The 57671-nt window shown below is 42.0% G+C and carries 47 protein-coding genes and 1 pseudogene (2 of these 48 cut by a window edge); 18 read left to right on the top strand and 30 right to left on the bottom strand.

What is annotated here, in order from left to right:
• Window positions 1-667 (bottom strand): annotated as a pseudogene (locus C2M25_RS17760) (TonB-dependent siderophore receptor) (it extends 1732 nt beyond the left edge of the window).
• A gap of 152 nt (window positions 668-819) precedes the next feature.
• Window positions 820-2040, bottom strand: a complete 1221-nt coding sequence (locus C2M25_RS17765) for an MFS transporter (RefSeq protein ID WP_105181758.1) — start codon at window positions 2038-2040, stop codon at window positions 820-822.
• A gap of 138 nt (window positions 2041-2178) precedes the next feature.
• Here C2M25_RS17765 and gtfA point away from each other — a divergent pair, with 138 nt between their 5' ends.
• Window positions 2179-3651: a sucrose phosphorylase gene (gtfA, locus tag C2M25_RS17770; RefSeq protein ID WP_105181759.1), complete on the top strand. Its 1473-nt coding sequence runs from the start codon at window positions 2179-2181 to the stop codon at window positions 3649-3651.
• Here gtfA and C2M25_RS17775 read toward each other — a convergent pair.
• The gene (locus C2M25_RS17775) at window positions 3648-4679 is read right to left on the bottom strand and encodes a LacI family DNA-binding transcriptional regulator (RefSeq protein WP_063701281.1); all 1032 of its coding nucleotides are present in this window, start codon (window positions 4677-4679) and stop codon (window positions 3648-3650) included. The two genes, gtfA and C2M25_RS17775, sit on opposite strands and share 4 nt — an antisense overlap.
• 129 nt (window positions 4680-4808) lie before the next feature.
• Here C2M25_RS17775 and C2M25_RS17780 point away from each other — a divergent pair, with 129 nt between their 5' ends.
• Window positions 4809-5480 (top strand): YoaK family protein, encoded by a 672-nt coding sequence (locus C2M25_RS17780; RefSeq protein WP_105181760.1) that lies wholly within the window; start codon window positions 4809-4811, stop codon window positions 5478-5480.
• Here C2M25_RS17780 and C2M25_RS17785 read toward each other — a convergent pair.
• The gene (locus C2M25_RS17785; RefSeq protein WP_063701276.1) at window positions 5470-6378 is read right to left on the bottom strand and encodes an AraC family transcriptional regulator; all 909 of its coding nucleotides are present in this window, start codon (window positions 6376-6378) and stop codon (window positions 5470-5472) included. The two genes, C2M25_RS17780 and C2M25_RS17785, sit on opposite strands and share 11 nt — an antisense overlap.
• A gap of 177 nt (window positions 6379-6555) precedes the next feature.
• On the opposite strand from C2M25_RS17785, the gene exaC reads away from it, so the two are divergent.
• The 3 genes from exaC (at window position 6556) to C2M25_RS17800 (ending at window position 10933) form a co-directional block, all read left to right on the top strand.
• Window positions 6556-8076, top strand: a complete 1521-nt coding sequence (gene exaC / locus C2M25_RS17790; RefSeq protein WP_063701273.1) for an acetaldehyde dehydrogenase ExaC — start codon at window positions 6556-6558, stop codon at window positions 8074-8076.
• A 139-nt stretch (window positions 8077-8215) separates the two neighbouring features.
• Complete coding sequence (locus C2M25_RS17795; RefSeq protein ID WP_105181761.1) at window positions 8216-8701, top strand: arsinothricin resistance N-acetyltransferase ArsN1 family B; 486 nt, start codon at window positions 8216-8218, stop codon at window positions 8699-8701.
• Window positions 8702-9448: 747 nt separating this feature from the next.
• The gene (locus C2M25_RS17800) at window positions 9449-10933 is read left to right on the top strand and encodes a S41 family peptidase (RefSeq protein ID WP_105181762.1); all 1485 of its coding nucleotides are present in this window, start codon (window positions 9449-9451) and stop codon (window positions 10931-10933) included.
• A gap of 91 nt (window positions 10934-11024) precedes the next feature.
• On the opposite strand, the gene C2M25_RS17805 is transcribed toward C2M25_RS17800, so the two are convergent.
• The 3 genes from C2M25_RS17805 to C2M25_RS17815 all read right to left on the bottom strand — a co-directional run bounded on the left by C2M25_RS17805 (window position 11025) and on the right by C2M25_RS17815 (window position 13603).
• Window positions 11025-11486, bottom strand: a complete 462-nt coding sequence (locus tag C2M25_RS17805) for a hypothetical protein (protein WP_063529935.1) — start codon at window positions 11484-11486, stop codon at window positions 11025-11027.
• Between the two features lie 111 nt (window positions 11487-11597).
• On the bottom strand, window positions 11598-12767 hold the full coding sequence (locus C2M25_RS17810) for a BamA/TamA family outer membrane protein (RefSeq protein ID WP_233999077.1): 1170 nt from the start codon (window positions 12765-12767) through the stop codon (window positions 11598-11600).
• A gap of 44 nt (window positions 12768-12811) precedes the next feature.
• Window positions 12812-13603 carry a hypothetical protein gene (locus C2M25_RS17815; protein ID WP_063701259.1) on the bottom strand — a complete coding sequence of 264 codons (792 nt, stop codon included), beginning with the start codon at window positions 13601-13603 and terminating at the stop codon, window positions 12812-12814.
• 389 nt (window positions 13604-13992) lie between these two features.
• Between C2M25_RS17815 and C2M25_RS17820 the strand changes: the two genes are divergently transcribed.
• Window positions 13993-15489, top strand: a complete 1497-nt coding sequence (locus C2M25_RS17820) for an arylsulfatase (RefSeq protein WP_063701256.1) — start codon at window positions 13993-13995, stop codon at window positions 15487-15489.
• Window positions 15490-15544: 55 nt separating this feature from the next.
• Here the strand turns inward: C2M25_RS17820 and C2M25_RS17825 are convergent, their stop codons facing one another.
• The 4 genes from C2M25_RS17825 to C2M25_RS17840 form a co-directional block, all read right to left on the bottom strand.
• Window positions 15545-17785: a CDC27 family protein gene (locus C2M25_RS17825; protein ID WP_234003605.1), complete on the bottom strand. Its 2241-nt coding sequence runs from the start codon at window positions 17783-17785 to the stop codon at window positions 15545-15547.
• A gap of 151 nt (window positions 17786-17936) precedes the next feature.
• On the bottom strand, window positions 17937-19163 hold the full coding sequence (locus tag C2M25_RS17830; protein ID WP_082873990.1) for a threonine/serine ThrE exporter family protein: 1227 nt from the start codon (window positions 19161-19163) through the stop codon (window positions 17937-17939).
• 149 nt (window positions 19164-19312) lie between these two features.
• Window positions 19313-20533: a glycosyltransferase gene (locus tag C2M25_RS17835; protein ID WP_063701250.1), complete on the bottom strand. Its 1221-nt coding sequence runs from the start codon at window positions 20531-20533 to the stop codon at window positions 19313-19315.
• Complete coding sequence (locus C2M25_RS17840; RefSeq protein WP_063701247.1) at window positions 20530-21537, bottom strand: LacI family DNA-binding transcriptional regulator; 1008 nt, start codon at window positions 21535-21537, stop codon at window positions 20530-20532. Before C2M25_RS17840 ends, C2M25_RS17835 begins: the two co-directional genes overlap by 4 nt.
• 162 nt (window positions 21538-21699) lie before the next feature.
• Here C2M25_RS17840 and C2M25_RS17845 point away from each other — a divergent pair, with 162 nt between their 5' ends.
• Window positions 21700-24153: a S9 family peptidase gene (locus C2M25_RS17845; RefSeq protein WP_105181763.1), complete on the top strand. Its 2454-nt coding sequence runs from the start codon at window positions 21700-21702 to the stop codon at window positions 24151-24153.
• Window positions 24154-24280: 127 nt separating this feature from the next.
• Here the strand turns inward: C2M25_RS17845 and C2M25_RS17850 are convergent, their stop codons facing one another.
• Window positions 24281-25186, bottom strand: coding sequence for a LysR family transcriptional regulator (locus C2M25_RS17850; RefSeq protein ID WP_105173617.1), 906 nt, complete (start codon window positions 25184-25186; stop codon window positions 24281-24283).
• Window positions 25187-25292: 106 nt separating this feature from the next.
• Here C2M25_RS17850 and C2M25_RS17855 point away from each other — a divergent pair, with 106 nt between their 5' ends.
• Window positions 25293-26054, top strand: a complete 762-nt coding sequence (locus C2M25_RS17855; protein ID WP_199775191.1) for an SDR family NAD(P)-dependent oxidoreductase — start codon at window positions 25293-25295, stop codon at window positions 26052-26054.
• Window positions 26055-26145: 91 nt separating this feature from the next.
• Window positions 26146-26763, top strand: coding sequence for a LysE family translocator (locus C2M25_RS17860; RefSeq protein ID WP_105173796.1), 618 nt, complete (start codon window positions 26146-26148; stop codon window positions 26761-26763).
• A gap of 58 nt (window positions 26764-26821) precedes the next feature.
• On the opposite strand, the gene C2M25_RS17865 is transcribed toward C2M25_RS17860, so the two are convergent.
• Complete coding sequence (locus tag C2M25_RS17865; protein ID WP_063701233.1) at window positions 26822-27730, bottom strand: LysR family transcriptional regulator; 909 nt, start codon at window positions 27728-27730, stop codon at window positions 26822-26824.
• 118 nt (window positions 27731-27848) lie between these two features.
• Here C2M25_RS17865 and C2M25_RS17870 point away from each other — a divergent pair, with 118 nt between their 5' ends.
• The 3 genes from C2M25_RS17870 to C2M25_RS22085 all read left to right on the top strand — a co-directional run bounded on the left by C2M25_RS17870 (window position 27849) and on the right by C2M25_RS22085 (window position 32226).
• Window positions 27849-29825, top strand: coding sequence for a ligand-gated channel protein (locus C2M25_RS17870; protein ID WP_105181764.1), 1977 nt, complete (start codon window positions 27849-27851; stop codon window positions 29823-29825).
• A gap of 221 nt (window positions 29826-30046) precedes the next feature.
• A complete protein-coding gene (locus C2M25_RS17875; RefSeq protein ID WP_234003606.1) occupies window positions 30047-31408 on the top strand; it encodes an extracellular catalytic domain type 1 short-chain-length polyhydroxyalkanoate depolymerase in 1362 nt (453 codons plus the stop codon).
• Window positions 31363-32226, top strand: a complete 864-nt coding sequence (locus tag C2M25_RS22085) for a thrombospondin type 3 repeat-containing protein (protein ID WP_234003607.1) — start codon at window positions 31363-31365, stop codon at window positions 32224-32226. The genes C2M25_RS17875 and C2M25_RS22085 overlap by 46 nt, the downstream gene beginning before the upstream one ends.
• Before the next feature lie 46 nt (window positions 32227-32272).
• On the opposite strand, the gene C2M25_RS17880 is transcribed toward C2M25_RS22085, so the two are convergent.
• The 5 genes from C2M25_RS17880 to C2M25_RS17905 form a co-directional block, all read right to left on the bottom strand.
• Entirely contained in the window at window positions 32273-34351 is a 2079-nt protein-coding gene (locus C2M25_RS17880; protein ID WP_105181765.1) for a TonB-dependent siderophore receptor, read from the bottom strand.
• Window positions 34352-34588: 237 nt separating this feature from the next.
• A complete protein-coding gene (locus tag C2M25_RS17890; RefSeq protein ID WP_105181766.1) occupies window positions 34589-36241 on the bottom strand; it encodes a hypothetical protein in 1653 nt (550 codons plus the stop codon).
• 166 nt (window positions 36242-36407) lie between these two features.
• Complete coding sequence (locus tag C2M25_RS17895) at window positions 36408-37289, bottom strand: EamA family transporter (protein WP_063701217.1); 882 nt, start codon at window positions 37287-37289, stop codon at window positions 36408-36410.
• A 150-nt stretch (window positions 37290-37439) separates the two neighbouring features.
• Complete coding sequence (locus C2M25_RS17900) at window positions 37440-39011, bottom strand: PepSY-associated TM helix domain-containing protein (protein ID WP_105181767.1); 1572 nt, start codon at window positions 39009-39011, stop codon at window positions 37440-37442.
• Window positions 39008-39298 carry a hypothetical protein gene (locus C2M25_RS17905; protein ID WP_054562490.1) on the bottom strand — a complete coding sequence of 97 codons (291 nt, stop codon included), beginning with the start codon at window positions 39296-39298 and terminating at the stop codon, window positions 39008-39010. Before C2M25_RS17905 ends, C2M25_RS17900 begins: the two co-directional genes overlap by 4 nt.
• Before the next feature lie 444 nt (window positions 39299-39742).
• Between C2M25_RS17905 and C2M25_RS17910 the strand changes: the two genes are divergently transcribed.
• Window positions 39743-41758, top strand: a complete 2016-nt coding sequence (locus C2M25_RS17910; RefSeq protein ID WP_063701349.1) for a TonB-dependent receptor — start codon at window positions 39743-39745, stop codon at window positions 41756-41758.
• 31 nt (window positions 41759-41789) lie between these two features.
• On the opposite strand, the gene C2M25_RS17915 is transcribed toward C2M25_RS17910, so the two are convergent.
• From C2M25_RS17915 to C2M25_RS17950, 8 genes are all read right to left on the bottom strand, one after another.
• A complete protein-coding gene (locus C2M25_RS17915; RefSeq protein WP_105181768.1) occupies window positions 41790-43466 on the bottom strand; it encodes a methyl-accepting chemotaxis protein in 1677 nt (558 codons plus the stop codon).
• Window positions 43467-43625: 159 nt separating this feature from the next.
• A complete protein-coding gene (locus C2M25_RS17920) occupies window positions 43626-44612 on the bottom strand; it encodes a Gfo/Idh/MocA family protein (protein ID WP_063701205.1) in 987 nt (328 codons plus the stop codon).
• 2 nt (window positions 44613-44614) lie between these two features.
• A complete protein-coding gene (locus C2M25_RS17925) occupies window positions 44615-45415 on the bottom strand; it encodes a class I SAM-dependent methyltransferase (RefSeq protein ID WP_105173611.1) in 801 nt (266 codons plus the stop codon).
• A gap of 3 nt (window positions 45416-45418) precedes the next feature.
• Window positions 45419-45790: a hypothetical protein gene (locus C2M25_RS17930; RefSeq protein ID WP_063701198.1), complete on the bottom strand. Its 372-nt coding sequence runs from the start codon at window positions 45788-45790 to the stop codon at window positions 45419-45421.
• 54 nt (window positions 45791-45844) lie between these two features.
• Entirely contained in the window at window positions 45845-46264 is a 420-nt protein-coding gene (locus C2M25_RS17935) for a DUF3429 domain-containing protein (RefSeq protein WP_105173610.1), read from the bottom strand.
• Window positions 46265-46342: 78 nt separating this feature from the next.
• Window positions 46343-47881, bottom strand: coding sequence for an AMP-binding protein (locus C2M25_RS17940; protein ID WP_105181769.1), 1539 nt, complete (start codon window positions 47879-47881; stop codon window positions 46343-46345).
• A gap of 9 nt (window positions 47882-47890) precedes the next feature.
• Window positions 47891-48571 (bottom strand): SDR family NAD(P)-dependent oxidoreductase, encoded by a 681-nt coding sequence (locus C2M25_RS17945; protein ID WP_158679744.1) that lies wholly within the window; start codon window positions 48569-48571, stop codon window positions 47891-47893.
• A gap of 103 nt (window positions 48572-48674) precedes the next feature.
• Window positions 48675-49688, bottom strand: a complete 1014-nt coding sequence (locus C2M25_RS17950) for an AraC family transcriptional regulator (RefSeq protein ID WP_063701187.1) — start codon at window positions 49686-49688, stop codon at window positions 48675-48677.
• A gap of 148 nt (window positions 49689-49836) precedes the next feature.
• Here C2M25_RS17950 and C2M25_RS22215 point away from each other — a divergent pair, with 148 nt between their 5' ends.
• From C2M25_RS22215 to ahpF, 5 genes are all read left to right on the top strand, one after another.
• Window positions 49837-50157, top strand: a complete 321-nt coding sequence (locus C2M25_RS22215; RefSeq protein ID WP_105181771.1) for an NAD-dependent epimerase/dehydratase family protein — start codon at window positions 49837-49839, stop codon at window positions 50155-50157.
• Window positions 50158-50182: 25 nt separating this feature from the next.
• Window positions 50183-50770, top strand: coding sequence for an NAD-dependent epimerase/dehydratase family protein (locus C2M25_RS22090; RefSeq protein ID WP_105181772.1), 588 nt, complete (start codon window positions 50183-50185; stop codon window positions 50768-50770).
• Between the two features lie 47 nt (window positions 50771-50817).
• Complete coding sequence (locus tag C2M25_RS17965) at window positions 50818-51321, top strand: 2,4'-dihydroxyacetophenone dioxygenase family protein (RefSeq protein WP_054562481.1); 504 nt, start codon at window positions 50818-50820, stop codon at window positions 51319-51321.
• A gap of 208 nt (window positions 51322-51529) precedes the next feature.
• On the top strand, window positions 51530-52099 hold the full coding sequence (ahpC, locus tag C2M25_RS17970) for an alkyl hydroperoxide reductase subunit C (RefSeq protein WP_063701183.1): 570 nt from the start codon (window positions 51530-51532) through the stop codon (window positions 52097-52099).
• Window positions 52100-52254: 155 nt separating this feature from the next.
• Window positions 52255-53835 carry an alkyl hydroperoxide reductase subunit F gene (gene ahpF / locus C2M25_RS17975; RefSeq protein ID WP_105181773.1) on the top strand — a complete coding sequence of 527 codons (1581 nt, stop codon included), beginning with the start codon at window positions 52255-52257 and terminating at the stop codon, window positions 53833-53835.
• Window positions 53836-53935: 100 nt separating this feature from the next.
• On the opposite strand, the gene C2M25_RS17980 is transcribed toward ahpF, so the two are convergent.
• The 4 genes from C2M25_RS17980 to C2M25_RS17995 form a co-directional block, all read right to left on the bottom strand.
• Window positions 53936-54406, bottom strand: a complete 471-nt coding sequence (locus C2M25_RS17980) for a DM13 domain-containing protein (RefSeq protein WP_105181774.1) — start codon at window positions 54404-54406, stop codon at window positions 53936-53938.
• Window positions 54407-54408: 2 nt separating this feature from the next.
• On the bottom strand, window positions 54409-55215 hold the full coding sequence (locus C2M25_RS17985; RefSeq protein ID WP_105181775.1) for a substrate-binding periplasmic protein: 807 nt from the start codon (window positions 55213-55215) through the stop codon (window positions 54409-54411).
• A 39-nt stretch (window positions 55216-55254) separates the two neighbouring features.
• Window positions 55255-56880: a methyl-accepting chemotaxis protein gene (locus C2M25_RS17990; protein WP_105173601.1), complete on the bottom strand. Its 1626-nt coding sequence runs from the start codon at window positions 56878-56880 to the stop codon at window positions 55255-55257.
• Window positions 56881-57080: 200 nt separating this feature from the next.
• On the bottom strand, window positions 57081-57671 hold the 3' end of the coding sequence (locus C2M25_RS17995) for a carbohydrate-binding family V/XII (RefSeq protein WP_234003608.1). It continues 1506 nt past the right edge of the window; only the last 591 of its 2097 coding nucleotides appear in the window; the start codon falls outside the window, past its right edge; its stop codon occupies window positions 57081-57083.

Here is a 57671-nt window from a genome sequence, read left to right on the forward strand (position 1 = left end):
AACCAGTTTCACGCGGGCCTTCGCCTTGGCGAACAAAGCCGCCAATGTGATAGCGCACACTGTCGTTTAGGTAAGTACCATACTCAAAGTCTGTACGAATTGAGTCATAATCAAGGCCAACAGTGGTTGATACACTACCTGACTCGTTCTCACCCGTTTTTGAAATAAAGTTGATAATACCACCTGGGGCATCACTTGCTGCTGTCGACGCTGAGCCACCACGGATTGATTCAACACTTTGTACTGTTGAATCTAAGCGCATGAAGATATCTGCGTTACCAAAGGCAATATCGCCAAACTGCATAACAGGTAAGCCATCTTCTTGCAGTTGCAAGAATTTAGCACCGCCCGATGCAACCGGTAAACCACGTACCGCGATATTCGCATTACCTTCACCGCCCGTCGACTCTGAGCGTACACCCGGGATTGTTCTGAATGCTTCTGCGGTAGAACGTGGTGTTGATACTTCAATTTCAGCTAATGTCACACTGCTAACCGAAGAACTCGATGCCATGATGGTTGTACGGCGTGGTACACCGGTTACAACGATTGTTTCAAGGCCGCTTTTTTTAGCCTCAGGTTGTGCTTGTTCTTCTGCGTGTAAGTTTTGGCTTACTGCTAATGCAAGCGCGCTTAATGTGTAAAGGGCATGTTTGTGTGTTGTCATAATGTGCCTCGTCTCAATCCCAGATGGTTTGTTGTCTAAATTGCTATCTTAATCGATTAAGTAAAGATAACAATAATTTTACACAGTGCAAGTCTTTTTAGTGAAAAACTTGCACAATTTATGTTCGATAATTGATTTTTAACGATTTTTAATTAGTGGCTTAATGCACTGTGCTGCGCTAAAGCTTGCTCAGCAGGGTTACGTAAGTAGTTATATAGCATGGCTAAAAACAGTAAACATGCGAAACCTGTTGCGAGATAAAAGCCGTAACGAATGTGGCCAAAGTAGTCGCTGATCACACCCATTAATAATGGGCCTGCAGCAGCCGAAAGGGCGGTAAAAAACAAAATAACCCCAGCAACAGCACCGTGCTGCTGCACCGCAAAGCAAGAAATACCCTTTGAGTTTAAAGTGGGGTAGATCATCGACATGAATAGCCCAGATAAAGGGAGTAAGAATACCGCCCAATCAACACCGCCGAAGATTAAACCTAAATAACACAGCGCAATTCCTAAGCTTAAATACAGCATTGCCGCTTGCCAGCTTAAGTGGTTTAACAGCCACACCGCTAAGAACCGCCCAGCAGCGCGTAAAATGAAAAATAAAGTCAGTGCATAGGTTGCTAGCAATTGCCACGGGCCGTTGTAATCGCCAAGTAGAGTAGGCATCCAAACGTATATTGCCACTTCGGTTGCAACATAAAGAGCAATCGCTAACGAAAAGCCCAGTGCATATGGGTTTTTCATCATACTCATGGTGGTTGCAAGAGAGGCCGGTTTTGCGTGCTCTTCAAGCTTTTTAGGTTTTGGATAATCTGCACGCCAAGCAATTAAGGTTAAAATTAAACATAAAACCCCAGCGATAACGTAAAGGTAGGTCCAGCTAACCTGTTGGGTGATTAAAAAACTGACAAGGGCAGGGCCTACAATGGCGCCAACACCAAAGAAACCTTCGACCAAATTCATGGTTTTTGTGTGCTCTAAATTGTTTTTAGAAATATCACCTAACAGTGCCAAGGCGCCAGTTTTAAATAAGCCAATTGCAAGACCAATACAGCTAAGCAGCACTACAAATATGCTAAAACTACTGCTAACTGAGAACAGGAAACAACAAATAGCGAAGATGCCAAGTCCTAGCATGATGGTTTGTTTGCGACCAAAACTGTCGGCTAAAAAGCCTAAAAACAGGCCGCTAAAAGCAATTAAAGCCATCGGTGCATAATGAAAGGCACTGGCTTGGGTCATAGTTAAATTAAATTCATTGATAAGCTCAGGTATGATCATACCAACTGCATCAGAGGTCATCGCAAACATAAAAAACATCATGTATGTCAGCCATCTAATGGTTTGCAAAGGGTCGTGTGTTCTACTCATTGTTGTTTCCCCACCGAAAGGTCTGCGCCTTTACTATGTATATTAGTGTATAAAAACTATAAAAACTGCTTGAATAATTTGCTGTCGTGGTTAAAGATATATCTTAATCGATTAAGTTTCAACTTGGTATTAACAATTATGATCAACAATAAAGTGCAATTAATCACCTACGCAGACCGCATTACTGGTCAAGGTATTGATGAATTAAGTAATTTATTAAATGGCCCACTTAACAATGTGTTTGCAGGTGTACATTTGTTGCCATTTTATAATCCGATTGATGGCAGTGATGCTGGCTTTGATCCTATTGATCATAGTGAAGTCGACTCGCGCCTTGGTAGCTGGGACGACATTAACGTGCTTGGTGCAAACTATGACTTAATGGCTGACTTAATTGTTAACCATGTTTCTGCACAGTCTTTCCAATTTAAAGATGTACTCGCTAAAGGCAAGCAATCTGAATTTTGGGATTTATTTTTAACCAAAGACGATGTATTCCCAAATGGCATGTCTGAGGCTGAGCAACAAGCGATTTATCGTCCGCGTCCAGGTAGTTGTTTTACACCAATTGCCTGTGGTGATGGCCAAACCTATGATTTTTGGACCACATTTACCGATAACCAAATTGATATTAATGTGAAATCAACGGCGGGTATCGAGTATTTAAATACGGTGCTTGGCAAATTTGCTGATAATAATGTCAATATTATTCGTTTAGATGCGGCGGGTTATGCGATTAAAGAAGCTGGCACAAACTGCTTTATGCTGGATGAAACTTTTGAGTATTTAAATAAGCTTTCGGCGCAAGCAAATGAAGCGGGTATGGAAACCATTGCCGAGATCCATAGCCATTTTCAAACTCAGGTTGAAGTCGCAAAACGTGTAAATATGGTTTATGACTTTGCTTTACCACCCCTCATTTTACACAGTTTGTTTAGCAATGATGCGCAAGCATTACTGAATTGGCTAACCATTTCGCCGCGTAACTGTTTAACGGTTCTCGATACCCATGATGGCATTGGCATCATTGACGCAGGCCCAATGGGTGATAAACCGGGTCTATTAAACGCAGCGCAAATTGATAACTTGGTTGAAACCATTCATGAAAAGAGTGAAGGGCAAAGCCGCCTAGCAACTGGTGCAGCAGCAAGTAATGTCGATTTATATCAAGTAAACTGCACATATTACAATGCTTTAGGCGCAGATGACTTCGATTATTTATTAGCGCGTGCGATTCAGTTCTTCGCGCCAGGTATTCCACAAGTTTATTATGGTGGCCTGTTTGCTTGTGAAAACGATATGGAATTATTGGCTCGTACCAATGTAGGTCGTGATATCAATCGCCCTTACTTAAATGCGCAAGACATTGATGCTGCACTTGCTAAACCTGTGGTGAAAGGTTTGATCAAGCTGATTCAATTACGTAATGAGCACCCAGCATTTAACGGTGAGTTTATTGCAAAAGGTGAAGGCAGTGTGTGTCGTTTAAGCTGGCATGATGATACCAGCTCAATCGAGTTAAAAGTTGATTTTGCTAGCCGTGAAGTGATCATTGTTGATCACCGTGAAGGCGAACAACGCATTGTTGATTTGGCTGACTTTTTAGCTTAACTACTTTGACCCAATTGCAGTTGATAGTCGATTTCGGCTGTTTGCTGCTCTTTCGATAGAAACAAGGTCGCAGCAATGCGGCCTTTTTCTTCACTATTTTGATGGACAGTGGTGAGTTTTGGCACAAATCGTTGGCCTTCATCGATGCCATCAAAGCCAACAATCCTGACATCTTCAGGAATAGATAAGCCCATTTTTAATGCTTCGCGCATGGCGGCAAGGGCGATTAAATCACTCATGCACAACAACACGTTTGGTCTTGGTGTGCTGCTAAGTGCTTCTTTGGCGGCAATGCTTGCAAAGCGCTCGCTGCTTTCAGGAATATTCCATGTCCTATCATCACCCAGGGTGATGCCAGCATCGCTGATTGCTTGGTGATAACCGCGCAGTCGTTGATGAGCAATCGACTGACCGGCTTCAAACTCATGATGTTCGTATACTCGGCATAATACGTCGTTATCGAGTAAGCGTAGGCCTAAAATAGCAACCCGATCATCACTTTTGTGCAGTGCATGTTTGGCAATATCAAAGCTGGCTTGTTGGTTGTTTACGTTTACTGAGGCATCGCGACCGATATTAAAATCAACCGTTACCACATGTTTTGCGACCTGTTTTAATTGTTCCACAAGTTGCTTGTTACGAGGGCGACCATAACAAATAAAGCCATCAACAAAATCGACCACGCTATTAAGGTTATCGCTGTTACCAGAAAATAATAAAAGGTTAATACCATTTTTTTCGAGCACTGCTGATACACCGCGCATAAAACTGCTAGCAACTGGATCTGATACCATATATTCAACGCTGTCTGGTAGCACTAGAGCAACAATATTAAAGGTGCCTCGGCGTAATGATTGCGCCGCCTTGTTAGGGCCAAAGTAGCCGAGCTTTTTACAGGCAGCCAAAATTTCTTCGCGGCGTGCTTTCGATAATTGATCAGGGCGGTTAAACGCATTTGATACGGTGGCATTTGAAACACCTAACTCTTGGGCAATACTTTTCAGCGTCCAACTTTTTGGCTTTGTCATTGTAGGTTCTTAATCGATTTACTTAATTGTAAATTACCATATAAAGAGTCGAAAAAAAGTGTTTTTAGTCATAAAAATAGGCGTACCATAAAAGAATGAGTACGAGTGTGAGAAAAAGGCGAGTAGCGAGTGATTTCTAAGTTACCAAAATGGGTTGAGATTGGCGCATTTATTTTGGCGCTGGTGGCTGGGTGTGTGAATGCAGTTGGTTTACTTAGCTTTGAACATCAAGCGGTATCGCATTTATCGGGAACTGCCACCTTGCTTGGCGCAGATCTTATACATGGTAATAGCCTTGATGCTTTGCATTTATTAGGCGTATTACTGTCATTTTTAGTTGGGTCTGGTATTGCTGGTTTTTTGCTACATAGTTCAGCACTTAAACTAGGTCGTCATTACGACACTGCATTATTCATTGAAGCAGGGCTTTTACTGGGCGCACTTTGGCTATTGTTTAATGGCTCTGGCTACGGGCACTTTTTAGCGTCTGCGGCATGTGGATTACAAAACGCCATGGCAACAACTTACAGTGGTGCAATTGTGCGTACAACCCATGTAACGGGTATTTTTACTGATTTAGGTATTATGTTTGGTCGGGTTTTACGTGGCGAGGCGCTTGATAAACGTAAGGCTAAACTGTTCGGCCTAATCATTATTGGCTTTATATTTGGTGGCTTAGCAGGGGCGTGGTTATTTGCAAAAATGACCTTTGCGGCGCTTTATGTGCCAAGTGCTATTTGTATTCTACTAGCCTTAACCTATCGCGTTTATTCTCATCGCAATCCAGAACTTAATGATTAGCGATACTCTTTGGGGTTGCGCCAAAGGCTTGTTTAAATACACGGCTAAAATGGCTTGGGTTATTAAAGCCTAATTGGTAACAAACTTGGCTAATTGCCTCGCCTTTTTCGAGCAGTTTATACGCTTTTTGTAAGCGTAATTGCTGTTGCCAAAGAGCGGGCGTAACACCAAATGCCAGCTTAAATTGCTGATAAAATTTACTGCGGCTCATACAGGCTATCTTGCATAACACATCAATATCAATATTCTCTGCAAGATGCTGTTCTATATAACTAATTACATGGCTTAATGGGGTTGTGAGCTTGCCTTGCTTACAACTTGCAATCATTAAATCTCGGCTTTGCTGCTGTAACAGGCGGGTTATGAGTTCATTAAGTGATAAATCAATTAAGTAATCACGGTGTTGCTCATTTTCGCTAAACAGGGAGATCATCCGCTCAAGCAGTTGTTGAGTTTGCAGGTTATGCTGTGCGTGCACTAACTTGGCTTGATATTGAAAAAAGTCATCTTGGGTAATTTTCTGGTTAAAATTAAGAGCATCAACTACTTGGCTTATTTTGTCGGTACTGATTTCAATCGCTAAACAGGTTGTTGGTTGATTAAGAGATGCATTGGGAAAATCGATTAGCACCCCTTGCTCTGGGGCAAGTACAAATGACTGGTTTGGTAAAAACTCTTCATGATAATCACTGTCGGCGACATGCATGATTTTTTTACCGCTGATCATGCCGCAAAATAATAATTCAGTGGAATGTAACGCCACTTTTTGGGCATCTAAATAGGTGTCGTAAATACTTAATTCAGCATGTTCGCCCGCAAAACTGACTTTATTTTCAATAAGCACATCAATACGTTGTCGTTTTTTATCTAAACTTCTATTGCTAACTGATGTGTTCATTGTTGCCTCGCTGTCGTCCTAAATTCTGGACAAATAGTCAAAAAGTCTGGACTGGGAATCAAGTGTGTTTTCAGTAACTGAGCTAACTTCAACTGTTAGCGGTTCATTAAACAATAACCTACCGCATAATTTAGTCAATGCTAAATAAAACACAACAATTTGAAGAGAGAACACATTATGATTTATGCAAATCCAGGTAGTGAAGGCGCAAAAGTTAACTTTAAAGCGCAGTATGAGAATTATATTGGTGGCCAATGGGTTGCCCCTGTAAAGGGAGAGTACTTTGAAAACATCAGCCCAGTAAATGGTAAAGTGTTTTGTAAAGTTCCTCGTTCATCAAAAGAAGATATCGAACTGGCACTTGATAAAGCCCACGATGCAAAAGCGGCATGGGGAACTACGTCAGTCACAGAGCGTAGCAATATTTTATTAAAAATTGCTGATCGCATTGAACAAAACCTAGAAATGCTGGCTGTGGCCGAAACCTGGGATAACGGTAAAGCAATTCGTGAAACACTTGCGGCAGATGTGCCACTCGCGGCTGATCACTTTCGCTATTTCGCAGGTTGTGTGCGCGCGCAAGAAGGCTCAATCGGTGAGATAGACGAAACCACGGTGGCCTATCATTTTCATGAGCCACTAGGTGTAGTAGGGCAAATTATTCCTTGGAACTTTCCATTGTTGATGGCTGCGTGGAAACTTGCACCAGCCCTTGCTGCGGGTAACTGTATTGTTTTAAAACCAGCTGAACAAACCCCTGCATCTATATTAGTACTGCTTGAAGTGATTGGTGACTTGTTGCCTGCAGGTGTTCTAAATGTGGTAAATGGCTATGGTAAAGAAGCGGGCGAAGCGCTGGCAACCAGTACTCGAATTGCTAAGATTGCCTTTACTGGTTCAACGCCAGTGGGTTCACATATCTTAAAATGTGCTGCTGATAATATTATTCCTTCGACGGTTGAGCTAGGTGGTAAATCGCCAAATATCTTCTTTAACGATGTCATGGAAAAAGACGATGAGTTTTTGAGTAAGGCGATTGAAGGGGCTGTACTTGCGTACTTTAACCAAGGTGAAGTGTGTACGTGCCCATCGCGTTTATTTATTCAGGAAGATATTTACGAGCAATTTATTGAACGTGTTCTTGCCCGAACTCTACAAATTAAACGGGGTAATCCACTTGATACCGAAACCATGGTGGGTGCTCAAGCATCACAAGCTCAGTTTGATAAGATCCTAAGCTACATCGAAATTGGTAAACAAGAAGGAGCCGAAGTGCTTGCGGGCGGCGAAGTCGAGCAACTGTCTGATGAGTTTAATGGCGGTTACTACATTCAACCAACGCTATTAAAAGGCACTAACGACATGCGTGTGTTCCAAGAAGAGATTTTTGGCCCGGTTATTTCAATGTCGACTTTTAAAGATGAAGACGAAGCGTTAGCCCTTGCTAATAGCTCAGAGTTTGGCTTAGGGGCAGGTGTGTGGAGTCGAAATATGAACCGTGCATATCACTTTGGTCGTAAGATTGAAGCGGGTCGTGTTTGGACCAACTGCTATCACATGTACCCTGCGCATGCTGCGTTTGGCGGCTATAAAAAGTCAGGCATAGGTCGCGAAACACATAAACTCGCCCTTGATCATTACCAACAAACTAAAAACCTATTAGTAAGTTACAGTGAGAATCCACTGGGCTTCTTTTAAAAGCAATTTCTTATTGTTGTCGAAACTACCCAAACGCCACATCTAGTGGCGTTTTTATTTTTGCGTATATGTATTTCCAAACTTACTTTTCTGTTATTAATTAACCAATTAATTAATGTTGAGTAAGGAATTTTCAATCATGATCAGAAATGTAAGGATTGAAGATAGTGATGCCATTGCTGCAATTTACAATCACTATGTTGTTAATAGTACGGTGACATTTGAAGTTGAGGCAATCACAGGTACTGAAATAGCCAAGCGAATACAGGCTAATCTTGATGCTGACTTACCTTGGTTGATTGCTGAAGCTGAAGGTAATGTCATTGGATATTGTTATGCAACACCTTGGAAAGCACGAAAAGCTTACCAACACTCAGTGGAAATCTCGGTTTATTTAGATGCTGATAGTCATACAAAGGGGATTGGCAGCCAACTTTACGCCGCTCTGTTTACTCAGTTAAAAATGCAAAATGTACATGCTGTTATGGCAGGCATTGCATTACCTAATGAAGCAAGTATCGCCTTGCATGAGAAGCATAATATGCAAAAAGTCGCGCATTTTAAGCAAGTTGGTAAAAAGTTCGGGCAGTGGATTGATGTAGCGTATTGGCAAGTTATTTTATAACGGGCATAAAAAAGCCCGGCGAACACACAAGCCAGGCTTTTCGACAACAATTTGGTTAGTCACCGCAAGTGCAGTGACTCGGAATAAAAAAGCTTAGAGAACACACAAACTAAGCTTTTGACAACAATTTGGTTGAGTCACCGCAAGTGCAGTGACTCGGAATAAAAAAGCTTAGAGAACACACAAACTAAGCTTTTGACAACAATTTGGTTGAGTCACCGCAAGTGCAGTGACTCGGAATAGAAAAGCTTAGAGAACACACAAACTAAGCTTTTGACAACAATTTGGTTGAGTCACCGCAAGTGCCGTGACTCGGAATAAAAAAGCTTAGAGAACACACAAACTAAGCTTTTGACAACAATATGGTAGAGTCACCGCAAGTGCCGTGACTCGGAATAAAAAAGCTTAGAGAACACACAAGCTAAGCTTTTGACAACAATTTGGTTGAGTCACCGCATGCGCAATAACTCGGTATATAAAAAAGCCCAGAGAACACACAAGCTAGACTTTTTGTGACAACAATTCGGTTAGCGCATACACTCTCAATGGTGTGAAGCTGTTTAGCTTAAAAGCGCTGATGGGTTAACTTTAGAGTAATCCCTCTAAATCGACAAACGATTAAAATAAACCTGATAGATGAATTTTTTTAATCTATTCACATGTGAAGTCCTTTTTATTGCCATAACAATACCTTAGTGATTAAATAGGGTGTTTTTTAAACATAATAATTATTTAAAATGGATTTTTATGAAACGCTTGACGCTTTACTTATCACTCATCTTTACAGCTCTAAACTTTAGCCCTTTTGGTGTGAATCTATGTCGCGCCGATGAGGGTCGTACAGTCACTCACTCTGAAATTAATTGGTCTGAACTTGCTATAAAAGATGTTGAAGCGGCTTATCAGTTATCGGTTATCAATCACCCTGGTATGCATGATGTACGTAATCCAGGCTTTGCTAAACAGCTTGAAAAAGCAAAGCAAGAAGGCTTAAAGCTGGCTGTAAAAGCGCATAGTTCACAAGGTTTCGCTGCGGCTATTGCACGATTTAGAACTGTTCTACAAGATGGTCACGCTGGAGCGATTGATACCTTACCAAGTGAATCAAAACCACAAAGAAGTTGGCCGGGCTTTTCGACTGTATGGCGCGGTGATGCGTTAAAAGTGTATTACAGCGAATTAGATACAGTTGCCAAGGGTGATAAGCTCGTAAGCTGTGATAATACAGCAATTAATACTTTGCTCGTTGAGCGTGTTTTTCGCTATTACGGCGACGTTGAGCAACCCGGTAGTTGGTGGAATCATGGCTGGCGACTAACTATTGATGACGGAAACCCGTTTTTGTCGCCGCTTAATCACTGCACGTTTGAAAAAGCCGACGGCTCTGTTTACAGCTTAAAGTTAAATTGGCGTATTAGGCCTGATGATGTCAGTGGCAAACTTAAACATGCTTACAATGGCGATAAGTTACCAATCGAACTTAATTGGCCTTTAAAGGATATTGCGTGGATCAGTATGCCAACGTATGCACCCAATGAGCAGCAACAAGCAGATTACCAAACGATGCTGAGCGCCATTGAACAGCAACATGATAAGTTAATGCAAGCTAAAGCTGTGGTACTTGATCTTCGCCATAATCAAGGTGGCTCATCGATGTGGAGTGAGCAAATAGCCTCAGCACTTTGGGGCAGTGAACAATTTAAATATGGCCGCTATAAGTTACACAAAAATACCCAAGTGTGGTGGCTAACTTCTAAAGGCAATACTGACTATTTTGGCGATGTAGTCGCAAGCTATGATACGGCTAGCCCTTGGTATCAATGGTTAAAGACAACCCACGAAAGTATGCAGGCGGCTTATGATAAGGGTGAACAATTTTATGTCGAGATAGTCTCAGCAGAGCAACAAGCAATGCCAAAAAACGCCAGTCAGTTTACTACACCCGTTTATGTGATTGTGCCAGGGCAATGTGCCAGCGCTTGTCTAGATGCACTGGATAGTTTTAAGCTGTTTGCAAACACACAATTAGTTGGCGCACCAAGTAGTACTGACTCTACCTATATGGAAGTGAGGCTCGAAACCTTACCTTCAGGTTTTGCTAAAGTCATTCTGCCGATAAAGGTTTATGTAAATAGACCACGTGAAAAAGGCTTTTATTATCAACCTGATATTAAATTCAATGAACTTGAATGGACAACTCAAGCGCTTGTTAAAATGATAGCTGAGTTGTAATTAAGCAGTATCTTTAGCTAAGCGCTTGGTAGACCCTAAGGGGAGTGACCTTGCGTGAAGAAGAGCAACACTTTTTAAATTAAATAGTGTGTTAACAGGCTAATTCAGTCACAGGCTCTTCTGCTAACCAGTTAAGGGCCGCTGTTTTTGACTTAAATACACTCATTACCATGCCAGCTCGTTTATATAAATTGCAGTAGGTATCGCTAAGCAAACTACCGCCTTCAAGCCCTTCTTTTATCACTAAAGCTGTTTTGGCCGGTGCGATGCCTTTACGTCGAAGCTCAACAAAATACACCATTAGTTTTTCAAGCGCCCCTGGTGTTGCCATGCATGAGTTTTCAAACTCAACCAATTCAAACCATTGACCATAATCAGCGCTGAGCTTGTTGATGTAATCTTTTTGCATAAAAGAGTGCGCGTCAATAATCTCTTCGTTGAAAGGCCCTGTAGCAGTCGTTAAAAGCACATGTTCACGTTGATAAAACTCGACAAGCCCATGGGGTTTAAAATCTTTGAATGGATAATGGTTGGTTGATACTTTTTTATGCATCCGTTCAATCCCTGAATATTTAATGAGCTATTGATAATAGCAATGAAATAAATTAATTCAATCTTTAGGTTTAAATTATTGTTAAATTAATAACAAAAGTATTAGTTTGAGTTACCAAGTAGACCCCGCCTGAATATAAATTGCGTTTTGTTCAGGGCCATGGGCTACATCTAAGCCAATACTAATTCCGTAATGCTCATCAATTAAATAGCGAAAGCCTGCACCAACAGTGTCTATGGTTTCAGCTTTTGATAAGTCAGAAAAGTTATCGGCTGCCCAGCCCATGCCAGTAAACACATTGAGTTTTATTTTGTGAGTGATTTTATAGCTCGCTTCTGCTTCGGTAACAAATACATCAAGGCCTTGATAGCGAGTTGCAGACACACCGCGAAGGCTAATACTTGGCGGAATATATACCGGTAAGCGTTTCTCTCCTCGGTTATTAACTGAGTCATACTGCATGCGCAGAGCAAAATTGAATTTATCGGTGTAACGCCAGTAATTTAAGGCGGTAAGCTTTAAGCTCGTGTAATCAACTTTACTGCCAATTGCCTCATCATAATATAAATATTCGGCCTTATAATTAAAACCTCGCTCAGGGTTAAGCGGGTTATCTCGGCTATCGTATTCTATTAATGGGCCAATACCTGACGTATTTACATCAAGTGAAAGGTGGTCCTTGATAATATCGTTTTCGAGCAGAAAATCTTCGATAGGGTTTTCGGCTAAGCTTATTTCTACTTGACGATAAATCTGTTTGAAGCCGTAAAAGAAGTTACTGTCGTCATAGCGCAACTTAAGGTTTTGAAACACCGCCGGACCTTCAATATTCAACGATAATGGTGTGAGTAGCTTGATCTCGTCGAAGGTATAAAAATCAAGGTTTATACTCGCCCAGCCAACAATCCCTTGATAGCGAATACGGTCCTCATCCCAAAACGTAATATGACCAACAGCGCCGCCTTTGGTGCCATTTTTAGTGCCCATGAGGCCAACCAAACTTATACTTTGTGGCAGAGTAGAGCCGTCTTTTTTCTTCTTTTTGGCTTTCTTTTCGTTGTCATGAAAAAATAAGCCAACAACACCAAGACCAGGCCCTACAGCTGGCTCTGTAATAAAAGTCGGAATAGGTAAAAATGAAATGGGCTCATCAACTTTTTGCTGTTGATTACTTAATTGCTGCTCTGCAGGTTTTATTGCATATTCATCGTAACTTGATGCAACGCCTTGTGTGCTTAACAAACTTGCTGCAAGCATAGTTATTAATACAACTTTTTTCACTTAATCCCTTACCTTGTTGTTTATTCTTTATTTCACATTTTAATTTATAGCTGATAATTAAATTCTAGACGATGATCACCATCTATAAAGTCAACGTTTTCATTCCAATTTGCGAAATAGCGTAGATTCATACGCGGGTTAATTTGATAACTTGCTGCAAACTCATGGGTCAAAATATGACTTTGGTTTAGACCGTAGTAGTGGTCTTTATAGTTATCGCTACCGCCGATAGTTGTTAGCCAAAATGGATTGTAGTTAAGCCAAATTTTATCGTTAATAGTAATTTTTGCATACATACCCACTAAACCATAGGCTCCCATAATGGAATAACCACTGTCACGACTACCATCATCTTCTAACGTATTTTCACCGAGCGATGCACCCACACCAGCTAACGGGTAAAAGGTAAAACGCCCCATAGGTTTTAGTGCTTTTATATAGCTATACGAAACATCCATACTTTCGTCAGCAACAAGGTTGGCATTTAGGTTATAGTTGGCATCAATCTGTGTTGCACTCATAGTGCTTAAGTCAACTGAGAAGTTTCGAAAGCGGAATGAGTCAATTGAATCCGTCGTTTTGCTATCGCTCTCCCAGCCTAGCGCATCGCCATATATGCCTTTTACTTCAATCACATTCATGCCGGCAGTTGTTGCTATGCCCGTATCGTATGCTTGGCCAACTTTGAAATTGAGCCCTTTATTTGTAGCGCCAACTCCTACTTGAGTATAAACGGCCAGAGGGTCTGACATGTCTTGTACTTCTTTTTTCTCAGCCGCATGGCTCGAAGCTGCAATCATAAGCGTTAGTAAAGAGGGGAATCGAAGAGAAGTCATGTGTTTTCCTTACACAAAAGTTTGAAAAATTAATGTTTTTTAGTTTATATAAGTTGAAATTAGATACTTTTAGCTTAATAAATTCTCGACTTCAGCCTCTAAAGAGGCATCCATTTATTCCTTTCTGAAATAAAAATAGCATAAAAATAGTGACAAATGCGAGAACAAAAATCGAACAAGCCTCAGTAAATAAAACGAGGCAATCAAAAAGCACTTAAGTATTGTTTTGCTATTGTTTTTCAGTGGCTTAATAAAAATGTGTGATTTTTGTGGAAATTTGATTTAAATCGTTTTTGCCGCTTTTAGAGACTAGACTGGTTTGTTTTTTAATCTATACTGAAAGCTGCTCATCTAGAGTAAAAAGTACTATTAATGAAAAGGGATGATTTATGAAAAAACTAATAGCGGCGGCTATTTGTGGCTTAGTTTCAACGGTAAGCCTAGCAGCAGATAAACCAAACGTATTAGCCATTATGGTTGATGACGTTGCGCCAATCTCACTCAGTGCATACTCGCACGGTATGACCTACCCAACCCCCAATATTGATCGCATTGCTAACGAAGGAGCGTTGTTTACAGACCACTATGCACAACCTAGTTGTACAGCGGGTCGCGCTGCGTTTTTAATGGGGCAATTACCAATTCGAACAGGCTTAACAACGGTAGGCCAACCGGGTAACCCGCTTGGCATTAAAGAAGCCGATCCTACGCTAGCTGAATTTTTAAAAGATCGCGGTTACATGACTGCGCAATTTGGTAAAAACCACTTAGGTGATTTAGATGAGCACTTACCAACAAAGCATGGCTTTGATGAATTCTACGGTAACTTGTATCACCTCAATGTATCCGAAGAGCCTGAACAAGCGGATTACCCGAAAGATCCTAAGTTTGTGAAAAAATTTGGTCCACGTGGTGTTATCGAATCTTACGCCAACGGCAAAATCATCGATACTGGCCCACTTACTCGTAAACGTATGGAAACTTTTGACGAAGAAGTGTTAGAGCGCTCACTTAACTTTATGGAACGTGCAGTTAAAGCAAAAAAACCTTTCTTTATTTGGCATGCGTCTAGCCGTATGCACGTTTACACTCACTTAAAACCTGAAAGCCGAAACTTAGCGACGGGCATTAGTTCGGAAGAAGACGTATTTGGTAGTGGCCTGATTGAACATGACGGTCATGTAGGCAAGCTGCTTGATAAACTTGATGAGCTAAAAATTGCCGATAACACCATTGTTATTTACACCAGTGATAATGGTCCTGAGCAATCAAGCTGGCCTGATGCAGGTACAACTGAATTCCGCGGTGAAAAAATGACAACTTGGGAAGGCGGCGTACGTGTGCCTTTCTTAGTTCGTTGGCCAAACAAAATACCAAAAGGCTTAAAGCTAAATGGTATTTCATCGCATGAAGATGTTTTCCCTACAATTGCGGCTGCATTAGGTGAAAAGAACTTACGTGAAAAGCTTAAAAAGTCAGATAAAGTGTATATTGATGGTGAAAACAACCTAGCTTACTGGACTGGCAAGGCGGATAAGTCTGCGCGTAACTATTTCTTCTATTACTATGAGTCACAGCTTACAGCAGTGCGTTTTGGTCCATGGAAAATGCACTTTGCGACTAAACCAAATGGCTTATATTACGAAGACATGGTAACTCATAGCATGCCTAAGCTATTTAACTTACGTAAAGATCCATTAGAGCACTATGATGGAGTAACAGGATTTCACCAAATCATGCGTAAGAGCTGGTTGCTACAGCCGATTATTGCTAAGTTAAACGAACATGTACAATCTTTTGTAGAGTTCCCACCACGTCAAGAGTCAGCGTCTCTTAACGTGAATGAAGCAATCGAAAAAGCAAAATCACTAAACTATGGTCATTAATTATTATCCATAAGTTAAGTTGAAAAGGGCCTGTTAGGCCCTTTTTTAATACTTATTAATTGATGCTATTCATCATTTCGAGCTGTTTCACAAACTGCTCAACTTGTTGGTTACCCGGTACCAAGCGGGCGAGGTTTCTGGCATAAAACAGCGCTTGTTTGTAGTTCTCTTGTGCCACATACCACTGTGCCAAACTGTAGCTAATATCCGGGTTATTCGGTGTTAGATTAAAGGCGCGCTCAAGGGCCGCTATGGCTGCGGGCATATTGCCTAAATCTTGTAACAGTAACGCGTAGGTATACTGATAGTTTGCATTTTCTTGTGCGAACTGCGCGGCTTTTTGTAAATGGTTAAGAGCTATGTCTTTTTGTTTTGTGCGAATAAGGCTCATTGCCAGGGCATAATGAATATCGCCGCTTTCTGCATTTACGTCTAAGCCTTGTTTTAAGATGGTTTGCGCTGCTTTTTCATCACCTTGATTACGATATAAATCTGCTAAATTGACATAAGCAGGAGCAAAAATAGGCTCAACACTGATTGCTTGCAGGTAATGTGCTTTGGCTTGCTCAGGCTTTTGTAATGTGAGCGCCAAATTGCCTAAATTGGTATGGGAATAGCCACGCTCTGCTTGGTATTGCTGAATGCCTTTGTACTCATCAAGGGCTGCATTTAAGCGCTTGCTGTCTTGTTCATTAAGACCAGCCGGAAATGGCTGAATTAACATGGCCGCCAGTGCTCTTGCAGCTTCGGCTCTGATGGGTAAATGTTCATCATCTAAAAGCGGGTTTAATAGGCGCCAGCGCTGATTGATATCAAATGGCATAGCCGCTTCAATGGCGGCTTGGCGTTTTAATGGTTCGCTGTCTTTTACTGAGCGAGCAATCGCAACGACAGCATTATTATCTGGGCTTGCTGCTAAGCGGCTTAATGCTGAAGCGCGAATAATCTCAGGAAAGCTTTTATCTTGCACTATTTTGGTCAGCATGGTTGAGGCATTAGGTAAACGATTATCGGCAGCATAAAACGCCTCCGAAAAATGCGCAGTGCCAAGGTGTTTTGAATGAGGATGCCAGTCTTTTATTTTGGCAACCGCCCACTGCGGTGTCTTATCTTCATGGCAGCTATTACAGGCATTTGGGGCATTGGTTTTTAATGTTAAATCTGGACGCGGTACCCGAAAGCTGTGGTCGCGCCTTGCATCAACTTGCATATAAGTAGTAGTGGGCATATGACAATCAACACATTGGCTGCCTGTACTTGCCACTTTATGACCGTGATGTTTAGGCGTATCGAACACCTCTTGGCTATGACATTGCGTGCAGGTTTGATTACCCGGCAGCTTTAATTTTCCCGAATGAGGGTTATGACAGTTACTACATGTTACCCCGGCATTGAACATTTTACTTTGTAAAAATGAGCCCCAAACATAATCTTCGTCCCACACTTGACCATCAACGTGATAAAGCTCAGGAGTCAGTAATGAGCCTTGAAAGTGTTGTAAAAAACTATGAGGGTCTTTGCGGTCGTCGAGTTGTGAGCGGCGTGAGTGGCAGGTTGCACACACTTGCACTTGCTCGCTTTTTACCAGAGGCTGCACGCTCTGCATACTGCCATCAGCGTGTTGAGTAAACAGTGGGGTTTGCTTTTTAATATTATGCGTAAAACCCTTATCGGCAATACTGCTATCGCCATCAGCCCATTTTAAATGAGCTTGTGTATCGCCATGGCACGCTTTACAGCTCACGTTAATACTTGAATAAGTTGAATCAAAGCTATTTGTTTTAAGATCAAATTGCTTTTTGAAATCCGTTGAATGGCAATCGGCACACATGTGATTCCAGTTTTGGCCTTTTTGCGACCAATGAAATAGGTCATGTTTTTTCTGCTCAGGATGCAGTACAAACCAGCGCTGGCCACCGTTTGTTTTACTGCGTGAGTCCCATGCAAATGGAAACAGCTGAATGTGGCCTTGACCCATATCAAACATGTATTGCTGCAATGGCTCATAGCCAAATGTGTATAAAACAGGGTAAGCAGTCAGCTTGCCCTCAAGGTTTGGCATGCTTATAAAAAGTTGTTGGTCTTGTTGATAAAAGCGCGCTTGCTGGCCTTGATAGTCGAGGGTTTGTTCGTTGAAATTACCAAGCACTGAAGCGGGAGTGGCTTTTTCCATAGCATGAAAATGATGGGAGGTTTGCCAGTCTTCAACTTGGCTTTGATGACAGTTCACACACTGGGGTTCTGCAAATGCACTAAATGCGAAAAAGCTGCATAACAGCCAAGCCAATCTTATCACTGAATAAATCCTTTTTATTTTTACCACATGCACTTAGAGTTATATCAGTTTGTTATTGATAAGCAAAGTCAGGTAGGCAAACAGCAGCAATAAAATCAGGGATGTAAGGTGAAATAAAAAGAAAAAGCCCGAGAAACTCGGGCTAAGTAAGTTATAGACTTTTCTTCGGTGGCAGCGCGACGTTAGCAAAGATAAGCCCCGCCACTAATGACATGAATATCAAGAAGGTTTGTTGACCAATATGTTCGGCATACACGAAATCTTGACCTTCAATCAATGAGTTCAAACCAATATAGGTTTTACTGCCTGGCACCAATACTATCAAGCCTTGCATGGCAACAATGGAGGCGGGTGCATTAGCAACACGGTTAAACAAGTTACTGAACACTCCAACAGATAAAGCGCCAACAAATGTGCCCAATGTGTAGTCTAGATACATGGCAGAACCAATACTTGTGCCATACGCGATAAAGCCAGAAGCAATAGACCAACCCGCATGCTTTAGTTTGGTTCTAAAAATGACAATTAGGCTGCTACAGAGCATGAATATAGCAAGCCATGCGGTCCATTTTGGTAAAGGCTCTGGTTGCACGTAGTCTGCTTGACCAAAAATAGCGAAGCCAATACCAATACCAATGAAAGCACCAAAATACAGCTTAAACAGCAGCATGAATGAGTCCATCACCCGTGCTGTACCAGACACCAAGTGCCTTGCTGCAAGCTCAGCTAATCCAAGTGCTAATGCTAAACCGGGTATAAACACAATGATGGCTGAAAGCACCACCAATCGAATGTTTATTTCGGCGTCTAGGTAAACACTGACCGCACACGCGATAATTGCAGAAACAATGGCAACTAAAGGCTCAAGCATATGCGCAACGCGTTTTGAGCGTGTTGACCAAAGCACAAACAAATACACCACTAAGGTGATCAGTGCTGACCAAAATACATCATTCCAGCCTGTGCCCATTAACATGGCAAATGCACCGCCAGAGGTTGCAAAAGCAACGCCGGTCATAAATCTATTATATGGGTTTGGCAGGTTATAAATGATGTCGAGTTGTTTATCGACCTCTTGTAGCGTTAGCTCACCGTTGAGCATTTTGTTTACTAAGTCATCGGTATCTGCCAGCGAGCCTAAGTCGTGATCGCCCGGATCAACACGCGCAACATGGGTGTACTCTTCTTCGTGACCATCTGTCCAAATAACAAAGGTGACAGATGTTGGCGACATAACAAAAGATGATTTTAAGCCGAGGTAAGTCGCAACTTCCATTAAGTGCGCTTCTAGTCGGTATGCAGGTGTACCGTATTTATGAAGCATTTTGCCAAGCTTCACGATAAATTTTCGTTTTTCAGTAAACGTTGCGGTTTTCAAAGGCGTTTTGAACCAAAGGTTAAATTGTTCAGTTAAGGATAGACCAAAATTCAATAAGATATAGTCTAATAGCAAGACTATATCGCTTAAATTGACCAGCGCGATTTTAGCGGCAAAAGCCGCTATGTCTAGTGTTATTTACGGCAAAATTACTTATTTTTTGCTTCAATCCACTGCGCCATATATTGGGTCGAACGCATGGTGTGATGTTTGAGCATTTGGCCTGTAAAATTTAGCTCTCTATGCTGTGCTAATGACTCACTAATAGCGGTAATTTTAGCGATTAACTGCGATTGAAGTTTTGATTTGTCATAATATTTTTGCAATAACAGCTGGCCATTTTGCTGTGCTTGGGTAAACAGAGCTTCATCTTGATAAAGTGCCACTGCTGCATCAGCAAACTGCTGTGCATCTTCACAGATTGCACCTGACCATGGTTCGTCTTGATGCATGCCTTCACTACCAATTGGGCTTGTTACGCTTGGCGTTTGCATGATCATCGCTTCGAGTAACTTGCCTTTAATACCCGCCCCAAAACGTAGTGGCGATAAACACACACGGGCATCTTCCATTACTTTATAGGCATCATCTGCCCAGCCCTTAATTAAAAATCCGGTTTTCGGATTGTTAAGGGCTGTCGCCTTTGGTGGCGGGTAAGAGCCATAAATGTGGAGTTCGGCATCAGGTAATTGCTTGCGGATCAGCGGCCAAATTTGTTGTAAGTACAACACAGCATCCCAGTTTGGCGCATGACGAAAATTACCTATGGTCATAAAGTGTTTGCGCTCAGCAAATGCTTTGGTGCTGGTGGGAATATGCTGTAAATCAACCAAAAATGGTAAGTGGTGAAGTAGGGCGCTATCGACTTTGAAAACGTCATTGAGCAGCTGCATCTCGTAGTGCGAGATAATTAAGCTGATGTCTGAGCGTAAAATAGCCGCGATTTCTCGTTTTGCAATATCACTGTGTAAATCGCTATGGCTGAATGCTCGACCTGCTTTATGAGCGTCGTGGCGGGCATTTCTTAGGCACTGTAAATCTTCGGTATCAAGAATCTTAAGTGCATTAGGGCAGTATTTATCGACTCGCCAACCGAACTGCTCTTCCATCATAAAGCGGTCAAACATCACAATATCAGGGTTATACGCTTGCACGTACTCATCAAAGCTTGAGCAGTTTAATGCAATGACCTGTGTGGTAATGCCATCTACGCTGAGATCCACCATGTGCTCGGTTTTTTGCGCGGGGCTTGCAAATTCAACTTGCCAGTTTTCTGCGCGAAAGGCGCGCAGGAGTGACATCATGTGGGTGCCGGCTGCCGACGAATTAGGCTCAGGCCATACATAGCCGATCACTAACACTTTTTTCATTGACTTGAGTCTCGTATTTTTAAGTTAACATCCACCAAAGTGCGAACTGGGGGTGTTGATTTATCTAAGAGTTCTTTTAACACCTGACAGGTGCGTTTACCGATTTCATCGGCATTAATGGCGATGGTTGAAAGAGAAGGCAGCATTAAGCGCGAATCTTCTAAGTCATCAAAGCCAATAACTTTGATATCTTGACCCGGCTCTAGGCCGTGTTGACGCATTGCTTCAATCGCGCCATAGGCAATCACATCATTAAAACAGACAATGGCTTTGGTATTTGGTGCTTGCTCTATAAGGGTATTAAAGGCTTCTCGGCCCCCTTGGCGATTTGTCGGCGCTTGAATAACGGGTTTTTCATCGGTGATATTAAATTGATCAAGCGCAGACAAAAAACCACTTAACCGTTCATGGTAATCAGATATTTCTGCCGTGCCGCCTAAAAAGGCTATTTCTTCAATGCCTTGTGATAAAATATGGCTGGTTGAAATGTGCGTGCCTTTTTTGTTGTCAGGCAAAATACACGGCGCTGCTGAAAACGGAATTTCACGCATGATATTAATAACCGGAAAGCCGCTATTTATTAAATCATCCTGCCACTGCTGTTGTGTGCCCGGAGCCGGACACATGATGAACGCCGAAACGTTGTATTCTTTTAAGGTTTTTACCACTTGGGTTTGTCTTTCTACACACTCTGCAATATTCACGAGCATTGGCAGCATGCCAAGTTCAAAAATGTGTTTTTCGAGACCAACAGCAAGCTGAGCTGAATAGGGGTTGGTTAAGTCGTTTATAACCAACGCAACGAGGTTTGAGCGTTTGCTGCGAAGTGCTGCAGCATCACGGTTATACACATAACCAAGCTTATCAATGGCAGCCAGTACTTTTTCTTTACTTTTTTTACTGACCTTATCACTGTTGGTAAGGACCAAAGACACGGTTGATTTTGAAACTTGCGCTTGTTCAGCAACATCCCAAATTGTGACTTTGCCTGTCGATTTTTTCATTTTTATTAGCAAAAAGTGGTGAATAGAGTGCTTTTATTTTAGCGTAATTTAGCAGTTTAAGTCACTGATTGGCTGCTAAAAGAGTCGAAACTCTTTATGAAATGCTGCAAACATGTTCTACTTGTTTACAGAATAGAAAATAAAAACGAAAAAGGAACGAACATGAAAGCATTCAAATTGCTTTTTGCGCTGGTCATTGGCGCAGCTGTTTGCACACCCAGTTTTGCCAATCAAGGTTATCAAACCCCATCGCCTGCACTGGCTGCTGTGGTTGATGCTAAGCTTGCACCGAGTAGTTATTTATCGAATGATGGTCAGTGGTTGGCGTTATTTGATAGAAAACGCATCGATACCTTACAAGACTTAGCCAAAGAAGAGTTAAAGCTTGCAGGTATTAAGCTTAATCCAGCTAATTTCTCGCGCTCGAGAGAACGAAATAAATTTACATCTTTAGTGCTTAAGCATGTCGAAACCGGTTCTGAAATTGTTGTGTCGGGTTTGCCAAACGGTATTTTACGTTCACCAAGTTGGTCAAGCGACAGCCAGTACTTGGCGTTTGTGGTTGAGCAAGCAACGAGTGCTAATCTATGGGTTTATAATGTAAGCACTAAACAAGCCCGCCAGCTCAGTGATACCTCGCTGAACTCGGTTTTAACCAGCACACCTTACACTTGGCTGCCAGATAGTAGCGCCATTGTTGCTAATGCCGCGGTCAATATTGGTAAAACGCGCATCAGCAATGACAGCACGCAAGTCGTGCCGGTTATCCAACAAAGCAGTGGTGAAAAAGCACCTGCGCGTACATATCAAAATTTGCTAACTAGCCCATATGATGAAGCGCAATTTAAATTCTTTGCACAAAGCCAATTGACTTATATTCCGCTCAGTGGTCAAGGCCAACCAATTGGTCAACCGGGCTTAATTAAATCGTTTTCGGTCTCGCCTGATTCTACCAATATTTTGGTTGGTATGATTGATGAGCCTTTTTCGTATCAAGTGCCTTACAGCCGATTTGCTGCAACTTGGCAAATTTGGGGCATGCGTGGCTATACGTTAGCAGAGCTTGCGAAGCAGTCTTTAGCAGATAACATTCCACAAGGCTATGACAGTGTGCGTACTGGTCGCCGTGATTTTCAATGGCGAGCAGATCAAGGCGCTGAAGTCATTTGGGCAGAAGCGCAAGACGGCGGCGATATGAAAACCGACGTGCCTTATCACGATCACCTTTATAGCCTAAGAGCACCTTTTAAACGTGATCCACAGTTATTTGCTAAAGTCGAACGCCGATTTGATTCAATCGCTTGGGGCAATGGCAATGTTGCTTTGTTATCTGAGTGGCGCTTTAGCGATCGACAAGAGCGCGTCTTTGTAATTCAACCGCGTAATGCAGATAAAAACCGTGTGCTATTTTCAGAGCGCAGCTATAACGATGCTTATAAAGATCCAGGTTACCCAATCTATGAAAAGAATGATTTAGGCGCTGACGTATTAAAAGTTGTTGGCGGCCGTTATCTTTTCTTACGTGGTAATGGTGCCTCTGAACAGGGCAATATTCCGTTTTTAGACCGTTATGATGTAAAAACCAATACCACAACTCGCGTTTGGCAATCAGAAGCGCCATATTATGAGCGTGTGCGTGCCATGCTTGATGACGAAGGCGAGCGTTTAATTACCATTCGCGAATCTAAAACTGAGCAACCTAACTTCTTTATTCGCGACCTAGACGATAAAACCCTGACCCAACTTACGACTTTTGAGCACCCTTATCCAGAGTTTAAAGGAGTGACTAAAGAGTTAATTCGATACAAGCGTGATGACGGCGTTGAGCTTAGTGGTACGCTTTATTTGCCGCCGGGTTATGATGCAACTCAAGGCCCGTTACCAGTTCTAATGTGGGCTTATCCGCTTGAATACAAAGATAAAGCCGTTGCGTCACAAATGCGCGAATCGCCATATGAGTTTACCTATATCGGTTATTGGGGGCCAATGCCTTATCTTGCAAAAGGTATTGCCGTATTTGACGACCCGAAAATGCCAATTGTGGGTGTTGATGGTAAAGAGCCGAACGACTTATTCCGTAAGCAGCTGGTTGCAAGTGCTAAAGCTGCGGTAGATGTACTTGTTGAAAAGGGTGTGGCAGATAAAGACAAAATTGCCATTGCCGGTCACTCTTATGGTGCCTTTATGGTGGCGAATTTGTTAGCGCACAGCGATTTATTTAAAACCGGTATTGCTCGCAGTGGTGCTTACAACCGCACCCTAACGCCATTTGGTTTCCAAGGTGAAGAGCGTGATTTTTGGCAAGCGCAAGATGTGTACGCGGCGATGTCACCGTTTTTCCATGCTGAGAAAATCAATGAGCCTATGCTGATGATCCACGGTCAAGAAGATCCAAACTCGGGTACCTTCCCAATGCAAAGTGAGCGTATGTATGCTGCATTAAAAGGCCTAGGTAAAGAAGCCCGCTTAGTGATGTTACCTTATGAGGCGCATGGCTATCGTGCTCGTAAGAGCCTGCTACATGTGCTTTGGGAGCAAGAGCAGTGGTTAGATAAATACTTATTAAGTGACGAAAAGCCCGCAGAGCCAGTTGCCGCTGACGGTGTTACTCAGTAATTATTTAGTTACTTACATAAAAAATCCCCGCCCTTTAAGCGGGGATTTTTATTTTAACGGTAGTGTTTTTGTTATTAGAAGCCGCTTTAAAAGAATCGATTTAACAATGAGGAGTATTTATTTAACACTAACTCTGGGTAATCGGTTTTAATTGCTCGCTTAACCAATCAATAAATACTCGGGTGCGCCTTGGTAAGTGACGTCGATTTGGGTAGACAATATTCATAGGCATGGGTGGTAAATTGTAGTCAGGTAAAACTTGGATAAGTTCACCACGGCTGAGCTCGTCGAGAACCCCATGACGAGGCACTTGAATAAGGCCAAGCCCTGCTAAACACGCTGCTTTATAGGCATCCGTATTGTTAACTGTGAGCTGTGATTTCATGGTCAGGGTTTGCCAATCGCCTTGTGTATCTTGGTATTCAAAGCCGGGGTCAAGTTGGCCGAGTGTTTGGCTATAGCGAACAATGTAGTGCTCGGCTAAATCGCTAAGCTTTGTGATGTTGCCATAGTTTTTAATATAACCTGGGCTTACACAGTTAATCATCGGGCAGTGGCCAATTCTTTTCGCAATCAGCGATGAGTCTTCTAAATGACCGACTCGCACTACACAATCAAAGCCTTCTTCAATGAGGTTAACTCGTCTGTCAGAACTGCTCAGTTCAATCTCTAATTGTGGGTGTGCAGATAAAAAGCTGTCTAGATTCGGCAGCACTAAACGTCTGCTAATTGGCTGTGGCATATCTACTCTAAGACGCCCTGATAACGCTTCGTCTTTTTTATGAAATAGGGTTTGTAGTTCGTCTATATCAGCAAGCATATCTTTGCAGCGCTGATAAAAAACTGTGCCTTCGTTGGTCAGCGTGACTCGCCTTGTTGTGCGGTTTAGAAGCCGAGCACCTAACGTATCTTCGAGTTGTTTGACCAACTGCGAGACAGATGATTTAGGCATGCTCAGTGCAAGTGCTGCAGCCGAAAAGCTTTTTAGCTCTGCAACCTGAACAAAGGTTTTCATGGCATTTAGTTCATTCATGATTGTTTGTTATTTACGAACAGTTAATTCAATTTTACATGGTTTATCTGGTTTTGCAGTGTAAATATACTGGTTGCTCAAAATAACTCCAAAGCAAAAGGTAAACATGATGAGCAACAAAATTGCAGTGATCACAGGTGGTAATCGCGGTTTAGGTAAAAATACAGTTTTAAGTTTGGCACGTAAGAACATTGATTGCGTATTTACTTACAGAAGCCATAAAGATGAAGCGCAGCAAGTTGTAGAGGAAGTCGCAGCGCTAGGGGCAAAAGCCGTCGCCATCCAACTTGATGTGAGCGATATTTTAGGTTTTGCTGAATTCAAACAAACACTTGAAAGTACCTTAGTAACACAATGGCAAACCTCTCGATTTGATTATTTAATCAATAATGCAGGTCATGGCAGTGATAGCGCATTTGCTGATACCAGTGAAGCTATGTTTGATAATTTGATGAATGTACATGTAAAAGGGGTGTTTTTCTTAACGCAAACACTGCATGAGATGATCAATGATGGCGGGCGTATTATTAACTTATCTTCAGGGCTGACACGTTTCGCATTACCAGGAAAAGCGGCCTACGCCACCATGAAAGGGGCCGTTGAGGTATTAACCAAATACCTGGCAAAAGAACTTGCTGGTCGCAATATTGCCGTGAATGTCGTCGCACCCGGTGCAATTGCCACTGATTTTGGTGGCGGTGCTGTCCGTGATAATGAGCAGGTTGCGCAATTAGTCAGTTCATTTACAGCCATGGGACGCGTTGGCCAAGCTGATGATATTGGTCCTATGATTGCGCAATTACTCGGTGATGAAAACCGTTGGGTGACCGGGCAACGCATTGAAGCATCGGGCGGTATGTTTTTATAAGTCTGTTAGCAATCGCGTGTTTGTTTGCTTATTTAAGTGAATGTGATTTAATCGCTTTCTCTTTTTAAGCAATAAACATGTGATTGCATTTATGCTCGATTTAGCAGTACTCGCGGTTTTTATTCCGACCTTTTTCTTTGTTTCTATTACACCTGGTATGTGTATGACGCTCGCCATGACGTTAGGGATGAGTGTGGGCATTCGACGTACGCTGTGGATGATGGTCGGCGAGGTGTTAGGCGTTGCTACGGTAGCCATTGCTGCGGTGATAGGGGTTGCCAGTATTATGCTTAATTACCCTGAATTATTTGCCTTTTTAAAATACTTAGGTGGTGCGTACTTAATATACTTGGGGGTTAATATGTGGCGCGCTAAAACCAGCTTTAAACCAAACGATGATAAACAGCAACAAATTGGTCGTGGGCAATTATTCTCGCAGGGTTATATCACTGCCATTGCAAACCCAAAAGGGTGGGCATTTATGATTTCTTTACTCCCTCCGTTTATTAATGTTGATTTAGCGGTTGCCCCTCAGCTTGCCGTATTAGTGAGCATTATTATGCTGAGCGAATTTATCTGCATGTTGATTTATGCTACCGGCGGAAAGAGCTTAAGGCTGTTTTTAGATAAAGGCGATAATGTGAAGTGGTTAAACCGTATTGCTGGCGCGCTAATGATGTGTGTGGGCGTTTGGCTGGCGCTGGGTTAACGCTAATTTGGATAATACCCATCCGCATACGGCAAATGGGTATTATCCTTGTAGCGTCTTAATCAACTAACTCAACTTGCTTAGACACATGGTTAAAGCACAGTCTTAATGTATCAATGGCGGTTTTTGTTTTTGCCGCTAAGCTGTCTCTCGCTGGAGTCACGGCATAAACAGTGTAATTTGGCATTGCCCATTCGGGTGCAATTTCAACCAGCTCTTTCGATTTTAATAAATGCCTTACTTCTGGCTCTGGTAACACGCCATAGCCAACACCATCACACACTAATTTAATTAAGCTTTGCATATTATTTACGGTGATTTTTGCTTTTGGTAATGGCTTACTTGCCAGCGTTAACGGGTTAAACGCATTACTGTCGGCGTTGCTGTGCGCGATACGGGCAAAGTTACCTAGATCTTCCCAACTGGCCTTATCAAGTTTGCTAATTGCATGGTCTTTATGAGCACATAGCTTTAACGGCCAAGTAGCTAACTTACGAGCAACGAGATTTGAGTCAGTTAAAGGGCCAATCGCAATCGCTAGATCAGCGCCGCATTTGATCATATCAATTGGCTCATCAGTCAAAATTAACTGAATACGTAAATCATCAAACTCGTTGATTAAGCGATCTAAAGGCTCACTTAATAGGCCGCCGCCAAATCCCACAGGCGCAACTAATTTGAGCTCACCACTGGGTTTATTTTGTAAGTGTTGTAACTGTGTACTGGCTTGATCAGCCAGTGCCAACATTTTCAAACAGCTTTGATAATACAAGTGGCCTGCTTCGGTTAATGTGAGTTCGCGTGGGCTGCGGTTAAATAGGCTTAACCCGATTTCTTGCTCTAATTGCTTAATGTGTTGACTGACAGCCGATGTGGTCATCGATAACTCTGCAGCTGCACTGCTCATATTGCCCGTTTCAACAGTACGAGAAAATACACGCAATGTTTTGATCAGCTTGGAATTCATGGTTCAGGCCTTCTTAATTCAGTTTTAAGAAATCGTAAATTGTGAAAATCGGGACTTCTCATTAGTATGCAAACGCTAATTATTATCATTTATAAACAAAAAGTCACGGAGTATTATTATGACGAGGGTTGTTTCTTCTGTTTTACCACTCACCGCTGCTGTGTTAGCAGGTCTTTCCCATTTTGCATACGCTGATGACAAAAAACAAGATATGGAAGTCATCGTCGTTTCGGCTTCAGGTTACGAGCAAATGCTAAAAGAGGCGCCAGCCAGTATCAGTGTTATTGACCGAGAGCAGCTTGAAAAACGTTTTTATCGTGATCTAACCGATGCGATGACCGATGTTCCCGGTGTGGTTGTCACAGGTGGTGGCGACAGAAAAGATATTAGCCTTCGTGGTATGGCCAACCAATACACTTTAATTTTAGTTGATGGTCAGCGTCAAACATCACGCGAAACTCGACCAAACAGTGATGGTCCAGGTGTTGAAGGAGCATGGACTCCACCTATTTCGGCAATTGAGCGTATTGAGGTTATTCGCGGTCCTATGTCGTCGTTATATGGCTCAGATGCAATTGGTGGGGTTATCAATATTATTACCCGCAAAACACCAGAAAAGTGGTACGGCGAACTGCGTTTAGATAGCACGATTCAAGAATCAAGTGAATCGGGCAATATTAACCAAGGAAGCTTTTTCACCGCGGGTGGCTTAATTCCTGAGTTATTAGGTATGCAATTATCAGGTCAATTTTCAAAGCGTGATGAAGACGATTTTGAAGCAGGTTTTCGTGGCAAAGAGCAAAGCAATATCAAAGCGAAGTTTATCTTAACGCCTTCTGATAACCACGAAATCATGCTGGAAGTAGGCTCTGCAAAACAAAAACTTGACGAAACATTAGGCAAAACAGTTGCTCCTTTAGCTGAAGGTGAAAGCTGTGGCCGAAATGGCTGCCCAGAGTCATCAACCACAGAGTACGACCAAGAAACGTATTCACTAAGCCATAACGGTTTTTATGATTTTGGCTCATCACGCAGTTACTTAAAGTACGATAAATTTGATAATACTTCGCGCGAAATGTACGTCGAAAATACCGATGCGCAAACCAGCTGGACGCTGCCATTTACTGATCACAACGCAACACTTGGTGCAGCTTATTTAAAAGAAGAGCTTGATGATTACACAAGTAACAAAATTAGTGATCTAACGCATGTAGAGAACGAGCAGTGGTCAGTGTTTGCCGAAGATGAGTGGTCAGCAACGAAGCAGTTTAAACTCACAACGGGTCTTCGTTATGACCATGATGGTAACTTTTCAGGGCATGTCAGCCCACGTTTGTATGGTGTGTATACAGCGACTAAATCGTTGACGGTAAAAGGGGGTATCTCTACAGGCTTTAGAGCGCCGAATATTCGTCAATCTACCGCGGCCTGGGGGCAAGTGAGTCGAGGTGGTAATATTTACGGTAACCCAGATCTAAGCCCTGAAAAATCAGTAAACTACGAAATGGGTATCTACTATGATGCCAGCCGTGATTTATCGCTTTCAAGCACCGTATTTTACAACGAATTTGAAGATAAAATTACCCGTATTTCGTGCCCACTTACCCAGTGTACTGATGGACCAAACCAGTTTGGTTCGATGCCAACGACCTATGTCAATGTGGATGAAGCCGTTACTCAAGGTTTTGAGTTATCAGTATCTTACGACATTACCAGTGAGCTTGATGTCAGTGCCAATTACACTTACACCGATTCTGAGCAAAAAACCGGTGAATACAAAGGCAGCCCACTTAATCAATTACCGAAGCATATTTTACAAACTTCAGTTAATTGGCGCCCAGTTGATAAGCTAGGCACCTGGCTACGTGTTCATTACCGCGGCGAAGAAAGCCAGCCGACAACAGGCCCGTCGCAAGACAGCTTAATTGCGCCAGATTACACCTTGGCTGATATTGGCGGTAACTACGATTTAAGCCGCAGCATTAAGTTAGGGTTTGGTGTTTATAACTTGTTTAATAAAGAAATTACCGAAGCTGAATACGGATATGTTGAAGATGGTCGTCGTTATTGGCTATCAGTAGGGTTTAATTTTTAAGCCCATACTTTAGTAAAAGCAAAGCCAACGAGTTACGTTGGCTTTGTTAATGAAATTAACTTTAGTTTTGAAAATGACAATAAATCCAGTGGTGCTACCTTTGGGTTGTTTTTTAATGGCTGTATAGCACTATAGTTATAGTTCGCTTTTTAAATAGTTCTACTACATTGGGTTAGTCATCAACTGACAGACAACAATGATAACGACTATAAAGGCGATATATGCAAAAAGTAACACAATTATGTAAACGAAAATCAGCGTCGTTTACTCCACTCGCAGTGCTCTGTGCTGCTATTTTCTCACAGCCAAGTTTTGCAGGGAGTTGGCAGCAAAATGTCAGCATTGGCGGTTTTAATAATGTTCATATTTACACTCCTGATACGCAATCAAGCATAGGCAATGGCCATTCTTTGATGCTGGTATTACATGGCTGCGTACAACCCATTAATAACTACTTAACTGCGAATCTTGAAGATGCAGCCGAAGCCCATGGCATGGTAATAGCCGTTCCTGATGCAATGAATAAAGCAGGCTATAGCTGCTGGTCATATTGGCAAGGAGCAATCAATAGAAGCTCTGGCGATTATAAGAATTTGATTAATTTAGCCAATGCATTAAGTGGTGATGCAGCGCGTAATATTGATCCCAAACAAGTTTATATTGCAGGTTTATCATCTGGGGCTGCAATGGCTGCACAAACGGCTTGTGTAGCGCCTGATGTGTTTGCCGGGGTTGCACCCAGCGCCGGGCCGACCATCGGCACAAGTTCAAGTGGGGCAATTTCGACCTGTGAAACAGTGTCTGAAAACACCTTTGTATCCCGCTGTGAAAGCTATGCTGGCAGTTATAAAGATCATTTTGCGACACAAATAGCGGTGATTGGTCACGGTACTGCCGATACCACAGTCAATACCTGTTATAACCAGCAAAACGCAGATGGCTTTGCTGCCCTTTATGGGGTTAATCAACTTTCAGGTACGACAACAATAAGTGATGATGCAACGCGTACCGCTGAGCAGTCACTTTGGCAAGACAATCGGGTTGCTATGCTGTGGTTTAATAATTTGGATCATTCGTGGTCGGGCGGGCAAGGTGCGTCTGGCGATTATGTGGCGGCAAACAGTATTAATTTTGCAACCTATCTCGGTGAGTACTTTGCGGCTAATAATAAACGAGTTGATCGTAATGCAGGCCCTGAAATTAGTAATTTAACTGCCACAGACAGTAATAATCAGCTCACCATTACAGGCAGTGCAGTCGACCCAGAAGGCAGTGTAACGAATGTTGATATTAACGTGTATAGCCTAGCCGGTGGCGCGGCAAGCTTAATTGAGTCACTGAACGTGCAAGTCGATGCGAATAATACTTTTAGCGGGGTGACAAGTGCACTCAGCGATGGACTTTATGAAGTGCGTGTCAGTGCCACAGATAATGAAGCGAAACAAGGTAATGAAGCTAATCTAACGGTACGCGTTGGACCAGAGCCTGCGGCTACAGCACCGCTACTGAGTGACACTGCGGCTAGTGTAAACGGGCAGTGCGCTACGGTAACGGGCACGGTGATGATGATAATCAAAATTTAAGCACTGTCGTGGTCAGTTTTAGCAATGGTGATGTGACGGCTACAGTGAATGGGCTAGAGTACTTTGCTGAGCAATGCAATTTGGCTGGTGGCAATAATAACGCAGTGATCACCGCAACTGATGATACTGCGCTTACATCAACAGATAGCATTAGTTTTGTCATCGATGCTGGCGTAACAGGCGATTACAATCTTCATATCAACGAAGGCCACATTAGCTGGGGCGAAGGCTATTCTGCCTGTTATTTAGCGTTTGGAACCGCAGCCTTTACTATGCGCGAGTATTCAGCGGGCACAAATCAATGTCAGTGGATTGCTGATGATGATTCAAGTTGTGCAGGGCCATTACAAGCATGCAAAACCACCACCGAACCGACTAATGACGCAGACAATGACGGTGTGCTCGACGGCGCAGATAATTGCCCGAATGTGGCGAATGCTGATCAAGCCGATAACGATAATGACGGGGTTGGTAATGTGTGTGACAGCACTCCTGATGGTGAAACGAGTGACTCCGACAGCGATGGTGTCAGTGATAGCCTAGATAACTGCCCGCTGGTAGCCAATAGTGATCAGCTAGATAGTGATGCAGATGGTGTGGGTGATGCGTGTGACTCAACACCAAATGGTGATTACCAATGCACTGAAACCACCTCAAGCAACTATGCGCATGTGCAAGCAAATCGCGCAACCACGAATGGCTCTTACGCCTATGCGGTAGGCTCAGGTGATAACCTTGGTCTTTATAACACCTTTTATACTAGTACCTTAGCGCAAACTAGTGCTGGGTATTATGAATTAGGTAATTGCCCTAATTAATAGATGTGTGTCGCCCAAACGGGCGACACTTTTTTCTAAACAGCGTTTAGAACTTATAGGTCAGAGTTAGGCTACCGTTTGTTGGCGCGCCGTAATAACCCACGGTTTGTAAGCTATTGATATACTGCTCATCAGTAATATTATTAACGTTAGCTTGTACTGCTACTTGGTCATTAATATTCCAACGCGCGAAGGCGTTTAGCAGCGCGTAACTACCTTGCTTAACATTGTAATCAGTATTTTCGATTTTAGATTGCCAACGGCCATTTAAACCAACAACCACTGCATCTGTTAACGCATAATCCACTGTTACACCGACAACATCGCGAGGTGCCCATTTATTCGTGTCATCACCATTTTCATCTGTTACATCAATATGTGTATAAGATGCGACGATATTCATTGCGTTGGTGATTTTGCCTGTAACTTCAAATTCATAGCCTTCTGACTCAATAGACACGCCTTCATAGTAATAAATACCATCTTCAGTGAGGCCCGCATATTGCGCAAAGTTATCTTGCTCTGCAGTAAAATAGGCAAATGTTGTCATTAGAGCATCATCAAACCAAGAAGCCTTAACACCGGTTTCAAAGTTAGTGCCTTTAGTCGGTGCTAAGTATTGGCCGTTGTAATCAGCTTGCTCTTGCGGCTGATAAATATCTGAGTAACTAGCATATAAGTTTAAATCGTCGTTTAACTTATAGGTAAAACCGATATATGGGCTTGTTTCGCTTTCGTCATTATCGATAGATGCACCGGCATTCATACCTGAGCGTTCAAATTTAATAGCGTTAAAACCAACCACGGTAAATAATTTATCAGTAATATTTAACTGAGCAGAGCCAAAGTAACGGGTTAGCTTTTGCTCAATATCTGAATACAGAACCGGTGTTAACCAATCCGGTTCTGGGATCGCATCTAAATCGTACGGAAACGCAGGCGTTGGTCCATAAGCGGGTGTATTATCAAAATCAAACGGGTGTTGATACATCACATCATCACTTTTAGCATGGCTTACCCCAAAGCTTGCTTGGTGCTCTTTACCAAACAACTCAAAGGCACCAAATGCTTTGATTTCAAATAAATCAGCATCTACTTCACTGTCGTAACGACCCGGCCAACCACTTAGGCCAAGATTGGTGTCTTTATCAATGCTGCCGCTGGCATAAAATAGTTTGTCTTGCTCTTCAAAACCACGGAAGTTGTAGCTCGCTTGAAGCTGCCATGCGTTTGCAAAAACATAGTTGTATTCAACAAATGCAGAGGTGTTAATGGTGTCCCACATTGTCCACTCTTGGGTGGTTGTGTCGCTGACATCCCATTTAGCTTGCGTACCATCTGTGTAGTTATAAACAAGGCCGCCCCAAGTATTGCCATCGGTATCTGCATCTTGATATGAGTAACCGATAGTAACTGTTGAGTTATCTGTAAGCTGCCCATCTACCACCGCAGAGAAAAACTCGCGATTGTTCTCAAGGCCATCTAGATATGATTCTTTATCTTCTGCAGCAGCCACAAAACGAGCAGCCCAACTACCTGATTCGGTTAATAATAGTGAGTAGTCAGCTTGTAAACGTTTAAAATCCCATGAGCCAACAGAGACACCGATTTCGCCGCCGTTTTCGTTTTTAGGGCGTTTGCGTACATAGTTAAGCGTGCCCGATGCATTACCTACACCAGTAAGTAAGCCGTTGGCACCACGAATCACTTCAATTTTTTCGTAGCCGTATGCTTCCATTGCACCGGTAACAATGCCCCAATCATTCGGTAACCCAACCCCATCGATTTGTGTATTCTTAATTTCAAAACCACGTGATGTATAGTTGGTACGGTTAGTTTCCCATTCTTCAACATTGATACCTGGCGCTAAGCGTAAAGCATCATTAATGTTAAAAGCAGAATAATTTTTTAATTGCTCAGCAGAGATCACACTGATTGATTGCGGAGTTTCATCAATTTCTAGCGCTAAACCTGTCGCGCCTTCACTAATACGGTTTTGTCGAATACCTACAATTTCGATTTTTTCGAGATTAGCCTCTACGTCAGTCGTTTGTTCTGCAAAACTGATTTGAGGGTAAAGTGCACAAAGAATAGCGGTTGCAACAGGCAACTGAGTGAATTTCATTTTTATCTCCGCGTGTTATTTAGCAAATTTTTATAGGGTTATTGTTTTTAATAAGGAAACAATTGGCGGGTAAGTTATCACAACTGATAATAATTATCATCATCATTCATCGCAAAAGTGATATGTTAATACAAATAAATGTAACAAATTATGTCAAAGAGTTTTGTGTATATGAAAAGGCGAGTTTACTAATTGGGCAAGAAAAAGGCGCCCTGAGGCGCCTAGATTTAGGAGTATTTATTTTCTGCGGATACTAAAGTTATCTGGACCTCTACTTGTAATAGATTGAGCAAGGCTCACTTCCTCGATATCCATTACTTGTACTCGCTCTTTAGTGTGAACTACCTCAGCATCTAAAGATTGCTCTTCGTGTATCAGGTAGAAATGATCGCCAATTTGGCCCCCGTTATGATCTATATCAGCTTGGTGTAAGCTGTATTGCTTATTACCTGCACGAGTTTCTAGAGTACCCGTTGTACCTGAGCCAGGAAGAATCGCAAAGTAAGCAACACGTTCATTACGGTGGCCTTCATTTAGAGTATCTTGCTCATAAAATGCGGCACTAAAACCTGCATTATTTAAGCCTGCAACTCGCGTATATACTGTATGTGGGCCGTTAAAGGTTTGTGTTTGCAAGAATACATGTGGTTTTGCAGTAAATGCTTCGCTAAATTCTACCGCTTTGAAAGCTTTAGTATCGTTTAAAGTAAAGCTGCCAATTTCAACGATAGTACCATCGCTCATTGTGTAACGACCTTCGTCCATCGTTAAAAAGTCAAACGACTCAATATGAGGATGACCGTTACCGTCTTGCAGATATTGCCACTCTTGAAAAGATACAGAATAACCTTCTGGTGTTACATCCGTTAAACGGTTTGTACCACCGTGTGTACCATTAAATGTTGGTGCAGAGGTAAATACAGCTGGTGCTGTAAACTCTTGGTCACCAAAGTCATAGCTTTTCCAGTTGCTATCTAGCTGTTTAATCACTGCTTCTGAATAGTAAGGAATTAATTCACTTGGTAATGAACAGCTAGGTTCTGCATCACATGCCACAGCATTTTGCGTATTGGTTGTTAAGTCGTTAATGCGAACTGGCAATGTTGCTGCAAGGCAGGTTTCACCTGAGTACGGATCTAAGCGATATAGCTTTGATTCGTTTTTATCGCCATGGTCGTTAATGACAGAGCGGCTGATCACAAGGTCGCCATTTTTATTTACTGTGGCACCACCTACCGCGATTAAATCGTGTTTTGAAAGCTCTGTAGCCGCAAAGCTTGTGCGGTCAATGCTGTAAACAGATGTTGTGGTTATTAGTAAAAGCTCGCCATTTTTAATGACTAAATCAGCGCGGCTCAAGCCATCAAGGTCGCTATAATCAGCCAGCACAGTTGCTTCGCCAGTGTTTTTATCAATGCTATAAAGCTTGGTAAAACTTACTGCAAGTAGTGAATCAGAGCTTGCATCATATGTCATACCAATTACAGATTTAGTTGTACCAACCACAACATGTTCACCTGTAGCATGATCTAAATAGGCCAAGCGACTATATTTGAATTTATCGGCACGAATTGGTAGGTGAGAAAACTGCTCATCACTGATGTCTAGGTGACTTACATCAACTTTGTACTCTAACGGAATAGGTGATGAAGCATAATAAGTACGGTTTGTTGAGGCATCATAAGCAATCGCAGCAGAACTAAACTGGGCGATTGAATGTGCCGTAGCCGATTTGTTTTGCTCGTCTAGGCTAAATACAACACCGGTTTCACCACGGCCTGAGTTCATTGCAAAAATTTCGCCCTGACAGCTTGCTGCCACAGCATTTGATGCAGCGAGTGTACTTGCAACTGCAAGGCTTGAAAGTAACAAGTTAGTTTTTATCGACATAAGTAAATCCCACTATTAGGTTTGTTGCGACACAAAGAGATAAGACCACTTTGTATTAATAGTGAGCATTATAGTGAGAACCCTCACTTTACGAATGCCGATAAAAGCTGTTTTTAAGTCTGGAATTTAATCTTTAAGTACTAAAAAATGCATATTTAATGTTAAATTAGCTGTTTTTCTGACTTTTCTGATCCTCAGAATTACTCGACATTGAGCTGCCTACGGACGCGGTGATTACGAGTAAAATAGCTAACCATTGCCACAGGTTTAAAAATTCGCCTAGGATCATAAAGCCAGCCAATGCTGCAATGGCTGGTTCTAGGCTCATCATAATGCTGAACCCTTGCGCAGGCATATTACGCAGCGCCACCATTTCTAAGGTATAGGGTAGTGCGCTAGACATAATGGCGACTAAAAGACCCAGCGGTAACACTTCCCAGCTTAATAGTGCAGTGCCTTGAGAAGCAGCACCATAGGGCACAAGTACAATCGCGGCAACGCTCATACCCATAGCAACGGTCATCCCGCCTGAACCTTGATTTCCGGTTTTTTTACCAAACAAAATATAAAATGCCCAACAGGCACCCGCCGCAAGGGCTAAAATAACACCTACAGGGTCGAGGCTGTCTTCGCCTTTCATATCGGGTAATAATAAAATTATGCCAGCAATGGCGCAGGCTACCCAAAATAGGTCGCGTTTTTTACGTGACGAAAGCAGAGCAACCGCAAGGGGACCTGTAAACTCAAGTGCAACACCTATCCCTAACGGGATACGCTCAATTGCATAATAAAACAGAATATTCATGCCACCCAAGCTTAGGCCATAGATGATAATAGGCATGCGTTGTCCCACTGGCGGAAATGCGCGCCATGGCCTAAACACAAGACACAAAATAGCAGCAGAAAAACCCAAGCGCAGTGCGGTTGTGCCTTCAGGGCCAATTAAAGGGAATAATTGCTTGGCAACGGAGGCACCAGATTGAATGGTGACCATCGCAAGAAGCACGCAAATAACAGCAATAAAAAACGGTGGGATGGTGCGCTGCATCACTGTCCTTATGAAAGTTAATACCTTAAGTTTGCGGCGATTTTACTGATGTTTTGTGGGATAAGAAATGTTTTTCGTTAAACAGACACGGATTTTCGATAAAGCAAAATTGCGGGTATCAAATTGCTTTGATACCCGTGTTCAAAATGCTTAAATTTGGTTTGCTTGTTGAAAGGCCGGCATGATGGTTTGCGTGGCCTGTTTTTGCTGCTGGCGTTTGGCCATGTTAAAGAACAAAGCGGCAAAAATAGCAGCGACAATATCAACCATATAGCTTGTGTAAAAAAGCGAATTAACGTTACTTAAAGCAAGTTTTAGTAAGGTTGAGAGCACCATTAATGCACATAGGCCTGCAAGCAAGTAAAGCCCAACAATAGTCGCCTTTTTTACAGGTTTTAAGAAGCTATAAATCACAAAAGCAAAAAAAGCGGCGTAGTAACTGTATAGGGTGGCGTAGTTTGTGTTGCTAACAAATATAGGTAGCCATTTGGCAGCAACGAGTGTGAAGGCAACGGCAATCATAGACCCTAAACAAACGCCAATGGTGAGTTTTGCCATAAACAAGGTACTGCGTTTATTAGCATCTTTTTTAAAGCGTTTGTCTATCCACAGTAAATTACCTGAATAGAATAAGAAGGCGCCAAGTAACCCCATAACGAAGTAGCCCCAACGACCCCAGTCTCCCCCATAGGTGCCAAAATGGAGTGAGAAAATACCGGCAACCATGTTACCCCACACTGCACCTTCGCCTTGCGGGTAGCTTGAGTTAACCACTTCTAGTGTGTACGGGTTCATGAATAGGTAATCAGTATCTGGTCCGCGCACTACCGCATTATTGTTACTCATCATAAACACCGCAGAAGGTGAGGCTGAATTTAAATTACTGTAGCGAATATGGATTGGCTCATAGCCGGGGGCATAGTTTTTCGCTGCGAGTACTTGTTCATCAATGCGTGGTAAGTTCTCAATATGAAAACTTTGCGCGGCAGGCGTAGGACGCTGAAACAGTGGCTTGCCATCATAAAATTGCGCTAAACCACCATAAATAAAGTCATGAAATGCAAACACTACTACGGTAAAAGCAATGACTAAATGAAACGGTAAACTCGCTATACCGACAAGGTTATGGCTATCGAGCCAGAATCGACTAGGCCCTTTTTCTTTTCGCAGTGCAAAAAAGGTTTTAACTAATGTCGGCAGTAAAATAATCACTCCTGAGACCAAAGCTAAAAAATACAAAATACAGGCAATACCAAGAATATAGACCCCTGATTGGTCATGACCAATTTCGCCTATAAAACCAGCTGTACGGTGTAAATAATCAACTAAATCGGCAAGTTCGTTTTCGGTTTGTGCGCTGACGTTTAAAGTGCCATCAGCATTTAGGTGTGCGAAGTTGAGTTGTTTATCAAGCTCCATGCCTCGGGCATTGCCTTGGATATACCACGAAAGAGGTGCATCTTGGGTATGTAAATCAAGGTTAAAGCCTTTAGCAAGTTGTTCGCCTTGCTCATTAATTGCCGTATCTACTAGCGTTTGGTAGTCATAATTAGAGCTGGTGATTTTAGGAGCTTGAATAGGGGCTGCCCATTGCTGTATTTCGTGTTTGAACATGGTCAAACTGCCCGCATAAAAACCAATAAACAGCACTAAACCTGCAATTATGCCAGTCCATGTATGTACACCTTGATAGGTGCGAAGAATATCCGATCTGACTTTCATGATGCACTCCTTAGCATAAAAAACACGCCATAAAGCAGCACAGTTAAGCTGCCAAGCACAAGCCACGCTTGCTTTGCTGAGTTGAATAAATAACTAAAACTAAAAATGGTTAGCCAAACAGGCGTGATCATCCACATGTTAAATTGCACTTTATCGCGAGCATCAATGCCTCCTGGGCCATACCAAGCAAAAAATGCAACGAAAATAAATGAGAGGGCTAGCCCTAAAAATACACCCGCTAGGGTTTTCCCTAACCAAGTTGGTTGGCGTTTAGATGAGCTTGTCATGAATTATCCTTTTCTTTTCAGCAGGCTAATAAAAGGGATCAGCATCAACATTAGCATCAGACTAAAAATGATATAGAACACCGCCGCTGTAACTGAGTATTGTTGAAAGGCAAGTATTAATGCGCAAACGATTAACGCAATCGAAAGTAATCGCCATTGTTTTTTAATAGGTTTTTTTAAGAATCGCTGCTGCTTTCTAGTGCAGTACACAGTACTGACAGCAAAAACGACAAGCAGGGTAACGGTAAAAGTGAGCATAAGATTATAGTTGTAGTTGATGTTAAATCTCATTGTAAATGATAACTAAACTCAATTGCAATATCATTAAGCTTGTGTTAATTTCCTAGCGCTTTTTTATCAAACTCAATTTGTTTAATTCTAATAATCTCTTACGGGGAAAGGACATTGGCTACTGCATTTAAACTTAATTCACTCACCAAAGTTATGCTTGCATCATTACTTGTTACACAAGGCTCAGCGTGGGCCGATGACGACCAAAGCAGTCGAAAATCAATGGATACCATTGTTGTTACAGGTGAAAAAACAGAGAAGTCACTTAAAGAGACCATGTCGTCAGTGGCGGTTGTTGATAAGTCTTTACTAGAAAACGGTCAACTTGCTTCTATATCTGAAGCGCTGTCAGAAATGGCGAACGTTGTTGTGTTAACAGGCTCGGTACCAGATATGCGAGGCGTGTCAGGTAATGGTGGTGCAACGGGTTTTAACTCATTTAGCGGTGGTTCCAAAGCCCGTGTTTCAACCTTAATCGATGGTGTAAGCCAACCGTTTGTTGCAGATTTAACCGGTGATACGGGTCTGTGGGATGTAGAACAAATTGAAGTTTACCGAGGGCCGCAATCAACCAGTAATGGTCGTAATAGTATTGCGGGTGCCGTTTACATGACAACTAAAGCACCTACTCAAGAATTTGAAGGGGCTGTGCGCGTTGGTTATCGTAACCAAGATAGCTACCTAGATACTGCCGCAGTGGTATCCGGTGCGTTAGTTGAAGATGTATTAGCATTTCGTCTATCAACTCAGTACGTTGATGGCGAAACATTTTCAAATCCACCGGTATACGAAACAAACCCCACTGATCGTGAATTAAACAAGTTAAATACCAGTAGCACACGCGCTAAATTACTTTACACACCTAGCGAAGATCTTGCTGTACAGCTAACTTATTCAACTTACAGTGAAGAAGGTAATTCGGGTCGTAAGTACTTTTTAGCGGATGAGCCATTTGATTATGAGCCGCTATATCAACGTATTATGGATACTGAATCTGATACCACGCAAGTGAATGTTGATTACAAAATTAACGATGATTTTTCGTTAGATGTTTTAGTTGCTTATATGGATTACAAATGGGGATTTGAAGCTTACGAACCACTTGAAAGTGCAGAATCTGACGTATCAATGGATGAAAGTAACATCACTGTCGATACCAAATTGAACTTTGGTTTAAGCAATGATTTTTACTCAGGCTTTGTTGGTCTTGCTTATTTTGACCGTGACCAAGACTTTGAAAGTGTCGGAGCAACCAATTATTACGGCGACGATAGCAGTAAATCGACCGCAGTTTATGGTGAAACAAGCTTTAACTTAAGCCGCGAATTAACGTTAACAGCGGGTCTGCGCATTGAGCGTGAAGAACAATTACGTAATTTCAATATGGCATTTCGTGGTGATATGCTCGTTGAGCAACTTGATAATTCACACACACTGCGTTTACCAAAACTCGCGATTCAATATGATATTAGCGACGAAACAACGTTATTTGCCAGTGCTCGTCGTGGTTACAATGCCGGGGGCGGCGCACTTGATTTTACTGCTGAAGATTATTACTACTACGATGAAGAAACCGTTAATACTTATGAAATTGGTTCACGCAGCGTAATCAATAATGGTGACATAAATATCAGCGCTAATGTGTTTTACAATAACTTTAACGGTTATCAAGCGCTAAGCTCAGAGCGTAAAATCACTAATATTGAAGATGCTCATAGCTATGGTTTAGAAGTAGAAGCCTACAGCATGCTGGGCGATCAGTGGCAGTTACATGGTGGCTTTGGTTTATTGAAAACTAAAATTGATGAATCATCAGCCTTTCCTGATGCCGTCGGCAATGATTTAAACTCTGCACCGGAGTTAACGGCGAGTTTAGGTCTGTCGCATTGGTTTACCGATAGTCTAAAAGTGAATTTAAGTGCCAATTATGTTGATGAATTTTATGGTGACTTAACAAATACAGAAGAACGCGTTGCAGGTGATTACACCATTACGCGTTTATCGATGACTTACGATACTGAACAATGGTTGATAAGTGCCTTCATCAACAATGCCTTAGATGAAGAGGCGTATACCTCACAAGAACCTGTCAGTGGTCGCTACCCACAAGGCTATGTGGCAGTTGTAAACCCACAAACAATCGGTGCATCTGTTACTTACCGATTTTAAACTAAACGCTAGTCGCTGGTTTACTCAGCGACTAGCTTAATTTAAATCGGTTAATTTGCCCGTTTAAGTTATTTGCCAAGTTAGCCAGCTTACTCGATGAAGATGAGATACTTTGCGTTTGTTGCTGTGATTTACGGCTGGTGTCTTGTACTTCATTTAAGCGCTGGGCGATTTCTTCTGTCACTTGAGATTGCTGTTCAGATGCAGAAGCAATGGTCATATTGGCCTCAGAAATGGCTTTTGCTTGCACGCTAATTTCATCGAGCATATGGCCCACTTTTTCCGAATTGATCACTGCCTCTTTAATTTGATTATCACTAGAGCGGATCCTTTGTGTCACCGCATTAGTTGCCGATTGTAATGAGTCAATTTTATCTTGAATTTCAAGGGTGGAGCTTTGCGTACGGCTTGCCAGCGTTCGTACTTCGTCGGCAACAACGGCAAAGCCTCGGCCTTGTTCACCCGCTCTGGCAGCTTCGATTGCGGCATTGAGTGCCAATAAATTAGTTTGTTCGGCAATATTACTGATAACACTTAAAATAACCGTGACTTCATTCACTGAGGCCTCGAGTTGGTTAAGGTCAGTGAGTGATTTTGTTAATGTATCGGCCACAGACTCAACTGAGCTCACCCCTTGTTTTACAACATAAAGGCCTTCTTGGGTTTTTTGATTGGCTGCGGTAGCACTGCTTGCTGCGGCTGCACAGTTCTGAGAAACCTCTTTAACAGCCGTTGAGTTTTCATAGACTGAGCTTGAAATCACTTCAATCGCTTGGCTTTGAATATCATTGAGCGTTTTAGCTTGCTGTGAAATTTCGTCGAGGCTTTTTGCAGCCACTTGCGCTTGCTCTGATTGATCATGAATTTCTTTAAGAAGCTGAGACAGTTTATCAACCATAATATTAAAGCTGCTCGCAAGCTGGCCTATTTCGTCATCGGCTTCGTGGTCAATATAACGAGACAGATCCCCTTCAGAAATACGCTTAGCTTCATCAATTAAGGCATGGGTTGCTTTAATTACTTTTTTCTCTAATTGCCAGTAACACACTATCAAGGTAGCAATAATAGTCAGAACTAAAACTGTGCTAATTAAACTTAAGGTAACCACACGGTCGTGATTGCTTTTGACTTCAGCCGCACTTTTTTTCTCAATTGAACTTAAAAATGCTTGTACAGGTTGCTGAATTTTTTCAACTTCGGCCATGTATGCATCATTGGTTAAAAGCGTAATAGCTTGCACCCACTTTTTATGCTCGCTTGCAGTTAAGTTATTTGTATCGCGACCAAGCAAGTCACCCACTAAACTAAATGCTTGTTCTTCTGTTTCAACCAGTTTGAGCGACAAATCATTTGATTTTTGCAACAGGGCTAAATCATCAGCGGCTACATTAAACGCTTTTAGACGTTGTTCGAAACTTTTCTTTTCGCCGTTAAGCCAAGCTGCTTTGCCTTCAATTTGATCAACAAGCTGGTGGTACTCATCTGCATAGCGAGGGTTTAAGGTCACAACATGCTGACGGGCAAGTTCGGTTAAATGAATCGAGTTTGCAGCTGAAAACTTGGCAAGGTGACTGAGCTCATAACGTTGCTGAGCAGAGTCCATACTTTTATCTTGGCCTGACTGCAAGAATAGAATAATTAAAAGTAGCCCAGCAGCAAGGGTAATAGTTGCTGCGAAAACGGCTCTGAGTAAAAAGCGAATAGTCAAAGTATTACCCTTCTTATTGAAAGTAAATACTATTAACCATAGTACAAAAATCTAATTTGAATAAAAGTTATGAGAAACTTAATTGTGGGTAATTATTTAAGCTTATGTTGAGTGGCTAAAATGAAAGAGGGCAGTGTTAACTGCCCTTGAATAATGTATTTATTGGTCTGCGGGATACACAACGCCAAGTTGGCTTCGCGCTTCATCAAGCACCGCCATAACTTGTTTTGACAGTGTATGAGTATTAACTGATGACTCAATCTGTCCTGCATTCGCTGCTTGAATAAAGTGGCTTACTTCATGGCGCATAAAGTGTTCATCAAATTGCTCAGAGAGTTCTTCAACCGTGCCATCGTTACCGATATATTGCATGCGCTTTAATAAAGAGACGGCTTCGATACGAATGCGACCTTTTTCACCTTGGATTTCAGTAAAGTTATCGCCTTGTGAGATTTTTGAGTAGCTGATCACCGCTTGCTTATCAGCGTAATTTAATAATACGTCACCAGCCCCATCAACACCGGTTTCAAGTAACACACCACTGGCTTTTACACTCTGAGGCGCGCCCCATATTGCGAGTAAAATATACAGCGGATAGATACCTAAATCGACTAATGCACCATTAGCAAATTCTGGCAAGAAAGTGTTTGGGCGCTCGCCATTTTTATATTTATCGTAACGTGATGAATACTGACTATATTGACCAATGTATTTGCGGGGTGTGCCAATTTTTGTGAGGGCATTTTTTAAGCGTGCGAAGTTTGGTAAATGCGTGGTCATCATCGCTTCCATGTATAAGCGTTGATGCGTTTTTGCCGCTTGAATGATAGCCTCAAGTTCTTTGCTATTAGCAGCCGAAGGCTTTTCGCCTAAAACATGTTTACCGGCTTTTAAACACATTACAGCATAGTCTTTGTGTAAGCTATTTGGTGCAGCAATGTAGACGGCATCGACCAATGGATCTTGGCATACTTGTTCAATGTGGGTGAACACTTTAGCATCTGCAAGGTCATGTTTAGCAAGAAAAGCCTCGCCAGTTTGCTGCGCTCGTGAGCACACGCCATATAAGGAAAACGCTTCTAGCTGTTTAGCTGCACTCAGTAATGTGTCGCTTATAAAGTTGGTACCAACAATGACAAAGTTCATGGTTACTCCTCGTTATTTTGTGCAAGCCATGCTTGCCAATCCTGTTCAAATTTTTCCATTTGTTTGTGCTTTTTGCTTAACACATGTTTGTCTTCATCTTCCTGTGCCATATAAGGGCCTACGCGGCATAATGCACAGTGTTTATCGCCTAAATAAGCGGGTAAAGTCAGCTTAGCAGTAATCTCATTGTCAGTTTTTTCGCTAAATACATAGGTAATGCCGCTGGTGTCTTTAACGTGTTTATCGCGGTCAACATTACGAATTTTATAGCCCGGGAATAAATTAATATCGAATGGCATTTGGCCAAGATAATGGCAGTTTAGCCCTTGATTCAAGCTGCCTTCAATATTCCATTCACGATACGGTTTTACATCTTTAGAGGTGATGTAACACAACATCGGGCCATTTCTATCTAATGCAAACTGGCTTGCGTAGTCTAGGTAGCGATGCAACAAGGCTCGGTTTAAAACATTCATACCGCCTTGTTGGGTATTTGCTTTAAATGCTGCTTCACCTTTAAACGCAGGTATAAGGGGAAATTGAAAAATAACTACATCGAAACGAGCGTCGCCTAAGCGCTGCCATGCATCGGGTTTAGTGACATCAAATTCAGTTAAGGTTGTTATATTTAACTGTTGCAGTGAACTAAGCGCATTGACGCTGTATTTTTGCTCTATGGTATTTGCATCATCATAGGTTGATGCAATCAGCATGGCGGGTTTTAAATGGCGAGCTAAGGCCAAAGAAAAAGATAAGTCACCATCGCCCACCGTTAAGATGCGCCAACTAGGGTCTAAAAACATAGCTTATTTGCCTTGCTCAGGCTGTTCTTCGATGGTTATTTCAGGGCAAAGCGCTAAGCGCGTTTTGAGTCCTTCGATGGCAATTTGCTTGATGATCAAGTTAAAGCTTATTAGCACTGCAAAGGCGATATGTATAGGTCCGTGGGTCAATCCAGCATCGGCATCAAACAGCATTAAGCCAAACAACAAAAATAGTGTTGCCAAGAAGATTTCAATCAGTTGATTCGAATAAAAAGTTAAGCCACCTTGTTTTTTATGGTCTTTTTTTATTTGAATGGAACAGAAAAACGGGATCACTTTCACTTTGAAGTGAGCATTCTTCTCGACGTAATTTTCGCCAAGGTGATCTAGTTTAGCGCGAAGTTGATCTATCATAGCAAGTCCTTAAAAAACTGAGCCGCGGATGTTACCGCAATCGCGATAAAAGGGCTACTCAGGATAGATACTCATGCCAATTACAAAAATATGGCAAACAAAAACCACAGACGTTAAAACGAAACGCATTTTTTGATAATCAATATGATAGGTTTGCCACTGTGGTGAGCTTTTTTCGAATAACAGCACCAACCAGAAACTTGCAGCGAGCCAAGCGAGAGTCCAGGTTGTTGGTAAAAAGCTTAAAAAGCCAATCGGTAGAATAGGAATAATCGCTTTAATGGCATCAGCATGGGTTTGCTGGCCTGCATGCCATAAGTTACCAGCCATAAAGGCTAAAATGGCGATACTATAAAAAGTGAAAAAGTCTAAGTTGACGGCATTACTGCCAGCAATGAGTGGCCAGCCAACGCAGCCTAAAAATGGCAGTAAACCGAAGTAACCGAGTTGAATGTGATTAATAAACTTTTCCATAATGACCTTAAAGCCGCCTAACTGGTATAAAATAACTCGTGGTTATTTTATACCAGTTAGGCGGCTAAAACGATCGCTTTATTGTTGGCGTAACTCTCGACGTAGAATTTTGCCAACCGTCGATTTAGGTAATTGTTCCATAAAAATGATTGATTTAGGCACTTTATAAGCACTTAAGTTTTCGCGGCAATAGTCACTCACTTGTTGCTCATCAATCTGCTCTTTTAAGGTAATGTAGGCACAAACACGCTCCCCAGTTTTTTCATCTTTTGCGCCAATTACGGCCGCTTCGCAGATAGCAGGGTGCTGACAAAGTACGTTTTCAACTTCATTAGGGTACACGTTAAAGCCAGAAACAATAATCATGTCTTTTAAGCGGTCTACAATTTTGTAATTACCACTTCGAAGCTTCAGACCCACATCACCGGTTTTGAAAAAGCCCCGTTTCATGCATTTATCGGTTTCATCTTGGCGCTGCCAATAACCCATCATCACCTGCGGGCCTTTAACAACGATCTCGCCGGACTCACCGTCAGCTACAGGCTCATCATTTTCATTCCAAATTTCGACGGTGGTGTTTGAAAGTGGGCGGCCTATGCTACCAATTTCTTCTTTTTTAAAGTCGTTTAAGGTTGCAACAGGCGAGGTTTCTGACAAGCCATAGCCTTCTGTGATTGTGCAACCTGTGGTATTCATCCACGCATCGGCTGCAGCATGTGTGAGGGCTGCGCCCCCAGAGACGGTCATTTTTAAGTTAGAAAAATTCAGTGCTTTAAACCCCGGGTGCATACACAAGCCAATAAATAAGGTGTTGATGCCTGAAAAGTAATTAATATCAAATGGTTCGATTTGTTTAACTAAGGCATCTAAATCACGAGGATTTGGTATCAGTACATTAAATTGCCCCATAGCAAATAGACCAACCATGTTCACCGTAAAGGCGTAAATATGATAAAGCGGAAGCGGGCAAATACCGGTTTCTTGACCGGGCGTTAAAATGTCATCAAAGCGCTCATTCATTTGCTCGGCATTGGCTAATATGTTGCCATGACTCAGCATCGCCGCTTTGGCAACTCCTGTGGTACCGCCGGTGTATTGTAAAACAGCAATATCATCACGACTGGCTTGATGAGCGTTAAGAGGAGCGAGTCTTTCACCTTGGCGTATAAGTTCATTTAACGAAAATTGACCCTCTTGCAATGTCGGCTCAGCAACCGCGGCTGCAACAATAACGGTTTTGATTGACGTATCATCGATAATAGTTGCTAATTTATCGGTAAGGGCGTCAAGAATAACAATGGCTTTTACATCGGCATCATTAAACTGATGTAGCATTTCGCGAGCGGTGTAAAGTGGGTTGGTATTGACAACGATTAATCCGGCACGAAATGCTGCATAGGTAACGATAGGGTAATCAACAATATTCGGTAATTGAATGGCGATTCTGTCCCCTGCAACAAGGCCACTTTGCTGTTGAAACCACTGCGCTAAATAACGAGACTGTTGTTCAACTTGTGCATAGCTGAGCGTTTTTCCCGCACTGTTATAGGCTGGAAGTTCGGCATAAGTCTGACACGTATGCTCAATTAATTGCGTGAGGTTATCATGTGTGTTCATGGGTATTCCTTAGCGTGTTGTTCTTATTAGTTGTTGTTTTATCAAGCGATCCATCACTGAATCCATTATCCAATTTGGCAAATAACGACTCATGATATAGGTTAGTTTAGATTGTAAGCCTAGGATCACCATTAATTTTTGTTTATCCAAGCCGCGCAAAATGTGTTTTGCAGCATAGGCTGGGTTGGCTAAAGTACTGTGCGTTTTACTTGCACAAATTAAACTGACTTTTATGTTGTTAGGTTTAAATTTTTTACGGAGTTCTTTGGCTAAAATCAAGGCGCTGGGCTGTGGTGTAAATTGAGTGGCATCAATAAGCGGTGTGGTCAGTGCTAGGTGACTGTTCATGCCCAAGTGTGGCGTGATGACTGTTGCAAAGTGCTGACAAGCAATACTATTTTCGTTACTTAGCTGCTCATAAGTATGGCAGCTGAAAATAGCCAAATCAGGCTTTCCTATCGCTGCAATTGCATTATTTACTTGGGTTTGCAGTGCTTCAGTATCACAGATAGGCGTCGCAAAAAACTCAACGTATTGATAATAATCGGCAAGCTCACCGAGCGATTGTTTAGTTTGTGCGCAAAAATGTAAGTCGAATAATGCAACATCGTCACCTCTTAGAATATATTGCTTTGCCAATTCGAATCCGATACCACTGTTGGCACCGGTAATAAACACTCTTCTTAACATTGCACGACCACTAATTAGCGAAACTAGCTAGTCAATATATATAAATTGTTAACCGAAAACTTAGCTTTATACGACCTGTTTTTAACTTTTTGCGCCAAAAAGGCTAAAGTGACTTACGGTAATCTTTTGGTGGTATGCCATACCAGCGTTTAAACGCACGAGTAAATTCGCTGTAATTAGAAAAGCTTAAGATATCTGAGATGTTCGATAAACTGAGACTAGTTTCAGTTAAATATTGATGTGCTAAATTGCAACGTACATCGTCAACTAACTCACGAAAGGTTGTGTCATGCTTTGTTAAGTGCCTTTGTAAACTACGGGCACTCATTGATAGTTTTTCAGCTATCAGGTTTACACCAAAGTCTTCGTGAAGTAGGTATTGCTTGATCAGCACCTCAACGTGATCTGAAATGTTTTCTCGTTTAGTGTCCTTAAGATCCCCAAGCTGCTGGCTAAGTATCGAAAATAATTGTTTATCTGAGTTTTTGATAGGGATCTTTAAATACTTTCTATCAAATACCACTGCAGTATGGGCACAGTTGAATACCGGGAGTTGACCTAACGCTTGACGATATACGCTAGGATTTTCATTCCCACTATGGGGAAGTTCTAAGCGATGTAGTTTTATTTGGTCATCGGTTAATTGTTTTAATAAATTGACGCCTACGCTCATAGCTAAATCCGCGCCATGGTGAACACTTATTTTTAAACTATTGCGTACTAAAAACGAGAGTTTTACATAGTCTTGACCAACTTCGAGCAGTAAATCAGCACTATTTTGATGTACATGATAGTACTTAGTTAAGTTCTTTAGCGCCATTTCAAGGGTGTCGCAGTTTCCCATCAAGTAACCGACTGAGCCCAATATATTTAAGCTCTGCCAGCGGCCTAGCTCAAGGCCAAAATAGGGTAGGTTTAACTCTTTAGCCGTGATTTCTAACAGCTGGATCAATTGTTGATACTGCACAAAATTATTTGGCTCAGAGAGTTGTTTTCGATCTAAACCAACGCGCGATAGTAGTGCATCAGGGTTTACCAATTTACTTTCTATCAGCTCAATATAACCATGTAGAGCAGATACTCTAATTAGATCAGGTGCGTGTGTTAGCCGGGGCATAGTGTGCTCTTTTTTAGTGCGTTGGCGTAAAAAGTAAAAAAAATTGCGTGAAAAGTAAAGTAAATGATGCCATTAAAGTTTAACAATGTATTAACCAATCAGCCTGCGAACTGCAATTAAGGCTGTAACGTGCTTAGAGGAACACACAATGAACTATTCAAAAGTTTTTATCAGTGGCGGCAATGGTTTTATTGGCCGCACACTCGCACGCTACTTTAAAGCGCATGGGGTCGATGTATGTGGCGTTGATTTAACGCCCTGTGAAGAGTTTAACATTGTTGCAGGTAACTTGAATGAACCAGTGAGTTGGCGCTCATTAATGAATGACTGCGATTTAGTTATTCATACAGCGGCAATTGTTTCAAATGCGTTTAGCTATAAGCAAACATGGCAGGCGAATGTGGGTTGGACTAAAAACTTACTGGATGCAGCGCTGGCTGCAAACACGGTAAAGCGCTTTGTTCCCTGATGGCAGAGCCTATAACGATTCGAAAATGATGAGCGAGCATTTATCGCTAAGCTATCACGCCAGTAAAAAACTCAATGTCACAATAATTCGCCCTGGCGATGTCTATGGGCCCGGCTCAAGACCGTGGATAGCTTACCCATTACAAGAAATCGCCAAAGGCATGTTTATGGTACCAGAGGGCATGTTTGGGCCTGTTTATATTGATGACTTAGTCAAAGGTATTTACCAAAGTGCGATAAGCGACGATGCAAGCGGTGAAATTTTTAATCTTTCGGGCCCTGAGCAAGTAACTAACCAAACTTATTTTAATTATTTGGCGCAGGCACAAGGGAAAAAGCACGTCACAGTAGTGAATTTGGCTTTAGCGATAAAGCTAACAGGGTTTATTGAGTGGTGTTATCACCTTGTTGGTAAAACCACGGATATCAATCCGTCGACCATGCGCATGTTGAGTCGTAAAAGTGCAGCTTATAGTAATGAAAAGGCACAGCATATTTTTGGTTATCAACCTGAATTTACCTTACAGCAAGGTATGCAACATGCTTTGCAGTGGGCGTATGGGCAAGGGCTTTGTAAAGAAGAACCACACACAGATACCGCCACAGCAAATTAAAGACAACTAGTTAACTTATTGAAAGCAAGTGAAAAGAGGGCACACACATGGCATTACCAGATATTATTAATCATCAAGATTTCTTACTGACTATTCATACCAATGATGAAAAGCTGATTAAAAACGCCTTACCAGGGGTACACATTTATCCACTCATGCTGGATTCTGAGAATGGGGTATGGGTATTACGTGTTTTATTTGAGCCGGGTACGGTATTACCAAAGCATTTTCATACCGGTGTTGTACATTTGTATACATTAGCAGGCAGCTGGCACTACACAGAATACCCAGATGATTTACAAGTGGCAGGCAGCTATTTGTTTGAACCAGGCGGTTCGATTCATCAATTTCAAGTACCAGCAGACAACACTGAAGTGACCGATACCTTTATGGTGGTTATGGGGTCTAACATTAACTTTGACCCAGATGGCAACTATATGAACATTATGGATGCAGGTTGGATTGAACAAGTGATGTTAGCAGCTGCAAAAGAGCAAGGAATTGAGCCTAACTACATTAAACCAAAGAGTTTATACGGTTTTAGTAAGTAACTTTAATCCCTGAAGAGAAAGCCCTCTATGACGTAAGTGTTTGAGGGCTTTGTAGTTTTTGCTTCTTTTTATTTTTCAATCTAAAAAACAAATCAATTTAATCTAAACAATCAATTTTATTTTAATCGCTCACACCTCTATTGTATTAATCAAGCAGACGCAAGGCTGCGTTAATTAAACATTTTTAAATACATCAATGAGGAATACTATGAGCACTTCATTAATTAACACAAAACTACAACCATTCAATGCAACAGCTTACCACAACGGTGACTTTGTTGAGCTAACAGAAAAAGACGTGCTAGGTAAGTGGTCAATCTTCTTCTTCTACCCAGCAGACTTTACTTTCGTATGTCCTACTGAGCTAGGTGATGTTGCTGACTTCTACGAGCAACTACAAGAAATGGGTGTTGAAGTTTACTCAGTATCAACTGACACGCACTTCACTCATAAAGCATGGCACGATACGTCTGACACAATTGGTAAAATCAAATTCCCAATGATCGGTGACCCAACAGGTCGTATTACACGTAACTTCGGTGTGATGATTGAAGACGAAGGTCTTGCTCTTCGCGGTACATTCGTAATGAACCCAGAAGGCGAAATCAAAGTAATCGAAACTCACGACTTAGGCATCGGCCGTAGCGCGAAAGAGTTAGTACGTAAAGTACAAGCTGCACAGTACATTGCTAACCACGACGGTGAAGTATGTCCTGCATCATGGCAGCCAGGTGAAGAGACACTTGCTCCTTCACTAGACCTAGTTGGCAAAATCTAATTTGCCACTGCATTAAACGATAGCAAAGTGTTGCTTTGCTATCTCAATGCAACCTTAATTGCCCATCACAACTCACATTAAGCACATTAGCGGGTGATGGGCAGTTATCCCTAAATTTTTTCTAGATTATTTATTCTGAACTCAAGGGCTAAGCCATGTTAGATACGAATATCAAAAACCAATTAACAAGCCACTTTGCTTCTATTACCAGCCCTGTTGAGCTGCTTATCGCCTTGGATGACAGCAATAAATCAACAGAACTTAAAAACTTAGCAAACGATTTAGCATCGTTAAGCGACAAATTCTCGGTGCGAGATAACCCTAACCAAGACGTGCGTCGTCCATCTATGGTGGTATCTTCACCTATAAACAATACGCAAATCACATTTGCGGGTGTGCCTATGGGCCACGAATTCACGAGCTTGATCCTTGCACTTCTTCACACAGGTGGTCATCCAAGTAAGGCGTCAGAGAGTGAAATTGAACAAATTAAATCATTACCTGGGCCACTTAACTTTGAAGTGTATATTTCATTAAGTTGTCAAACATGCCCGCAAGTAGTGCAAGCACTGAACTTAATGGCAGCACACAACGAAAGCATTACGGCCACTATGATTGATGGTGCCTTGTTCCAAGACGAAGTGAACGAGCGCAATATCCTAGCGGTGCCAGCGGTGTATTTAAATGGCGAGCTGTTTAGTCAAGGTGCAGTTAATCTGACTGATATCTTAAATAAAGTCGATACCAAAGCGGCTGCACGCCAAGCCGAAGCACTGAACGATAAAGAGTTATTTGACGTACTTGTTGTGGGTGGTGGACCAGCAGGGGCTTCTGCGGCAATTTATTCAGCACGTAAAGGCTTAAATACCGGCGTGGTTGCAGAGCGTTTTGGTGGTCAGGTTTCTGACACGTTAGCAATTGAAAACTTTATATCAGTGAAAGCGACCGAAGGTCCTAAATTAGTTGCTCAACTAGAAGAGCACGTAAAAGAATACGACGTTGATGTTATGCAAAATCAACGTGCGGCATCGCTTACTAAGCAAGGTAATTACCAAATCACGCTAGAAAATGGTGCGGTTTTAAATGCGAAGTCAGTGGTATTAGCAACCGGTGCACGCTGGCGTGAAATGAACGTACCAGGTGAAAAAGAGTATCGCGGTCATGGCGTTGCTTATTGTCCTCACTGTGATGGTCCGTTATTTAAAGGTAAAGCTGTTGCGGTGATCGGCGGTGGTAACTCAGGTATTGAAGCTGCAATTGACCTTGCAAACATTGTTGAGCATGTCACCGTGCTTGAATTTGCTGATACTTTACGTGCTGACGAAGTACTTATTCGTAAAGCAAATAGCTTAAAGAACATTACGATTATCAAAAATGCGCAAACGACAGAAGTTGTTGGTGATGGTAAACGAGTAACAGGCTTAAGCTATATTGACCGCATCTCTGGCGATGAAAAATCACTTGAGCTTGCAGGTATCTTTGTGCAAATCGGCTTAGTGCCAAACACTGAATGGTTAAAAGATTCAGGGTTATCACTGACTCGCTTTGGCGAAATCGAAATTGATAGCAAAGGTGCAACATCATTACCGGGTGTTTACGCGGCAGGTGATGCAACAACAACACCGTTTAAGCAAATCATTATTGCAATGGGCAGTGGTGCAACTGCAAGTTTAGGTGCATTTGATTACTTAATTCGCCACAGCGATGAGACTCAAAGCACAGAAGATGCAGCCTAATTAGTTGCATAAACAATGACTCTTGATTAGGCAGCTCACACCCATAGCTGCCGCTTTAAAGCCGCCCTCTCCAAAGGCGGCTTTGTTTTTATTAATCAAGCTACTGATACTGCGCTGCGGTTATAAATTCCTCAAAACTTTCACACCAAATAACCACTGTATTGTAATCACTGACATCAATACCTTGTGGTACAACTAATTTAAAGCCATTGAACGAACGCACCCCTGCAACACGCTGCATAGTGCCTTTTTGTGCTAAAAAATCGGCTTCGTTATCAATAAAGTTTCGCGATAAATAAAGTTGATAGTCAGGCCCTGGTGATAACGTGCCTTGCATAGAAATAGCATCATTGGTTAGATACACCATGCCATCACCATAATGAAAGCGATCTGAGCCTTTAAGGTCGGGTTTAAACGTTGCACTAAACTGAGCTCGACCTTGGTGCTGCTTCAAAACCGCAATATCGGGTGCTAGTTGTTCAGTTAAAATAGGTAAACTGTACACGCCAGCTATAAAACCCGCAGCAAAAATCGCCAATGTCATAATGATAATTAGCAGCGCTTTTAGCATGCTTACTCCTTATTTTTTAGCGTGATGATGTGACGTTGCTTTAAAGAAAATTGTTTTTCAACATCACCAAAATATTGCAAATAGAGTTGCTCAAGTTCACCTGATTGCTGCAGTTTTTGCATACCTTGCTCTAGCATATCTCTAATGTGTTGATTCTCTTTGCTTAGGTAAAAGTAATAGTCGCTGGGGTATTGCAACATAATGTTTGGCGCAATGACAAAATTGAACTGTTTTAGTCTATTCAGTTCGGTGCCAATAGCCAGTACTGAGCGTGGAAAGTAATCACCGAGTCCTGTTTCAAGGGCTTTTATCATCCCTGGGTAATCAAGCTCGCCATTAACTGTTAAACCATTGTTTTTCAATACGGTATAATCTGACCAACTTTGCTGTTGCAGGCCAACCAAGGGAGTTAAATCAGCAAGGGTTTTAATGCCGCTAAACTTTTCTTGGTCTTCATGGCGAATAATCAGTAAGCGCTTGCCGTGTAGCCCTTTATAGAGTGGGATTGTCGTTTTGACGAGAGAATCAGTGTGCTCGTGAGGTAAAGAAAGCCATGCTAATGTAATTGTTTTATTGTGACTCAGCTGCTCTACAATACGTTTATTATTCATTGGCTTAACATTGTATAGCAGCACTACATCCGCATCCATTGCGGCAAAACTTTTGTCGAGAATATCGTGAATATATTGGTTTTTTACCGCATCGGTATAATTTGGCTTCGCAAGCTGTATAACAATTTGTTCATGGCAAAAGGCTTGTAGACTCGACAGAGCAAAGGTCATTAGTAATATCAGTATTGCTCTATTCATTATTTCGAGTCTCTGCTTTTTGAGCGCAGTTTTAGACGACTATACTTTGAAAACATGCACCTGCTGTTGTAAACGCGAAGCCAATGAGGCCAATTCTTGGCTGGCTTGCGCATTTTGTTGCGAGCTTTCGCTAACCAGTGAAATGCTACTACTAAATTCATTAATATTACAACTTAGTTCGTTGGCAACAGTGGTTTGCTCATCCGTTGCGGTTGATACTTGGTTGTTCATATCGGCAATAAGTGCCATTTCTTTAGTAATTTCAGTCAGTAATTGTGATGAGCGCTCTGCATATTCAACACTTTGTTTAGCACTTTCGTCTGCATTACCCATGGCGGTAACTGCTTGCTGCGCCATTGCTTGTAGTTTACTGATCATTTCGTTAATACTGGCTGTTGCTTTTTGCGTGTTGTGCGCAAGCTGCCTGACTTCATCGGCCACCACCGCGAAACCGCGACCCGACTCACCTGCGCGTGCTGCTTCAATGGCCGCATTTAATGCAAGTAAATTGGTTTGTTCTGCAACGCCTTGGATCATCATCACCACTTGATTGATATCGGTTGATTGTGTATTTAACTCATTGATTAGTTTTGTATTCGCATTAACGATATGTGATAAACGGTTTATTGCATCGATATTTTCTTGCACAGACTGCTGACCCTGCTTGGCTGTTTTATCAGTGTGAGTGGCTTTTTCTGATGTTGATAATGCATTTGCGGCCACTTGTTCAATGGCACTACTCATTTGTGTAATGGCGGTGGCAATCATCGCTGATTGATGCTCTTGCTCTGTGGCTGTGCTTGCAACTTGGTCGCTAATTGAGTTCATTTGCTCAGCAGCAGATGAAAGGGTGAGAGTGGCGCTCGTTACATCATTTACTAATGCATGAATGCGCTCCATCATGGCATTAAAGTGGTTTGCTGCTTGGGCTATTTCGTCATTACCATGGGTTTTTGCGCGCAGACGTAAATCGGCATTTTCAGAGATAGAACCTATCGTTTCACTTAACGATAACAATGGGTTATGAATAGATCGGTAAATGATAAAGGCAATAGCCAGCAACACAATTATTAAAATGGTGATAGATGCGGTCATAGCGATGGTGACTTGAGCAAAGTCTTTATCTGCGGCGTTTTTAAACTTGTTAGCCTCATTGATTTGTAAGTTTATTAGCCCTTGATAACTTTCACTGAGTGGGTCAAACACATCGTAAAGATTTTTTACGAACACCTCGTTGGGCACTGCTTTAAGTTGGTCACTTTTAACTTGGGTTAAAAACGTGCTGAGTGCGCTTTGTACCACAGCAAGATTCTTTTCCACGATATTAACCAAGCGCTGCTCTTCTGTGGTTAGTTTAGTTCCTAAGTAGCTTTTCCATTTGCTGTCAGCAACGTCTTTTGCATTTTCAACGGCGGCTAGAAAGTCAGTTTTTGAAATTTGCTCAGCACGGTATTTATGGAATAGATCAACAATGCTAACGGCGTAATTGTCCGATACTGTTTTTATTTGTTCAAGGGGGATGACTCTATCGTCATATAAACTGTCGATGCCTTTTACCATGTCCGACATAATAGACATTGTAAAAATAGAGGTGATCACAAAAACTGTAACCGGTAACAAAGCCAAGACGGCTAATCGCGTACGAACGGTGTAGTTATTTAACATGAGCGTGCAAATTTTTGTAAGGACTTAGTATTAAAGCTAATAGAGAAATGGTTTTAAGCAAATTTTTGCAATTGTTTTGCAGGCTTTTTCTTAAGATAGATATCTATTACGACTTAAAGGTAGCCAAAGAGAGCCGTTGGCTCTGGTTAAGATAACAAAGCCAGTATTTACGCTGGCTTTGCTTTGTTCCTGTTTTTACATTAATGACCGCGATTAGGCATTTGCCGAGGCATCTGTCTTTGTGTATTACGACGCATTTGTTGGCGCTGCATACCTTGCTGACGTGCTCTATTTGCTTGATTTAATTGCTGCATACGATTTTGTTGCCTATTTTGTGTGTGCTGGCGCTGCTGCAATGTTTGCTTCGCTTTACTTTTATCTATACTTTGCAATTTATTTTGTACTTGTTGACGGTCAATATTTTGTGCACGCTCTTTGATTTCTTGCTGTTTATCAGCGGGGATAGTTTGCCATTTACCTTCAACACGTTGTTGCCATTTATCGGCATCATGCTTGAGCACGTTACCTTTTTGGTCGGCGAACACGTTGTTTGCTTTATCGCGTTGGCTGATGGCTGTTTTTAAATCGCGTTTCACTTGCTGCTTCGAAGCAAGACGAGATTTACTTTGATCGCGTTTATAAATGTTATGTCTTGGCTGTTTATCATGATGACCTGGTTTATGGCCAACATTAATTTTGTTACCAATATTGATGTTGCCATTATTAATAATAACAGGGCCGCGGTAACCACCCCCATACCAGCCATTACAGCAATGATAAGGTCGATAATG

This window comes from Pseudoalteromonas sp. T1lg21, assembly GCF_002964625.1.
In the GTDB taxonomy this organism is placed as follows: Bacteria; Pseudomonadota; Gammaproteobacteria; order Enterobacterales; family Alteromonadaceae; genus Pseudoalteromonas; species Pseudoalteromonas gelatinilytica.

Excerpts from the sequence above, each read along its gene's own strand:
- C2M25_RS17765 (WP_105181758.1), bottom strand. The coding sequence starts at position 2,040 with ATGAGTAGAACACACGACCCTTTGCAAACCATTAGATGGCTGACATAC.
- gtfA (WP_105181759.1), top strand. The coding sequence starts at position 2,179 with ATGATCAACAATAAAGTGCAATTAATCACCTACGCAGACCGCATTACT.
- C2M25_RS17775 (WP_063701281.1), bottom strand. The coding sequence starts at position 4,679 with ATGACAAAGCCAAAAAGTTGGACGCTGAAAAGTATTGCCCAAGAGTTA.
- C2M25_RS17785 (WP_063701276.1), bottom strand. The coding sequence starts at position 6,378 with ATGAACACATCAGTTAGCAATAGAAGTTTAGATAAAAAACGACAACGT.
- exaC (WP_063701273.1), top strand. The coding sequence starts at position 6,556 with ATGATTTATGCAAATCCAGGTAGTGAAGGCGCAAAAGTTAACTTTAAA.
- C2M25_RS17795 (WP_105181761.1), top strand. The coding sequence starts at position 8,216 with ATGATCAGAAATGTAAGGATTGAAGATAGTGATGCCATTGCTGCAATT.
- C2M25_RS17800 (WP_105181762.1), top strand. The coding sequence starts at position 9,449 with ATGAAACGCTTGACGCTTTACTTATCACTCATCTTTACAGCTCTAAAC.
- C2M25_RS17805 (WP_063529935.1), bottom strand. The coding sequence starts at position 11,486 with ATGCATAAAAAAGTATCAACCAACCATTATCCATTCAAAGATTTTAAA.
- C2M25_RS17815 (WP_063701259.1), bottom strand. The coding sequence starts at position 13,603 with ATGACTTCTCTTCGATTCCCCTCTTTACTAACGCTTATGATTGCAGCT.
- C2M25_RS17820 (WP_063701256.1), top strand. The coding sequence starts at position 13,993 with ATGAAAAAACTAATAGCGGCGGCTATTTGTGGCTTAGTTTCAACGGTA.
- C2M25_RS17835 (WP_063701250.1), bottom strand. The coding sequence starts at position 20,533 with ATGAAAAAAGTGTTAGTGATCGGCTATGTATGGCCTGAGCCTAATTCG.
- C2M25_RS17840 (WP_063701247.1), bottom strand. The coding sequence starts at position 21,537 with ATGAAAAAATCGACAGGCAAAGTCACAATTTGGGATGTTGCTGAACAA.
- C2M25_RS17845 (WP_105181763.1), top strand. The coding sequence starts at position 21,700 with ATGAAAGCATTCAAATTGCTTTTTGCGCTGGTCATTGGCGCAGCTGTT.
- C2M25_RS17850 (WP_105173617.1), bottom strand. The coding sequence starts at position 25,186 with ATGAATGAACTAAATGCCATGAAAACCTTTGTTCAGGTTGCAGAGCTA.
- C2M25_RS17855 (WP_199775191.1), top strand. The coding sequence starts at position 25,293 with ATGATGAGCAACAAAATTGCAGTGATCACAGGTGGTAATCGCGGTTTA.
- C2M25_RS17860 (WP_105173796.1), top strand. The coding sequence starts at position 26,146 with ATGCTCGATTTAGCAGTACTCGCGGTTTTTATTCCGACCTTTTTCTTT.
- C2M25_RS17865 (WP_063701233.1), bottom strand. The coding sequence starts at position 27,730 with ATGAATTCCAAGCTGATCAAAACATTGCGTGTATTTTCTCGTACTGTT.
- C2M25_RS17870 (WP_105181764.1), top strand. The coding sequence starts at position 27,849 with ATGACGAGGGTTGTTTCTTCTGTTTTACCACTCACCGCTGCTGTGTTA.
- C2M25_RS17875 (WP_234003606.1), top strand. The coding sequence starts at position 30,047 with ATGCAAAAAGTAACACAATTATGTAAACGAAAATCAGCGTCGTTTACT.
- C2M25_RS17880 (WP_105181765.1), bottom strand. The coding sequence starts at position 34,351 with ATGAAATTCACTCAGTTGCCTGTTGCAACCGCTATTCTTTGTGCACTT.
- C2M25_RS17890 (WP_105181766.1), bottom strand. The coding sequence starts at position 36,241 with ATGTCGATAAAAACTAACTTGTTACTTTCAAGCCTTGCAGTTGCAAGT.
- C2M25_RS17895 (WP_063701217.1), bottom strand. The coding sequence starts at position 37,289 with ATGCAGCGCACCATCCCACCGTTTTTTATTGCTGTTATTTGCGTGCTT.
- C2M25_RS17900 (WP_105181767.1), bottom strand. The coding sequence starts at position 39,011 with ATGAAAGTCAGATCGGATATTCTTCGCACCTATCAAGGTGTACATACA.
- C2M25_RS17905 (WP_054562490.1), bottom strand. The coding sequence starts at position 39,298 with ATGACAAGCTCATCTAAACGCCAACCAACTTGGTTAGGGAAAACCCTA.
- C2M25_RS17910 (WP_063701349.1), top strand. The coding sequence starts at position 39,743 with ATGCTTGCATCATTACTTGTTACACAAGGCTCAGCGTGGGCCGATGAC.
- C2M25_RS17920 (WP_063701205.1), bottom strand. The coding sequence starts at position 44,612 with ATGAACTTTGTCATTGTTGGTACCAACTTTATAAGCGACACATTACTG.
- C2M25_RS17925 (WP_105173611.1), bottom strand. The coding sequence starts at position 45,415 with ATGTTTTTAGACCCTAGTTGGCGCATCTTAACGGTGGGCGATGGTGAC.
- C2M25_RS17930 (WP_063701198.1), bottom strand. The coding sequence starts at position 45,790 with ATGATAGATCAACTTCGCGCTAAACTAGATCACCTTGGCGAAAATTAC.
- C2M25_RS17935 (WP_105173610.1), bottom strand. The coding sequence starts at position 46,264 with ATGGAAAAGTTTATTAATCACATTCAACTCGGTTACTTCGGTTTACTG.
- C2M25_RS17940 (WP_105181769.1), bottom strand. The coding sequence starts at position 47,881 with ATGAACACACATGATAACCTCACGCAATTAATTGAGCATACGTGTCAG.
- C2M25_RS17945 (WP_158679744.1), bottom strand. The coding sequence starts at position 48,571 with ATGTTAAGAAGAGTGTTTATTACCGGTGCCAACAGTGGTATCGGATTC.
- C2M25_RS17950 (WP_063701187.1), bottom strand. The coding sequence starts at position 49,688 with ATGCCCCGGCTAACACACGCACCTGATCTAATTAGAGTATCTGCTCTA.
- C2M25_RS22215 (WP_105181771.1), top strand. The coding sequence starts at position 49,837 with ATGAACTATTCAAAAGTTTTTATCAGTGGCGGCAATGGTTTTATTGGC.
- C2M25_RS22090 (WP_105181772.1), top strand. The coding sequence starts at position 50,183 with ATGATGAGCGAGCATTTATCGCTAAGCTATCACGCCAGTAAAAAACTC.
- C2M25_RS17965 (WP_054562481.1), top strand. The coding sequence starts at position 50,818 with ATGGCATTACCAGATATTATTAATCATCAAGATTTCTTACTGACTATT.
- ahpC (WP_063701183.1), top strand. The coding sequence starts at position 51,530 with ATGAGCACTTCATTAATTAACACAAAACTACAACCATTCAATGCAACA.
- ahpF (WP_105181773.1), top strand. The coding sequence starts at position 52,255 with ATGTTAGATACGAATATCAAAAACCAATTAACAAGCCACTTTGCTTCT.
- C2M25_RS17980 (WP_105181774.1), bottom strand. The coding sequence starts at position 54,406 with ATGCTAAAAGCGCTGCTAATTATCATTATGACATTGGCGATTTTTGCT.
- C2M25_RS17985 (WP_105181775.1), bottom strand. The coding sequence starts at position 55,215 with ATGAATAGAGCAATACTGATATTACTAATGACCTTTGCTCTGTCGAGT.
- C2M25_RS17990 (WP_105173601.1), bottom strand. The coding sequence starts at position 56,880 with ATGTTAAATAACTACACCGTTCGTACGCGATTAGCCGTCTTGGCTTTG.